The following is a 57,671-nucleotide window of genomic DNA, read 5'->3' on the forward strand; positions in this document are numbered from 1 at the left end:
GGTGCCGATGTCCGTTGGGCATCGTGCAACATTTTCTCGACACAGGACCATGCTGCAGCAGCCATCGCCGCATCGGGTACACCAGTCTTCGCTTACAAAGGCGAGTCGCTGGAAGAATACTGGGATTACTCGCATCGCATCTTCGAATTTGCCGATGGCGCAAACATGATCCTGGACGATGGTGGCGATGCCACCCTGCTGTTGATTCTGGGCGCAAAGGCCGAACAGGATATGTCGGTTGTCTCCCACCCGACCAATGAAGAAGAAAAAGCGCTGTTCGCGGCCATTCGCAAACGGGTGGCCGAACAACCGGGCTGGTATTCAAAACAGTTGGCGGGTATCAAAGGTGTAACCGAAGAAACCACCACAGGTGTGAAGCGCCTGTACCAGATGGCCACTGAAGGCACCCTGCCTTTCCCGGCCATCAATGTGAATGATTCGGTGACCAAGTCCAAGTTCGACAACCTGTATGGTTGCCGTGAATCGCTGGTGGATGGCATCAAACGTGCCACCGATGTGATGATCGCTGGTAAGGTGGCCATTGTTGCTGGTTACGGTGATGTTGGTAAGGGTTGTGCACAGTCACTGCGCGGCCTGGGTGCCACCGTATGGATCACCGAAATCGATCCGATCTGCGCGCTGCAGGCAGCAATGGAAGGCTACCGCGTCGTGACGATGGATGAAGCCTGCGACAAGGCCGACATCTTCGTTACCGCCACAGGCAACGTGAACGTGATCGCCCATGATCACATGAAGAAAATGCGCGATCAGGCCATCGTCTGCAATATCGGTCATTTTGACAGCGAGATCGATGTGGCCAGCTTGCGCCAATACCAGTGGGAAAACATCAAGCCACAAGTCGATCACATCATTTTCCCGGATGGCAAACGCATCATCATGTTGGCGGAAGGTCGTCTGGTCAACCTGGGTTGCGCAACCGGCCACCCAAGCTTTGTGATGAGCAACTCGTTCACCAACCAGACCTTGGCGCAAATCGAACTGTTCACCCGTGGCGACCAGTACAGCAACAGTGTGTTCGTGTTGCCTAAGCATCTGGACGAGAAAGTGGCACGCCTGCACCTGGCAAGGATCGGTGCGCGGCTGACCACGCTGACTGATGAACAGTCAACCTACCTGGGTCTGCAGAAGGATGGTCCGTTCAAACCAGAACATTATCGCTACTGATCTGGGTAGTTGGCCAAGTTACATGGCCATTGAAAAGCCGCTCAGGGAGCGGCTTTTTTCATGGATGGTGATGACCCGTTCCCGGTGGGGACATGCCATCATGAGCGCCCACGTCACGGATGGTATCAGGCCGATTGGTCATCACATTGTCGGCATAGGCAAGTGCCGCAGTGAACGTATCAAAATGACGAATACGCCCATCGGCCAGCAATTCTGCCCTGACCAGCTTGCCCTGCACTCGCTCGTTGGCCTCGCACAGCACCACCAGCACATGCCGTTTGGCGAGTTGCTGGATGACCTCCTCAAGGGTCAGCAAGCCAGTGATATCCATGAACGGCACACGCTTTAGCCGTAATATCAGCACCTTTGGATCGGTGTGGGTATGCACCAAAGCCCGTTCAAAGTTTTCCACCGCACCAAAGAAAAATGGCCCTTCAATGCTGTAAACCAATACCTTGGGTGGCAAGGCCATCAGCCCTTGATACACCAGTTCCAGCTGCAGTTCCTTCTCGGACAACTGCTGAACTTCCACGCTTTCCGACATTCGCCGCAGAAAATGCAACGTGGCCAGAATCACACCGATGTTGACCGCCACGACCAGATCCGCGAATACCGTCAGGCAAAAGGTGATCAGTAAAATTGCCACATCTGCACGTGGTGCACGACGCACGATACGGACCACATGCCGCATCTCGCTCATGTTGTAAGCCACGACGAACAGGATGGCCGCCAGTGCAGCCAACGGAATGTGTTGTGCCAAAGGCGCCAAGAACAATACGATCAGCAACAAGGTAATGGCATGCACGATACCGGACAACGGACTGGATCCACCATTACGGATATTGGTGGCAGTACGGGCAATGGCACCTGTGGCAGCAAAACCGCCAAACAGTGGAGAGACCATGTTGGCAATACCCTGCCCGATCAGCTCCTGATTCGAATCATGCTTGGTACCAGCCATTCCATCGGCCACCACCGCGGATAACAAAGATTCGATCGCTCCCAGCATGGCGATGGTGAAAGCCGGGCCAATCAATTCAAGTACCCTGGACAATGTCACGGTGGGTACCGTCAAACTGGGTAAGCCCTGTGGAATACCGCCAAAAGCACTGCCAATGGTAATCACGCCATCAAATTGAAATACCGACTGCATGACAGTTGCCACGATCAGGGCCAGTAACGGGCCCGGCACACGCTTCAATCCCGGTATTCGCGCACCATACAGCACCAGCAACAAGCAGCCCAGCGATAACAACGTCGTAGCAAGATGCAATTGCGGCAAAGCAATCAGCAAATGCCACCATTTCTGATGGAAATGGTCACCTGTAACGTTGGGTAAGCCGAAGAAATCCTTCCATTGCCCGACCCAGATAATCACGGCAATGCCCGCTGTGAAACCAACAATCACCGGGTCCGGGATGAATTTGATGATACTGCCCAGTCTAGCCACCCCCAGCGCCAGGAGCATGATACCGGCCATCAGCGTCGCGATCTGCAAGCCATCAATGCCATGCTTGGCTGTGATACCCGCGAGGATCACGATGAAGGCACCTGTTGGGCCACTGATCTGCATCCGCGTGCCGCCGAACAGTGATGTCAGCAAACCAGCGACAATGGCCGTATACAAACCCTGCTCGGGCTTCGCGCCAGATGCAATGGCAAAGGCCATCGACAATGGCAACGCCACCACGCCAACAATCATGCCGGCAATCAGGTTGTTGATCAGATGTGTTCGCTTGAAAAGTCCGGCTTGCCAGGCTTCACGGAGCGCAATCATGTCATTGACTTAGCTGTTTACAGTACCACGTGACAGCCAGGGCGGTGCCATATCCAAGGCTTGCCAGTGATCTTCAAGCCGCTGCCAGACGGCTTCCTTTTGCTGTTCTGTCATTGCAACCCAGTTGGCAACCTCGATAAATGTCCGGCCGCAACCTACGCATACTTCATCACCCAGGGCGGTTGAACAACGGGCAATGCATGGAGAGTCTGGTCGTAACACAGGGGGCTTCGGAAGAATGTCGAATGCTGTTAGTGTAGCCTATCCAGGCCGCACACTGCTTGCCACTTGCCATCCATCCCCCGGATTGCAGTATGCTGGGCGTCAACCCGACATGCGAATGTCAGATTGTGTATTTCGTCACGACAAATAGCATTCACCCGGACAAGGAGTTTGTAACATGACAACGCAGCATGAAATCGCAATTCTGGCTGGTGGCTGCTTCTGGTGTCTGGAAGCAGTTTTTCGGCGCCTGCAAGGGGTGGTCAGTGTCACATCTGGCTATATCGGTGGTCATGTCGACCACCCCAGTTATCGTGAAGTATGTGATGGCCAGACTGGCCATGCCGAAGCGGTCAAAATCGAGTTTGCACCGGAACACATAGATTTTCAGGATTTACTGGATGTCTTTTTTGCCATTCACGACCCTACCACCTTGAATCGGCAAGGCAATGATGTCGGCACGCAGTATCGTTCCGCCATTTTCTATACCACGGAGCGCCAGCGGCAGGTCGCCGCCGCTACCATTGCCCGGTTGAATGCGGACAATTCCTGGGGGGCATCGCTAGTAACCGAATTGGTGGAAGCTCGCCACTTTCATGATGCAGAACCGTATCACCTCGATTATTACAACCAACATCAAACACAACCCTATTGTCAGTTGGTCATCTCACCCAAGCTCAACAAGGCCATCAAACAATTCGGTAATTTACTAAAATGACATGCAATAGTGTGCATACTGAGTTGGATCGGTATCACCGCTGACACACCCAGGTCTGGCCGCGCATGGAATGATCTGCCGGCCCGGGCGTTGACAAGACCAGGAATGAGTGGACAGCCCTGGCACTGCTGCCGGCATGGCTCATTCCCTACTCTGTAAGGGATCCATCGTTGTTGATCCGCATTCTACTTGCCCAAGTCATCCTGTTGCTGAGTACATCGGGCCGGGCTGCGGAATTGTCGTTACTGACCGAAGATTATCCACCGTTCAATTTCGAGATTGATGGCGAGGTCGCTGGCATTGCAACCGATATCCTGAAGCTGTTGGTCGATAAGGCCGAATTGAAAGCCAGTTACAAGATGTTGCCTTGGGCCAGGGCGCAAATGATGGCCCAACAGGCCGCGAATACTTGCATCTATTCAGCAGTACGCAACCCCGAACGCGAAGCTCGTTACAAATGGATAGGCCCGTTGGTGGTGGATGACATGACTTTATTCACCCGCATCGATCACACCATCGCCCTGCATGACTTGCAGGATGCCAAGCAATATCGGGTTGGTGGCTATATTGGGGATGCCTACACCAAGTATGTTGAAGCCCAAGGCGTGCCAGTCGAGATCTCCTCCCATAACCGGTTGAACTTGCGCAAATTGATGGCCAAACGTATTGACTTCTGGGTGGCTGGCAGTTTGAACGGACGTTGGCTTGCCAAGAAAGAGGGGCTCAGTGACCGCATCAAGCCCGCGCTGCAATTTGGCAATCCCAGTGATGGTGCAATGTGGTTGGCCTGTCATCCTGCCACGGATCATGCCACGCTGGTCAAGTTGGCTGAAGCCCTGAAGCAGGCACACGAGAATGGTAGTATCGACCAGATACTGCATCGCTATCGTTGAGTCTGTTTGTATGGAGCTGTATTACACCGATCATTTTGTCCTGCCGCTACCAACCGGACATCGCTTCCCCATGAGCAAGTATGTGTTGTTACGCGATCAGATCAGTACCTTTGCAAGCACCCGTCTGCATGAAGCCCCTGCAGCCAGTGACAACGAGCTGACCCTTGCCCACTCTTCGGATTATGTGCGAAGGGTTGTAGACGGAGCTCTGACTGCCAAGGAACAACGCGAAATTGGCTTCCCCTGGAGCCCGGAGATGGTCGAACGATCGCGACGATCGGCGGGCGCCACCATCGCAGCCTGCCGATCCGCCCTCTCGCACGGTTGTGGCGCCAACCTTGCTGGCGGTACCCACCATGCCCATGTGGACAAAGGCAGCGGCTTTTGCGTATTCAACGATTCTGTGATTGCACCACGGGTACTACAACGCGAAGGCCTGATCAGGCGAGCCTTGGTGGTGGATCTCGATGTGCATCAAGGTAACGGCACCGCCGCCATCCTACGACACGATCCCAGCATCTATACTTTTTCCGTGCATGGTAAAAAGAATTTTCCGTTCCGCAAGGAACCCAGCGATCGGGATATAGAGTTGGATGATGACACTGGTGATGAATTTTATCTTTCGGTACTGGCGACGGCCTTGCCGCAAGTCATGGCAGCCGCTCGACCAGATCTGGTGATCTACTTGGCGGGTGCCGACCCGTTGGCCGCAGATCGGCTTGGCCGATTGTCGCTGAGCCTGGCCGGCTTGCGTGCACGTGACGAATTGGTGTTTCAGCAGTGTGATGCTGCCGGTGTGCCAATCGCCATCAGCATGGGTGGTGGTTATGCAGAGCCAATCGAACTGACAGTAGCGGCTCACACGCAGACCTTGCGCCACGCAGTTCAACGTTATTGTAGTTGATCGGTCATCGAGAACCTTTTGCCCACCCAGCAGTCTATCGGCTATTACTCTTTGTGGAGAACACAATGAAGCGCTGGTTCCATCGTTGGCTTCCCACCCCGGAAAAGATTATGGAACAACGCTGGCTGGGCCCGGCACGACCTTATCTGGCCAGGCCGGAGTTATGGTATGTCAACCGCCGGGGCATGGCGATTGGACTGGCTGTCGGGTTGTTCATCGGTTTCGCCGTCCCGATCGCACAAATTGCACTTGCAGCCCTTGCAGCAATCTGGTTCCGTTATAACCTACCGGTTGCCGCCGCCGCCACGCTGATTACCAATCCGTTGACGGTTCCCCCCATCTATTTCAGTGCCTATCAGTTGGGTAGTTGGTTGATGCCAATGCAATCCTATGAGCAATGGTGGGCCAGCAAGGGAGGCGCTTTTGCAGTCGGGCTACTGACGATTGCACTATCGATGTCGTTATTGGGTTATCTAAGTGTACACGTGATGTGGCGCGGCTCCATTTTGCTGCGTTGGCGAGCTCGCCGCCGCCGGATGGGTTCAACTTGAACGGATTGAAAAAACGGGGGACATGCCCCCGTTTGTCATCAATGCTTTGCTACCACAGCTTACCAGGTGAACTGGATGCTGTACTTGCCGCCAGCAGTCCCAACTCCACCACTGTAATACTTCACTGCGACATAGCGGACAACAGACCTAGTACCAGTATTGCTACCAGATACGGTGTCCGTTCTGCCTGCCCCTTGTTCACTGCTGGCCAGAAGCGTGCCGGTATCGCCATATAGATACAGATCGTAATCGGCCAATGGGCTGCCTGGTATCATGACCGACTTCAGGGTCTTACCCACCGGCAGGGTGACCTTGAAGTAGTCCACGTCACTGCTGCTGGCCATGGTGGCCGTCAGTGTCATACCGCTGCTGACAACAGTATTGGCAGTCGCCATGGTATTGTTGGATTCGATCTCACCAGCCGGCGGCTGTGTGGTGCCACCTCCCGCCGCGACCACGGCTGCATGGGCATCGACAATGCCCGTGCCACATTGGGAGCAAGCCGCTGGGAAGGCGCGTGTCGTAGATCGTAATGTCGTTTCCACTTGGTCAGGCGTCAATGACGGATTCTTCGACAACATCAACGCCACTACACCGGCCACATGTGGTGTCGCCATCGATGTGCCTTGATAGAAATCATAGTTGTCGACACCGGGCCCGGTCATCCCGGTATTCAAGGTAGACAGAATGCCATTTGCGGCCGAACTACGCACATCCCCACCTGGTGCCGCAACGTCCACGACACTACCATAGTTCGAATAATAGGCCCGACCTCCGGAACGATTGGTGGCGGCAACCGTGACCACCCCCTGGCAGTTGGCCGGGTTGGAATTGGCAGCATTCTGATTCTCGTTACCCGCCGCGACGATAACCACTGCACCATTGGCCCGTGCGCTGTTGATGGCATTCTGGGTAGTAGTGTCGCATGCGCCTTCTCCACCCAATGACATGTTGATCACCCGCGCCTTGTTCGTATTGGCTGGCACGCCGCTGACAGCTCCACCTGCGGCCCAGATGATGGCGTCTGCAATATCTGAGGTATAGCCACCACACTTACCCAGCACCCGTAATGGCAACACCTTGGCATTGAATGCAATCCCGGCCATACCACTACTGTTGTTGGATACGGCGGCAATCGTGCCAGCTACGTGAGTGCCATGCCAGCTTGATGATCGATCTTGTTTGGGTTTGCCGTTACCGCACTCGCCCGCCACCACAGCATCACCCGTGTCACGCGCATCGGCATCGCGACCATCACCATCGTTAGAGATTTCCATCTCTGAAATGAAGTCGTAGCCGCCGATCAGATTACCGGTCAAATCAGCATGTGGGCGATAACCTGTGTCGATGACCGCCACGGTTACCCCGCTGCCAGTAGCCAAATCCCAGGCTTGCGGCATGCGCATACCGCCGGTGGTCTCGAACAGATCCCATTGTTCGCTATAGCGGGCATCATTAGGTGTGAACAATGGTTTCATCATCCGGTCAGGTTCGGCGTATTCGATGCTGGGATCTTGTGCTTTCATTTGCACCGCCAGCTTGTTCAGCTCATCCAGCGATGCCTTGCGGTCCAACTTCATCACCTGTGCACCAGTGGCCGTCTGACGGAAATTCTTAAGATTGACACCAAACTGTTGACCTACCCGCTGTGCGGTCACCAGACGTTCAGCCATGGCGTTGACACGAGCGCCGCTTGCCATGGCCTGCAGCGGGGTAGTTTTGTATTTGACGATCATGCGATCGGTATGCGTGAGCGGTGTCGATTCCGTTACACCATCTGTCGCATATACCGATGCGGACAACACTGCGAGAACCAGTACAGCAGCCTGCTTGGGCATGTTGGCATGCCTCGAATACTTGCGCTTCACATTACTCTCCTGTTTTGTTGTCGTTGCTTTATTTTCGCCCGATCAAATATGTAATGCTGTCACAGAAAAACTGACATTAACTTTATGTAACGACAGTACATTCAATAACGAGCAATTGCGATTATTCGGACAAACGGAAAGAAAATGCAAAGGTTTTTTATGTCACATAAATGTGCGGTATTGCACAAAACCAGCACTAATTTTGTGCAACCGCGAAAAATAGGTGATAAATATTGCTTGAAATCAGGATTTAGGCAGTTGCACCAATTTGGACATTCGCATGAGTGCGACGGGCGTACTTCATCCATTTTTTTTGTTTCCAGCGCCGATACATGAGCATGCCGCGTAGCCATTCATCAAGAATCATGGCGACCCACACGCCGATCAGGCCAAAACCCAGATAGGTGCCGAACAACCAGGCACCGAACACCATCACTCCCCACATTGAGACCATACCGATCAATGCCGGATAACGTGCGTCTCCCGCAGCGCGCAATGAACTGATCACGACAATATTGAAAACGCGACCTGGCTCCAGAATCAAACCGATGCGCATCAGCATGGCCCCCGTGGCAATGACTACCGGGTCATCGGTGAAAAGGTGCAGTATCCAGGGTGATGCGATTGCTACCACGATCACCACCCCTATCGAGATGGCAAACCCAACCCGAAGACTGCGCAGCAACTGTCGATAGGCCTCGTCAAACAGCCCTGCTCCCACCAGTCGACCAATCAGAATTTCTGTCGCCAGCCCGATCGCCACCGTTGCCAGCACCACCAGCCACACCAATTGCATGGTGTAGGTTTGGGTGGCCAGCGCCTGCTCACCCATCCGAGCAGTAAACGCAGTCACCGTCATGAACGCCATCCACCAGCAGATGTTTTCACCTGCTGCTGGCAGGCCAATATGCAGGATACGCCCCAACCTTTCCCGATTGACCTGAAAGAAATCGGACGCCTTCAGCTTCAGATGGGTGCGATATTCCAACAGGACCCATAATGCAAGACAGGCCAACAGCCGGCTGATGACCGTGGACAAAGCCACACCCACGACCCCCATCTTCGGCGCACCTAATAAGCCGAACAACAAAATCATGTTACCGATGACGTTGACTACGTTCTGCCCCAACGTCACCACCATGGCATCGCGGGTATGACCGTGGGCACGCAAAACTGCGGAAATCGCGAGATTGATGGACTCCAGAAACAAAGTACCACCCATCAGACTGAGAAAAGGGACGGCATATTGCAACAGCGTATCCGATAGTTGCACCAGCCGCAGCAGGGGCTCGGCCAAGCAATACACACCAATACTGATCAATAACCCCAGCCAGGTGTTGACGCTGATGGCCGTGGCTGCCACTCGTTCGGCGCCTTCCTTATCCCTGGCCCCCAGATGATGGGTCACCACAACACTACAGCCCATACTGACAAAACCGAACAGCACCAGGAAAAACGCAACGAACTGGTTCGCCGAACCAAGTGCCGCCACTGCATGGTCAGAAATGTGACTGACCATGAAGGTGTCCACCATGCCAACAGTCAGGTGTAACGCCTGTTCGACAAAAATAGGCCATGCCAGCGCGATCAGGGAGGGTGGCGCAACTTGAGATTGATTGTGAGAATGGGTCATCAAATGTCTACTAAAACAAACAGCCCACTGTCGACGGGACAATGGGACGTCGTCGATGGGGACAGCTGGCCAATGCCAACGTGTCAGAATGTGCCATCGGGATCAGCCGAAGTGGCACCAGGAAAAGGATTGAGAGCCGAACAGGATCAAGAGCAGGAGCAGGCCAGCCATTCCGATCAAGATAGCGCTGTCCAATCGACGCCCAGGCTGTGCTTTTCAACACAGGTCATGACAGCACACACCTCATACTCAGCACCAACAACTTGCTTTGAAATCGAATTCACCAAGCAGGATTGTAAGCAATTGGCATGATGTAGCCAAATTGTAGTCAGCAAATATATGTTTCAACTCGCCAATCAAGCCCCCAGCCTCCAATCCAATCCGGATTTGCATAACGGCAGCCAACATACCAAACTGAATTTGCCAAGTCTTTTCTGGAAAACCTGCCATGATCGACCAGAATCTTAAGGCCCAGCTTGCCGAACTGAATCCAGATGCACTTCAGGATTATCGGGAGGCTTTCGAAGAAACGCAGAATGAGATTGAGCGGCATGTCAACCTGCTGTTACGCAACCCAAACGACAACAGCCATATTCATACCTTGTTTCGCGGATTGCATACTCTGAAAAGCAACGCCGCCATGTGCCGGCTGCAATTTCTAGTGGATTTTGCCCATCCGCTCGAAGACGTGATGGGTGCAGTGCGGTCCTGCGCACTGAATTTCACACCCGCCTTGGCTGAGGTCTTGTTGCTGGGTGTCGACCGATTAAAGCAAGCCGCCGATGCTGCCGCTGCTCGCAAATCGTTGGATGGACTGGATCTGGTCAAGATTGAAAACGGGTTACGCACCCTGTCTCGCACCCCACCACAACAGGCGGATGAGATTGCAACCAAGCTGATTCACTTATTGAGCGGCCATGAAGCCGCCGCCGTAACAGCCGGTGCAACCCCTACCACAGCAGCACCTGTCACAGCGATGTCGGTGCTGGGCACAGCCAGTGATCATCCCGCCAAAGCCGACCTGCAATATTTCTGGCGATTGGCCATGCTGACCGAGCGCCGCTCACCCTTTTGGGAAAATCGTACCAGTCGATTACTACCACTCGCCCTGGACACCAATCTAGCCGCCGGCAATCTTGTCGACCCCATACAACTGGAGTGTGCTATCTATATGCACGATGTCGGCATGGCCTTCCTGTCGGAAGCCATCTGGTCCAAACAAGGCAAGCTGACTGAAATGGAATGGCGCGAAATGCGTACCCATCCGGTATTAGCGGCAGAAATGCTACGCCGCATGCCTGGTTGGGAGCTTGCAGCAAGAATGGTAGTCGAACACCACGAACGGGTCGATGGTAACGGGTACCCACATGGACTAAAAGGCGAGCAGATCAGCAAGGGCGCACAATTGCTGGCGATTGTCGATGCATTTGAAGCCATGACCCATGAGCGGGGTGATCGTTACCACAAGCGTTCAGTATTGCGTGCCATTACCGAAATCAATGCCTGCGATGGGCAATTCGCCCATGATTGGACCCCTGCCTTCAATCAGATCGTGCGGCGCCTGCTGGAAACTGGCGCCTGAAGCCCGATCTCAGCCGGCCCCTTCTCGTATGGTCATGATGGCGGTATGGGTCTCGCCACCTTGCAAGGTCAAGGTGTTTTCCGCTGTATTGCCACATTCCACACACAGCATGTGGCGGTAGTCCTCCGCTTGCATATCAGCAATTTGAGCAGCCTTGACCTGCCATGGGTTCCAGATGATGGTGCTGTCACACCCTTGAGCTGAAATATCGATCTGGTGCGCCGCAGCTTGATCGATAATGTGGAACGGCCCCGTCGTATTCAGATACACGCGATCCACCTCATCGCTGAAACGCACCGGTCCGGCCTGCTGTTTGCGCACCATGTCATCGACCTTGTCCAGATATTGTGCGCCATCCAGTCCATCGACCACGACTTGATCAATATCCTGCACCGGGAAATAGCTATGCAGCGCGAAGCTCATGGCAACCGGCTGATCATCGCGATTTTTTACGCTGAATTGCATCTGACATTCACCCCCCAATCGCATGATCAACTGAGCAGCAAAAGCATGCGGCCATAACATTCGAGTCTGGACGTCGTCCACCAGGGTGAAGACCAGTGTCACCGATTCGTCATCACCAGTTGCCTCCTCCAATTTCCATGGTGTGGTACGGGCGAATCCATGCGCAGGCAATTGCGGGTTCGACGAATGTGGGCCAAACCAAGGCCAGCATAGTGGAATACCGCCGCGAATCGCCTTGCCTGGACGGAATTGTGCCCGCGATGACAACCATAGCAAAGGGGGTCGACCTACAGGCTGAAAGGCCAGGAGTTGCGCGCCTTGCAAGGCCACTTTGGCCGTAAAACGCGGATGGTCGATATCAATCAACCCCAAACCGGCGTCAGACATTGAAAAACATACACCTGGAAAGGTTTCAAGAAAGGGGTGGGGATGCGATGATGTCATATCGACCTTGTGATTTGAAGAAGGCCACCCGTGCCACTGGTGCGCAGGTGGCGCACGTCTATTTCATCGATGTATTGAGATGATAGGTGCCATCCGCTGCCGGCTGTCCAGCTATCGACAACAACGGACGCAATACCTCTGCTTGCGATGGCTCTGGCCGTAACTGAAGGCGGATCGACAAGCCCTCCTTTTGCGACCAGGTCCCATCACCATTGACCTGCAACGCACCGGATAAAGTGGTCACCTTGCCGGCAAAACCACGTGGGCCAGCGTTGGCTACCAATTGGTAATCCCCCAGTACGGGCAATGACACCATGTTCGATGATGCCTGATGCCATTCAACAGTCAAATCCCCCTGGGCTTTACCACTGTCCCATTCAAAATGCTGAGCAGCCAGTACACCTTGCCCATTCAACTGATACTGCTGAACAGGTTTTACAAATTTACCCAGCACGGCCAACGGCACAGTCAATCGGGTATCGCGTAGTTGGATTTGATTGCGATTGGCCACCACATTGGCCTTGCCTTCTGACATGGTCAGCTCGATACCAACCCGACCAGTCAATAAACGCAAGACGGATAAGGACCATTCCATCTTATTGGCCAGTGGCAAACCATCGAATGCCACTCGCTCAACCCGGCCTCGCCAGACGCTACCGCTCAGCCCCACCAGCTCAATACGGCCCGGTATGGTTTTATCGAATACCACTGGTAACACACTGGCTGGAATGGTGGCCAACAGAAACAACAGGTACAGCAGGATGACCCCGAGGATCGTCCGGATCATCGACGAGCCGCCATCAGTTGTGCCTTGATCTGGCCAGGTTCTTGCAATGCATCCACCTGCAAAGTGGTCACCTCGATGCCCTGCTCGCTATACAATCGGCCCAACGCGGTGGTCATTGCCTCAAATGTAGTCTGTTTGATCACCACATTAGCCTGGCTGGCATTTCCCGTCACCTGGATGTCTGTCATGCCAGCTGCACGCAAGGCAGTATCGACCGCAGTCTGTACTGGTTGCTGACTGACCTTTGACGGCGCCCCCTTGACACTCTCCACCACACTCTTCAGCTCTACCAGATCCTGCTGCATGCGCGGCACCATGCGACTCATCCGCTTGCGTTCTGCCAGAATCGGATCCCACACCAGCGCAATCAACAAGGCAATCACCAGCACAATTCCGCCCACCATCAGGATCATGCGTTCGCGCGGTTCACGCTGTTGCCAAAATAATTGGATTTGTTCTTTCATGATACCCGCCCTGCAATGACCAGTTTCGCCACCATGCCGCCCGACTCTGCCGGCGCAACCGATTCCAACCTGGCAGGTAGGTTGGCCCCTTTCAGGCGCTGCAACAATGCTTCAGCCGACTCCTGGCTAGGCACACGACAATCCAGTTTCAGTCCTGTGGCACTGTAATCCAGGCGAATAGCCGTAGCATCGCCCATCAATGGTGCCAACGGTAGCAGGCGTCCCAACAGGCTTTCTGGTGCAGGGTTGCCAATCTCTGGCGTCTTGACAACCAGTTGCTTGGCTTGCGCCAAGGGATCAATGATCGGCCCAACCGGCATCACCTTGCGTAATTCAGCATGCATCTGTTTGGTCAGCGCTTTATGCTGCATACTCAGCATCGACCAATCCACGATCACACTACCCATATAAATGATCAGGGCGGTACCTGCTAGCCAGATGGAAGGCTTGAAACGCTTCCAGTCAATCTCGAAAGTCTGCCCACTGCCGAATTCGCCCTGCAGCAGATTGATGGCACCGTCACGTAACGGTGCCGCCCCCCAATCCAGTAACGGCGCTTCTTCGATGTCAAGACCGTGTCCAAGCCAGCCGGCCGGAATGCCCACATCCCCAACATGCATGATCAATCTGGATGGCGCTTGCACGGCATGCTTGAGTGCCAATTGAATTTCCGACGGCAATTGCGCCGCAGTCGCATCAAAACTGAACCCATCATTCGGGCCCGTACGCACATACCCTTGCTGTTGTTCGATGCAGCCATGCCACACACTCGGCTCCAACGGCAACAGCGATGCCATACTGTAGGCAGCCACAGGCTTCATTCCCAACTGCTGCAAAGTATCCAGCAAGCGCTTGAGCAATGGACGCCCCACCACCATCACCGGAAACAGCTTGTCCCGCGGTATACCCAGCGCAATATGCGTTTGCTCGGGTGTCGCCATCAATCGCTCTTCCAATGCAAAGGGGACTACCTTGGCAGCCTGTTTGCGGGATGCAGTCGGCAGGGTGATTTCGGTCGCAAGCGTCATGGCCGCAGGCAGAATCAGCTCAACCAATCGGGATTGCCGGTAATTGCCGGGATCACCGTGGCCACGTTCTATCACGCGGCCATCGGCCTGGGTGGCGACCCAATCGATCTGGGGCTCATCGAAACTGAGCCCGCCTGAAATGGAAAGGCGTAGACGGTGCACGCTGACTATTCTTCTTTTCTCTACGGGTGTATTCACACCCGGTCGATTCCTTCTGGACCCAACAGGCTGTCCGGACGAATCTCAACGGTTGATCAATACCCGGGAACGGGTGCCGGAATAATCGACATTCGGCAACGTCACGGGTGAAAATGAAGTCGGACCTAGGCTGCTACGCGTACCCACATCCGGACTTTGATTGGCAAAAGCATCCCTGAAACCATCACGTGCCACATCATAGCCCGGTTGACGTTCAAAGGTCTGCTTATCCTTACCAGTTTTTTCATTACTGCCATTGGCTGCGCGCAACGCTACACGCAGTTCTTCAATGGCCTCGTCAGTTTTGGGAACAACCAACCCGGGCTGCCCGCTGAACGGCGCCTGACCTGCCGAACCCGACACGTCGGACAAACCGGCATCATCCATCGGCAGCACATCCGCCCGGACCCATGCCGCAGCCATGCACAACAACACGACGACCTGTTTGCCCATTGTTGCTCCCTGTCTGAATCCCGATCATTCGTTGGCTGACCGTCCAACATGCCATGATTGAGCGGTGCTTACACTATTTTACGTGCTCGGTTGCAATTGCAAAACAGTGTTCACAGGCTCATCATTAACATGATACTTGGCTCCGAAAACCTAAATCCGCTTCAATGAGACAATTACTGGTAATGCATTGGCACCGGCATCACGCCGCAACAAAGCCACATAGGCCATCGACACCCGACCGAATTTGGCCGTAATACGGGCTTCAAAATAAATGGTTTGTACCGAGACCAGATTGGTCTTGTCTTTCAGGCCATCCGGCAACAAAGCCTTCAGATCATCCACCGTCTTGAATGGCGCACTCTTGCGCTGCTGCACAATCTGACGGGCCGTGCTGAAATCCAGAGTTTCAATTACCGCAGCCAACACTTCTGCCGGCGCAAAGTTGGCATTGATCTTGGCCCCCTCTTCGGTGGTGCCTACTGGCAACACGCTGACGAACGGGCGCAATTTTTCGATGATTTCCGGCGTGTAGCCCTTCACCTTTCGCAGCTCGGCCAGATCGCTCAGTGCACGATTGGCGGCACGATAAGGTGGCTGCAGGTTTAGATAGTCCATATCTTCAGCACCACCTGGAAAAGTGGGTTCCGAATTGCTGTCCAGCCAATCCAGCAAGCTATTGCCCAGCTCCTCCGACAACTGCAGTTGTTGCAACAGGCGCCTATAGGCCACCGCCCACTGCGTATTGACCTCACCTTTGTCGGTGGTCAGGCTGTTCAGATTGAAAAGCCCTTGCAAATCCTTCACATCACCACCGGCTTCACCACGTTCCACTGGCATCTTGGCGATGGGCACTGCCCATGCCTCACCTGGATGGTCATACTGTTGACCGCCGCTGGCATCACCCCGCAACGATACCCGTGCCAAATTCAGTGCTGCCCGGGCAATAGCCTTGGCCTCTGCAGCGTCATGCTGGTTTTCCACCACACGAATCCACAAGTGTTCGCGCCAAGCCATGAAAAATACGATGGCGGCCACGATCGCCACCACCAGGACAGCCGTTATGATGGCTACGCCTTGTTGTCGTTTCATGGCAAGGCCCACACACGATCAATGACTTCACCACTACCCAGCGTGATCACCACTCGAACCGCCCTAGGCAATACCGCCTGTTGACCAGCCGGGGGCCAACGAGCATCCCAAGCCCCTTGATCCCCCATGAAACCCACATCAAAACCTTTGACCTTATCCAGCAAGACATCCACGTGCGGTGTATCGCGCACCGGTTGATCCAGCGTTGCCCAACGCACCATTTCCAACCGGCCTTCACGCAGGCGATAGCCCACATGCATCGGCTCACCAGTTCCCCCTTTGCCATTGGCTGGGCCGGCTCGCACGATGTGCAGGTTGGCGTCATCTTCGTTGAATAATTGCGGGTTGCCGGCAACCGGCTCCTTGGTGTTGCCGAAGGTGTCGCGATATGGGCGATTGATGGCAAGGCTGATGTCTTCTTCCATCCACCCCAGAATCAACGTCAACTCACGCCACTTCTTATTTTCAGCATCCAGCCGTGCCCGCACGGACATGATGCGATCCAGTCCGCCATAGGCAATCACCGACATGATGGCGAACACGATCAACGCGACCAGCAACTCCAGCAGCGTGAAACCGTAAACGCGCCGTTGACGAAGCTTATTTGTTGACACGTGTGAGATACCCAATCAGTTGTGCCGAGGCATAGTCCGTCTGTTCGCCCATGAAAACCTTGATCTCGATACGCCGGAAATCCTTATTGGGTGTGCCGCTGATATCTTCACGCCAAGTGAATTTGATTCCTGCCTGTTCGACCTTGCCATTGATAGAACCCACTTCAGGGAAGTCACGCAAGGCGGTATGCTCATTCAACCGGTTTTGCGCTACCCAGCCGGCGGCCAGCCTGGTCTTCATTTCCGAGACGGAACCAATCAGGCCCGAAGTGGCGCGCATGGCTGCAGCCAGCGCTACCGCCAAAATCACCAGCGCCACCAGTACTTCCACCAGTGTAAAGCCACGTTTCGCCTTCATCGGTTCAGCTCGATACATCAGGCTGCTCCTCCAGAAATACGCGGCCAAGTACGTCAGTGCGCAATTTCAGGCGTTTTTCGCCCAATACGAATCGCATGGCAAACAACTCATTGACACCAGACGGCATGAACAGCAGCCGGCCATCTGCAGGCAGGGGCTGCAAGCTCATCTGGATCTGATCGATGCGCATCTCGCCAGGCAAGCTACGCTCCCGCAGGTCCGAGCGGGTATCCAACATCACCCAGTCATTGTTTTCACGCCGGTAAAAACGGTAGGTCTGACCATCGGTCGCCCAGCCAATAGGTTCGCCACCTGCAACCGCCTCATCCCGAGCGGCTTCAAACAGCAACGCCAACCGCTCGCCTTCATCCCGTAACTGACGGGACTGGCCTGGATCCAGGCGCACGGCAGCCAATGTGATGATCACGCTGATGATCAGCACCACCACAATGATCTCGATCAGCGTGAAGCCCAGGTTCTGTTTGGCACGTTGGCCTGCAAACCGCATTCAAACATCCGCTCTCAATGAAGACTCACCAGGAGCCAACGTCGGCATCCACACCCTCACCACCTGCAGCACCATCTTCGCCATAGCTGAATACATCGATGTCGCCATGCAAACCGGGGCTCAAGTATTGATAATCACGGCCCCATGGATCTTGCGGCAATTTGTCGAGGTAGCCACCGGTTTTCCAGTTGTTCGGAATTGGGTTGGTCGTCGGTTTTTGTACCAGCGCTTTCAAACCTTGTTCAGTGGTCGGATATGTCGTGTTGTCCAGCTTGTATAGTTTCAGCGCCTGCACGATGGCACCGATATCATGCTTGGCAGCCACGACCCGCGCCTGGCCTGGGCGTTCCATCACTTTAGGCACCACCAGCGCCGCCAGCACGCCGAGGATGACGATCACCACCATGATCTCAATCAGGGTAAAGCCTTGATTACGTTTGCGTTGCATATTGAGTCCTTTTTGACAGGCCTGGGTTGGCCACTTATTTGACCAATTGGTTCATTTCGAAGACCGGTAACAGAATGGCCAGTACAATTACCAGCACCACCGCCCCCATCATCAGGATCAGTAGCGGCTCCATCAACCCGGTGATGGTGGCGACGCGTGTTTCCAGCTCATCGCTCTGTTGCTTGGCCGCACGTTCCAGCATGTGTTCCAGCCGGCCAGAAGCTTCACCACTGGCAATCAGATGGATCAACACTGGTGGAAATAATTTGCTGGCTGCCAGGGCACGCGACAGGCTCAAACCTTCCCGCACTTGTTTGGTCGATTCCTTGACTGCCTCACGCAAGGCACGATTGTCCACCACGCCCGTGGCTGCAGCCATTGCATTCAGCATCGGTACGCCAGAGCCCACCAGAATCGCCAAGGTGCTGGCCAGACGGGCTGTGCCAATTGAACGAGACATACGTCCAACCAATGGAATGGTCAACAGGAAGCGGTCAAACCGCAAATGAACCGCTTCGTTCTTCAACGCCCGCAGAAACAGGAACACGGTTAGTGCCAATACAATGGCAAACGGCAGACCGCCGATACGCACGGCATCTGATACAGCCAGCAACCCGCGTGTCAACAACGGCAATTGCTGATGCGTGTTCTGAAACACATTCACCACTTGCGGTACCACATAGGTCAAGAGGCCAGTTACCACCAGAATCGACACCACCGTAATGATGGCGGGGTAGATGAATGCCAGCATGACCTTGGAACGCAAGGCATGACGGGATTCGATGTATTCCGCCAGCCGCCGCATCACCTCGGGCAATTTGCCGGATTCTTCACCGGCACCGACCAAGGTGCGATACAAGTCCGGAAACACCTTGGGATGCTGCGCCAATGCATTGGACAGACTGATCCCTGACAGGATCTCACTGCGTACCGCAGCCAGCACTTCCCGTTCCCGCGGGGCTTCGGATTGTTCGATGACCACATTCAGCGCCTGTTCGATGGTCAATCCGGCGTCCAGCAGTGTAGAAAGTTGGCGAGTCATCAGCGACAACTGGCCGATGGATACCCCGCCTCGCCGGCTTCCACCACCCGTCTTGCCATTGTCGGCAACAATTTCACTGATCTCGACAACCATCAACCCCTGTTCACGCAAGGTTTGCCGGGCCAAGCGAGGGTTGTCCGCTTCCAGCACGCCCTTCAGGGTTTTCCCTGTGGTGGCATCGAGTGCTTCGTATCTGAATCCAGACATATAAAAAGGTCGTTGTGATTGGGTTTAAGTCATTTTCGCCCGTATTCTTCAGGACAGCGCAGCGCTTGGCAAGCCTGCCGTGGCATTCCCTTGCTCAAGCGGTACACTTTTTGCTCAATATCTGGCCGACCGGCGCGAATCAGCATGGCTATCCGCTATCTGACGTCAATGGATTGCCAGAATTCCCGCCCAATCTCTACCGACCACGCCTTCAAGGCAAAGATCCCAGGCAATAGGCAGTATCAACAGCATCAAACCACGATTCGAACCGCAGGCCAAACCCGCTTGGTCTGACGGAATGCCCAGGCCTGCTATCACGGACCCCATCAAATCGTCATGGACGCCACGTATTCCTGCTGTGATGGTTGCATCGGCCTGCCAAGCCGCCGCATAAGCACGACCCTTAGCCCGCCCGGCGCCTCATATCTGCTTTTCAGCAAGGATTTAAAGGTAAGTAACTGCCTGGCCGGGCTATACTCGCGTTGTCTCACCAATAGGAAGCAGTTATGGCCCGCATTCGCGCCATTGATGATGGAGAAAAAAAACTCAAGCGCCAATCCATTTTGGATGCAGCGCTCACGCTCTATCACGAAAACACTCGCGAGCTGCCTTCGGTCAGCCGCATTGCCGATGCCTGCGGACTGGCAAAAGGCACCGTCTACCTTTACTTCAAGACCAAGGAAGAGATTTTTCTGGCATTACTCGAGGATGGCTTTTATCGCCTGCTGGACGAAGTGGAACGTGTAATTGCCGATCACCCAGATCATCCCATGCAGCTGGTGGAAGCTTTTTTGACGCGTTATGTCGCGCTACTATCCGCCCAGCCTGATTTTTTGCGATTGGCGGCCATGACCAACGCCGTCATTGAGCAGAATCTGGATCAGCAGATCGCACTACAATTCAAAGCCGAGTTGCTGCGCCGCATGAACCGCGCTGGGATGCTGCTTGAAAAAGCAATACCCGCCCTGCCGCCGGCAGGTGGAATGCGTATATTGAGTCGTACCTATGCCTTGACCATTGGTCTATGGCAAGTGCTGGATTGGCCTGAAAATGTGCGTAGCCTCGCCGAACAGGAAGAGTTCAAACAAGCACGACCGGACTTTTTCGACGAACTACCCATCGCATTACGGCAACTTCTGGCTGGTGCATTGACCACTGTCTGAAACCCGGCCCCAGTCTCATCGCGATGGGAAAGGGGCCAGTCCAATTCCATCCAACACCAACATCTTCACGAATTCACGAAAGGAAACGCAGCAGCTGTGGCTTACCTATCACAAACCATCCTGTTTCTTGGGGTTGCCGTCATTGCGGTTCCACTATTCCGCAAACTTGGGCTGGGGGCCGTACTGGGTTACCTGATCGCCGGCGTCATCATTGGGCCATTTGGCCTCAAGCTCATCGACAATGTCGAGCAGGTGCTGCATGTCTCCGAACTGGGGGTGATCATGCTGCTGTTTGTGATCGGACTGGAGCTGGAGCCGTCCCGGCTCTGGGTACTACGACGCCCTGTATTTGGCTTGGGTGGGGCACAGGTGTTGTTGAGCGGGTTATTGCTAGGCGGCATCGCCGTCTGGCAGGGGTTGAATTGGAAAAGTTCGCTGGTCATCGGCCTGGGCTTGGCCATGTCCTCCACCGCCTTTGTGTTGCAGACATTGGCCGAGCGGCAGGAACTGACTGCGCGCCATGGTCGTGATGCGTTTTCCATTCTGCTGTTTCAGGATATTGCAGTCATTCCGTTGCTGGCGCTGATTCCGTTGTTGGCCCCCATCCGTGTTGGCGAGGGCGGGTTGGATCTGGGCGATGCGGCACGTGCCATCGGCACCGTACTGGCAGTCATTGGGGCTGGCCATTACCTATTGCGCCCGGCCTTCCGCTACGTTGCTCGCAGTGGCGCCAAGGAATTGTTCACCGCCGCCGCGTTGCTGGTCGTGATCGGTAATGCCGTGCTGCTGGAATGGGCCGGACTGTCGATGTCACTGGGCGCCTTTCTGGCCGGTGTGATGCTGGCAGATTCGGAATACCGTCATGAGCTGGAAGCCAATATCGATCCGTTCAAGGGCTTGCTCTTGGGGTTGTTCTTCATTGCAGTCGGCATGTCTGCCAATCTGGGGATCGTTATCTCACATCCGTGGCAGGTTCTCGCCATCACCTTAGGCCTGATGCTGGTAAAAGCATTGGTGCTGTTGATCCTGGCATGTGTTACCGGTGCGGACCGGGCCACTGCCGTCAAACTTGGCATTACATTGTCGCAAGGTGGTGAATTCGCGTTCGTGCTATTCAGCGTGGCAGAAACGTCGAAAATCATTTCCACTTCCGTCAACGATACCATGGTGGTTGCTGTCACCTTATCGATGCTGATTGCGCCGTTCCTGTTCATCGGATACGACCGGTTGGTTGCTCCATGGCTGGAACATCGCAAGGAGCGGGAGTTCGACAAGATCGAAGATCATGGTCGCCCTGTCATCATTGCCGGCTTTGGCCGCTTTGGGCAAATCGTGGCACGGGTATTGACCAGCCACCACATCCCTTTTACTGCACTGGACAAAAGCACACAACAAGTCGACTTCGTACGACGTTTCGGCAACGAAATCTACTATGGTGACGCATCGCGTCTCGAACTGCTGGAGGCTGCCGGCACCGCACGGGCTCGGCTGTTTGTACTGGCGCTGGATGATGTCGAGGCCTCCATCAAAACAGCAGAAATGCTGCGTCGACACTTTCCTGACGTGCCGGTCTATGCGCGTGCCCGCAACCGCTATCATGCCTACAAGCTGATGGATGCCGGTGTCAGGGAAATCTACCGCGAAACATTTGGCTCCAGCCTGGAAATGGCCACAGATGTACTGGGTGGATTGGGGTTCGAATCAGAGAAAGCCAAGCAGGTCGTCCAGACTTTCCGTGACACCGATCTGGCCCTATTGGACCGCCAGCATGCGGTGTATCAGGATGAACACCTGCTGATTCAAACTGCACAACAAGCCCAGGAAGAACTGAAGCATCTGTTCGAATCGGATCAACATGAAACAGCCGATACCCAAATGCACAAGCAAGGCACCGCAGCGCCCACTTCCCTCCAATAGTGCGTTGAACCAGTTTGATTCCCGAAGTTACGCGATATAGCATGAAGAGGAGTGTCAAATGTCTTGGCACCCCAGAGCACAGTCAGTGTTACGTTCGCATGAGCTTGCCGGCCGCATCGTGTCAAGGCCAAGCGGGCCATGTCATGGCCGCCGCATCAGGACACAATGGCTTCAACGGCAACCATTTTCACGGCCAGCCAAAGGCCCGGCGGGAAATGACTCCCACCAGCCAATAACCATCGCCGGGAGCGACCATGCGCTTCAATCTGCTGTTGGGTGTGCTGACCATGCTGCTGGTGCTGACCAGCCAGCCAGCGGACGCAGCTCGCCCACCCCTGCAGGCATGGGATGGTCCAACCACCGGTCCGGCCGCTCACCCTGGAAAGAAGCTTGTCATTTACATTGCCCAGGATTACCGAAATGGCGGTATCACTGGCGTATATCGCGCCTTTACCGGTGCAGCGACCAGCAAGCTTGGCTGGCAGGTTCGGGCGGTTGATGGCAAGGGGGAGCAACAAATGGTTCGGGTTGTGTTTGCCCAAGCCATTGCCAGTAAACCGGATGCCATCGTATTAGGGGGAATTCCACCCAGCGATCTGCCCGACCTGATTGCGCAGGCACAACAACTTGGTATCAAATTGGTCGGCTGGCATGCTGGCGCCAAAGCAGGGCCTAGCAAGGAACTGTTCTTCAACGTTACAACCGATGCCTTGGCTGTCGCTCAAATGGCCGCCAATTACGCCATTCAGAATGCCAATGGCCCAATGGGTGCCGTCATCATCACGGACCGGCGCTTTGATATCGCCATCGCCAAATCCGACGCCATGAAGCAGATCATTGAGCAATGCCCGAACTGCCGCTGCCTGACGGTGGAAAACGTGCTGATCAGCAATGCGGCAGAAGAAGTCGGCGGTTTGGTGCAACGTCTGCATAAAAGCTATGGCAAGGCCTGGACACATACCTTTGCCATCAATGATGTCTATTTTGACGAGATGAACTTCCCCCTTCGGCAAATCAAGCGACCGGACATTCGCAACATTTCTGCAGGCGATGGCTCGTCCAAAGCCATCAACCGAATCCGGGGTGGGCTCTCCCAACAAGTGGCCACCATTGCCGAACCGTTGAATGCACAAGGCTGGCAACTGGCGGACGAATTGAACCGTGCATTTTCAGGCCTGCCACCCAGCGGCTATGTCACCAGCCCGGTATTGGTCACCCGTGAAATGCTGAATGTAATTGGCCCCCGCGATATCGATTCACACCTTGAATACCGCCAAGCTTATGAACGAATTTGGTTCCCCGCCAGAACAACAGCTCAACCGGCCAATCAAATGATATTTGATAACTGAATTGATCATCAAAACCCAGGATTCGGCCCCACCAACAGAATCAATAGCCCCATTGGGGCGGCAAGTTCTTCTTCCTTTTCCTGCCATTGGTTCTGGATGCCGTGACCTGCAGGATACGCCGGAATGTTGGGCATGCCATATGATCTGACGCGGGACATGCAGCAGCCTGTCGCAGGCCATCACGGACAGCACTGAGCTTGCGGATCATCTTGTCCAGCGCTTCTGCCCGACCTAAGAGCAGCTGTCGGTCGAGATGCGGCTGGCCGTCAGGCAAGAACATCAGTGCGATCTCTTCAAGCGAAAAGCCGGCCGTACGCCCTAGTGTAATGAGGGTCAACCGCTCCAACACACCGGGGTCAAATAAGCGGCGCAGACCTCGCCGGCCAACAGAATCAATCAATCCTTTTTCTTCATAGAATCGCAGTGTCGAGGCCGGCACGCCGGACTGACGTACCACCTCAGCGATATCCAGGTTTTTCATGTGTTTGACCTCAAGTCGACTTGAAGTGGCATAGTGCAATGTGTACATCGTGAACGCAAATACAAGGAGAGGATTGTGGAGGCCACACACCAAGCCAATGATGAACAGACAAAGCTATGGAATGGCCCTGCCGGCCATGCCTGGATCAACATGCAAGCGCTGCTCGACCAATTGTTCAAACCATTCGAGAACCTGCTTGTGGAGGCAGTTGTTCGCAATGCGGGTCACAAGGTACTTGATGTCGGCTGCGGTACAGGTGGCACCACGCTTGCCATCGCTTCGCGGCTCGGCACGAATGGTTACTGCACTGGCATCGATATTTCCGAACCCATGATTGCCACTGCCCAACTTCGTTCCGAACGAGACAACACACCGGCAAGTTTCATTTGTGCCAATGTCCAAGCCCACAAATTCGAACCAGCCTGCTTCGACATGATTATTTCGCGCTTTGGCGTCATGTTCTTTGATGACCCTGTGCAGGCATTTTCCAATTTGAAGCATGCCGCTCGAGACAAGGCCAAACTCCGTTTTATTGCTTGGCGCAGCGCGGCAGAAAACCCATTCATGACAACGGCCGAACGTGCTGCTGCCCCACTGATCCCCAACCTTCCCACCCGTCGGCCAGATGCGCCTGGGCAATTTGCCTTCGGCGACCAGCATCGGATCTACAGCATCCTGCACCAAAGTGGATGGACCGATATCCAAATCCAACCGATCGATGTGGCATGTACGTTCCCCGAGCAGAATCTACTCCAATACCTGACTCAACTGGGCCCGGTTGGATTGATCTTGCAAGAAGCAGATGAGCAAACGCGCACACGCGTCATCCACGTAGTCCGCCAAGCTTTTGACCCCTATGTGCATGGCATGGAAGTCCGATTTACTGCGGCGTGCTGGATGGTCAGTGCAACGTCATAGCAGCACCCCTGAAGTGGTGATGGTGCCAGACAATCCCGGTTGCTTGTCTGGTCGATTTAAGATTGACGCCATTTGCTATGCTACTGACTGTACCCCAGATTCAAGACAATGAAAGGTTGAGGGCGTATGAACAATGCTTTTGCAACCCTGTTGGGAAGCGATTACCTATTGCTCCCCAGTCCTGTAAAAGCATTTCATGAAGTTGACAAGGCAATATTTGAAGGACATGCCGTAGTAAAGGGTAAAAAAACGGTGCTGGCTGCATTCATCAGGTGGGTCTTCAACTTTCCGGTACCATCTGAATCCACTGCAGTAACGGTATCCGTTGAGCGTACCGATAGAATGGAAAAATGGCGTAGAAATTTTGGCGGAAGAAGTTTCGCATCTTCATTCCGAATCGATGAGTCTGGACGTTTGCTCAGCGAGGTGTTTGGCCCCTTCCGATTTTACTTTGCCTTAACGGTTTCTGAAAATCGACTGAACTGGAATTTCATCCGCTGGTCAATCGGCCCCATCCCCTTACCCACTGTATTGGGCCCCAAAATCGTGTCATGGGAAGGGGAGAACAGCGAAGGAAAGTACCAGTTCTTCTCAACGGCCCACTTTCCAATCATTGGGGAATTGATTTATTACGATGGCTTTGTTTCACGAGTGTAATCGTCACACGTGTGTGATACGAGCCTTGCCACTCAACCCATCATCGACGAAATGCATCGGTGCGGTACGGTCCTGCCATGTGTAACGCAACCCAGCACCTGAGTGAGCAACCGATCACGCTCAAACCCACACGCCACGTGCGAATTTCACATCAAGACTGGCAACGTGCAAAATATCCACGGATTCATCGTGCCTTCGGCGACCACACTCGTGCTTTCAGGTGCTCACATGACAACCCATTTGTCCCGCATTCATACAACTCGCACCAGCTTGGCCAAGTTGGTGGTAATCAGTTTATTGGCAGCATGCACCACGCCACCGCCAGCAGAGGCGCCAACACCCATAGCCCAGCCACCGGTTCAATCAGCACCGCCTGCAACACCAGCACCAGATATGGCAGGATTTGTGACCACCATGTCAGCCAAGATCAAGCGCCATATCAAAATCCCCAAAAACCTGCGTGGGAATCCAGAAGCCATTTTCTATGTGACGGTGTCGCCCACCATGGCAGTACTCAAGGTAGAGAAACGTAAAGGCAGCGGCAATCCAGCCTACGACAGGTCAATCGAAAAAGCGATTCGCGCAGCTTCGCCATTACCACCTTGGCCAGCCGGCGAACCATTACCACCTGGTTTCATACTGAAATTCCGACCCAATATGTAAGAAACCGTTGAATGGTGATAGGTAACAACAGCCATACCCCCTATCCCGTTTAGCTTTGCCAAGCGCAATGCAAGGCGCCCACAACATGGGTAAGACGCACAGATCGTCTGCGTCCGGAGACTTTTCTTGGTGAAACAAGAAAAGTCCCACGTCTGCTGGGTCAACCGGCATCCAGACTGCCCACATGGCCTTTGACAGTAAAGCCAGGGCACAACATCCGTTATCGGCTTGAAACAGATCCCCGATCCTTCAAGCCATACCCATTTCCACAATCTGATCGCGGTAAGTTTTTAATAAATCTGTAAATTGATATGGAAAAATCTTCCTAACTAGGCTTTGATGAAACAATCAGCCTTGAGATGCCAGCATGGAATTCGACGAAGTCAAACCGGAGCACTTCAGCACACTGTCGCGCAATCCGTTCCCACATATCCTGATTGATCGTGCGCTGATGCAGATTGCCGGCGGTGGTCAGTCTGCATCGGAGTTTCACAAGAAGGTACTGGCAGCAGCGGGTTGGAAACACCACAATCTGGTGCCGTTTGGCAAATACCCCAAAGAAGCCGCCGACGTTTACAACCACATCCGTGCTGTGCTGGTCAGTTGCAGCGATGATGCGGAAGCCATTCTAAAAGCCTTGCAGGCCAATAGTTAGTCGCTTGTGTTGAGGGCGAGATGACCATTCATCTCGCTATGCCCTGCCTTTACCGATTCTTGCTCGCAAGTGCCGGTTTACGCCGATTTCGAAGTAGTCAGGCCCGCTAGATCAGTCGCACTTTCACATAGCTACCCGGCGCATCTTCCAATGCAGACACGCCCCCTACCCCCGGCTGGCGTGCTGCAACCAGTTTGCCGTTATAGGGTTTCACCCATTCCGCCCAATCCAGCCACCATGAACCTTCATTCGGCTTGGCCTCAGCCAGCCATTGGTCTGCGGTTTCACAAATCACCTCGTTGGTCATGTAACCATACTTGTTGGCGGTCGGGGGATTGACGATGCCGGCGATATGGCCGGAACCACCCAGCACGAAACGCTTGGGCCCGGCGAGCAGACGGGTCCCAAGGTAGGTGGTTTTCCAAGGTGCAATGTGATCCTCACGGGTAGAGATCCAATAGGCTGGTGTCTTGATCTTGCGCAAGTCGATTGGCACGCCATTCAAGGTGATACCACCAGGTTCACGCAAGCGATTGTAGAGATACATGTTGCGCAGGTAAAAACTGTGCATGGTTGCCGGCATGCGAGTAGAGTCGGAATTCCAGTACAACAGGTCGAAGGCCATCGGCTCGCGACCCAGTAGGTAATTGTTGATGACAAATGACCAGATCAGGTCATTCTCACGCAGCAGATTGAATACTTCCGCCATCTGGTGACCTTCCAGATAGCCTTTTTTGTTCATGTAGGCTTCCAACCGGGCAATCTGTTCTTCATCCACAAACACTTCCAACTCGCCGATGTCGGAAAAATCCATCAACGTGGTCATGAAAGTAGCGGCCTTGATACGGTTATCCTTCTTGGCGGCCATCTGTGCCAGTGTCGCAGCAAGCAAGGTACCGCCAATGCAGTAGGCCATGGCCTTGACCTCCTTCTCGCCAGTGGCCTCATAAATGGCATCCAACGCGGCCAAGGGGCCCGCCTGAAGATAGTCTTCAAAATGCTTGCCGTGCAGGCTTTCATCCGGATTGACCCAACTGATCACGAAAACAGTATGACCCTGGTCAACCGCCCATTTGATCAACGAATTCTTCGGTTTCAGGTCAAGAATATAGAATTTGTTGATCCATGGCGGAATCACCAGCAACGGCCGCTGAAATACCTTATCAGTACTGGGAGCGTACTGGATCAGTTGCATCAGCTCGTTCTGGTAGATGACCTTGCCGGGTGTAGTCGCAATGTTTTCACCCAGATTGAATGCGGCCAGATCGGTCATGCGTGTCGCCAAACGGCCACCTCCCCGCTCCAGATCTTCAAGCAGTTGCTGCAGCCCATTGATCAGATTCTCACCATTGGTTGCAATAGTCTCCTTCAATACCTGAGGATTGGTAGCAGCAAAATTGGTGGGGGACATGGCATCCACGAACTGTCGAACATAAAACGCCACTTTCTTACGGGTATGAGCATCCAGTCCATCGGTCTTGTCCACTGCCCCGAGCGCGTGGTTAGCTAACAGCAGATATGATTGCTTGATGAAATCAAATAGGGCGTGTTGCGCCCACGTTTCGTCTTTGAATCGCTTATCACCTGGGGCCGATTCAGCCACAGGCGGCACGTTGGCCTGCAAGGTCCAGTGTTCGAGCGAACGCTTCCACAGGTTGGCTGCATCCTGCCAAAAAGCCATCTGGATCTCAAATGCACGCTGCGGATTTGCCAATAGTTTTTTCGTCCACTCCTGCATCAATTGGGCAATCATGTTTGGATCCAGCACACTGAACTGCTCGTGATCCTGTTTCGCCATAAAATCGGCCAACATCTTGTGACTCCGGGTCATGATGTCCTGCCATTGCTTGGCCAATTGGGCCGGATCAGGTGCTGTATTGTTTGCCATTCTCATCTCCTCGTGATGCGACCCGCCATCCGTCGTATTGTGCACATTCTCTTCTGGACAAGCATAGCAGCGACACCGATATTTGACTTTGGGCAACGTTGGTTATGCGTCAGTTTGTTAAAACCTGGATCAGCGATCACCATCAATCCCATAAGCAATCAGGCCAAATGCGCTAAAGTGAAACATTTCAGTTTCCGTATAAATGTCCAAGGGTGGGATGATATATAACTTGAAGTGGTACATAACAAGTGGCGCCCCCACCCAGCTTTAGCGCGCCCGTTTGGAGTTGGTGATGTCTGTTACTCAAAATGCGAATAAAAATCGTGTAATTGACCGCATTCAGGATTGCGCAAAATCGGCCTTGTCGCCAGATATGCTCGCAATACTGACCCCATTTATCGCGCATTACTATGCAGATGTCGCCGATGAAGATATTGCAAACCGTGATCCACTTGATTTGTATGGTGCTGCGTGCAGCCATTGGCAATTGGGTCGACAGCGTACACCTGGCGCCGCAATCGTGCGTGTCTATAATCCGGACTTCGAATCCGATGCTTGGCAATCCACGCATACGATTGTCGAGATCGTCAATGACGACATGCCGTTCCTGGTCGATTCGATCAGCCTGGCACTGAATGCACGCGGCCTGACCATTCACTTGATCGTGCATCCGGTGGTTGCCTTAGTCCGTGGCGACGATCATAGCTATATCAACCAGTGCGAACCAGAGGAGATCGGCTGCCGGCACGAATCCTTCATGCACTTCGAAATTGATCGGCAATCCGACCCCACTGCGCTTCATTCGTTGGAAACCACCTTGCGAGCCGTGCTGGCCGACGTACGTGCTGCGGTGGAAGACTGGCCTGCCATGTTACATGCCATCAGTGAGGCGCGTGACGAATTCAAGCACAGCAACCCAACAATACTGCCGTACACGACGGACGAAATTGATGCATTTCTACATTGGCTGGCTACAAACCACTACACCTTCCTGGGCTACCGTCGGTATGACCTGATTGCCCATCACCAGCATCTGGCACTCAAAGTCGTCCCCGAGAGTGGATTGGGTGTATTGCGTGATGCCGCCGACAGCGGCCATTCCAAAAGCTTCGAGGCCCTGACACCAGAGCAACGTCAACAAGCCCTTGATCCCGATCCGTTGATCCTGTGCAAGTCCAATACCCGAGCAACGGTGCACCGCGCCGGCTATCTGGACTATGTCGGCCTGAAGCGGTTTGATCAGGATGGCAATGTGATTGGCGAGCATCGTTTTCTGGGGCTGTACACCTCAGACTTGTACAATAATTCACCCCGACAGGTGCCGATATTGCGCGCCAAAATCGATGCAGTCCTGGCCGATTCTCAATTTCTTGCCGGCAGCCACAAAGCCAAAACTCTGCTGAATGTGCTGGAAACCTATCCGCGGGATGAATTACTCGAACTGTCTGTCGAACAACTGAAAACATTCAGCCAAGGTATTGTCAACTTGCAAGAACGGCAGCGAGTGCGCCTGTTTGTGCGCCGTGATGCCTACGGCCGCTACTTTTCCTGCCTGCTGTATGTGCCACGCGATAACTGGAACACTGAAGTGCGGTTACATATCCAGCAACTATTGTTGGATACGTTTGGTGGCCGCCATGCGGAATTCTGGGTCACCTTATCTGAATCGATGCTGGCGCGCATCGAGTTCATCATTCGCGTCGCCCCCACAGCGCAGATATCGTTCAATGCCGATGCCCTGGAACAACAGGTGGCGCAGTTATGCAGGCGCTGGGAAGACAACCTGGGTACGGCGCTCGTTGAAGTCAGCGGTGAGGAACAAGGTACCAAGCTACTGAAGCATTACTGGTCCGCCTTTCCGGCTGCCTATCGAGAAGATTTCCAGCCACGGCATGCTGCTCAGGATATGCTCAAACTGGAGATGCTGACCGATACCCACACCAGTGAGCTGGCACTGCGTCAGGTCTTGGCGGGCTCACAGCAACGCATCTGCCTGAAATTGTTCCGTAACACCGAGACCAGCTTGTCACGCACGCTGCCAATGTTGGAAAACATGGGTGCGCAAGTGCTCGAAGAACGTCCCTATTTGATTCGACCTACCCATGGCGGGCCATTCTGGATCACCGATTTTGCCATGCAACTGGCTGATCCCGAGTTGTTCGTGATCGAACAGAACCGCAGCAATTTCCTGGAATGCTTCTCGCGGGTATTCAGCGGCGAGGCGGAAGATGATGGCCTGAACCAACTGGTACTGTTGTCAGGGCTGGATTGGCGTGAGGTGGCATTGGTTCGGGCGTACAACAAGTATTTGCGGCAAGCCGGCCTGACCTTCTCACAACATTATGTCGAACAATGTCTGGCCAATCATGCCCACATCGTGTGGCAGCTGGTGGCCCTGTTCAAGGCACGACATGACCCGGTACACAGCGACTCATCGTCCGCGCAGACCTTGTTCGAAGACTTGCACCTTCAGCTCGATCGTGTGGCCAATCTGGCAGACGACCGCATTCTGCGCGGTTTTCTGACAGTTATCCTGGCCACCTTACGTACCAATTATTTCCAACATGATGCCGACGGCCTGCCCAAGCCATATATTTCGTTCAAGCTGAATTCTGGCGCGATTGATTTTCTGCCACAGCCCAAACCGATGGTCGAAGTCTGGGTCTATTCCCCGCGTGTCGAAGGAGTCCATCTTCGCGGTGGTAAAGTAGCACGCGGTGGCCTGCGCTGGTCAGACCGCATGGAGGATTTCCGGACCGAGGTGCTGGGATTGGTCAAGGCACAAATGGTCAAGAATGCAGTCATCGTACCAATCGGTTCCAAGGGCGGCTTCATCTGCAAGCAGTTGACGCCTAGCCAGGATCGTGACGCCATTCAAGCTGAAGGAATAGCCTGCTACCAGACTTTTATCCGAGGCTTGCTTGATCTGACTGACAACCGGATCGGTGGCAAAGTGATACCGCCACCCGATCTGGTCAGGCTGGATACAGACGATCCTTACCTGGTTGTAGCGGCAGACAAAGGCACCGCCACCTTTTCGGACATTGCCAATACCATTGCACTTGAATACAACTTCTGGTTGGGAGATGCCTTTGCGTCTGGCGGCTCAGCCGGGTATGACCACAAGCAGATGGCCATCACTGCGCGCGGCACTTGGGAATCGGTCAAGCGCCACTTCCGGGAAATGGGCATCGATACACAAACAACAGACTTTACCGTGGTGGGGATCGGAGACATGTCGGGTGATGTGTTCGGTAATGGCATGTTGTTGTCCCGACATATCCGCTTGCTTGCCGCATTTGATCACCGCCACATCTTCATCGACCCCACCCCGGACACCGCCACCAGCTATACGGAACGGGAGCGTCTGTTCAAGTTGCCGCGCTCGTCCTGGGCGGACTACAACCCGGCATTGATTTCTGCAGGTGGTGGGGTATACCCACGCAGCCTTAAGGTGATCAAGTTATCGCCCGAAGCACGAGCTGCACTGGCTATCAATGCCGAAACATTGACACCCACCGATCTGATTCAAGCGCTGTTGAAGGCACCTGTGGATCTGCTATACAACGGCGGGGTCGGGACATATGTCAAAGCCAGCAAGCAAAGCCATGCCGAAGCCAACGACCGCTCAAACGATCTGCTGAGGGTCGATGGCCGGGACTTGCGTTGCCGAGTGGTTGCCGAAGGTGGCAATCTGGGCTTCACCCAGCCGGGGCGAATTGAATATGCCTTAGGCGGCGGCCGCATCAACACCGACGCCATCGACAATTCAGCGGGTGTGGATTGCTCGGATCATGAAGTCAACATCAAGATCTTGCTGAATGCCGTCATGACCGATGGGGAGTTGTCGCTGAAGCATCGCAACAAATTGCTGGCAGACATGACCGATGATGTCGCTGCGTTGGTACTGAACGACAACTACCTGCAAACGGAAGTGCTGACATTATCGCAGGCGATCGCCCCGCAAATGATCAACACCCACGCCCGTTTCATTGCATTTCAGGAACGCAGCGGCCGGCTGAGCCGCCGACTGGAATACCTCCCTACAGATGAGGAAATTGCAGATCGCCGCCTAGCACGGCAAGGGCTGACCCGACCAGAGCTGGCCGTGCTGCTGGCCTATGCCAAAATTGATTTATACGATCAATTGCTGGATTCATCGGTACCTGACGAAACCGACTTCAATCAGTTGTTGCTACGCTACTTCCCACCGGCGCTGTGTGAGCGTTACACCGACCAGATGCTGGATCACACCCTGAAACGGGAAATCGTGGCCACCTTTCTGACCAATCAACTGATCAACCGGATGGGTATGACCTTTATCTTCCGCATCAACGAAGAAACCGGTTTTTCGGCACCTGACATTACGCGTGCCTGGTACGCCGCCAGTCAGGTATTTGATGCCCGGCGCTTTTCGCAGATCATCGAAGCATTGGACGGAAAAGTACCAGCCCATATTCAGGCCGAATTACTACATGAACTGCGTAAGCTGGTTGAGCGTGCCACACGATGGATGCTACGTAATTGCCGCTTTGCACATGATTGCAACGAAATCGTTCGGCAATACCACGGTGGAGTACTGGAACTAATTGATGTCCTGCCGCGCATTCTGCAAGGTGAGGACAAAGGCCGTAGCGATGCACTGGAACGCCGATGGCTGGAACATGGCGTACCGGCAGACCTGTCTGCGGTGTTGTCTCGGGCTGAACCATTGCTTTCGTCACTGGATATTTTGGATATCGCACATGCCAATATGGCCGAACCACAAGTCGTGGCATATGTGCATTATGATATTGGTGCCAGCCTGTCACTGGACTGGATGCTGACTGCCATCAATCGATTGCCTCGTGATAATCGCTGGAACACCCTGGCCCGCTCTGCCCTGCGTGATGACCTCTACCGACAGCACCGTTCCTTGACCGCGCTGGTGCTGCAGACAGCCCATACCGGCGACTGGCAAACCGCCGGCGCCACCTGGCGTGCCCACCGGCAGGTTGGTGTAGATGCATGTCGCGAATTGCTGACGGAGCTGCAGGCCCACCCGACGCAGGATCTGGCCATGTTGTCTGCTGCGTTGCGAGAACTGCGCAATCATTTGATTGGTGGATAATTGGCGGCCGCTCACCTAAGCTGAAGCAAATGGCATAAGACCCGTGGCCAAGCCCACAGCCTTTTTGCGTCATGTGGCAAGCAACATGCTTGCCGCCATGACATAAATATCGTCACCTCCGAATCAGTCGTAACTGACAGCCTGTTGTAAATGGATCATACCGTTAGGTGCTGTTGAACCAGTTTCAGAATGCGTGTTATAGCGATTGTTGAAACCAGTTCAAGATCTGTCATGAGCGACCACCAGTGGGGTGACGCACAACGCAAAAGTGGAATATACGGCGATGCATGAGGAGTTCAGCAGCACATGAGCCACAATCGCGGGCGCGCAAATAAAATTCGGTTTAGCCTGCTTTTGCCTTGGGGGCGCGCTGTCTTTTTCACCAACCTGTATCGAGATCCTTCATGAGTATTGCCAAACGTTTGATCCTGTTGATCGCCATCAGCCTGATTGCACTGGTTGTTGTGGGTATAACCGGTGCCAGGTTGGCTCACAAAACTGAAGAAAAACTGAAGTACACGCAGACAAATATTCTCCCTTCCATGGAACTACTAGCCGAAGCAGAGCGAGGTGTATTGCTGATTCGCTCAACCGTGCTGCTTCATCTGTTGACGATTGAGGCCGAGGCCAAGACCAAACACGAACAGACCATCAAGGAATTGCACGACCGTGTATCGGCCAATCTGCAAACCTATGAAACGCTGGCGGATGACCAGGAAGATAAAAAACTACTTGAGGCGGACCGAACCGCACTTGCGGAATATGACGCGGTTCGCGCCAAAGTGTTGGCTTTGTCACGAGACAACAACCTGACTGAAGCACGTGATATGGCACTGAATGTAGCCAGCCCCAAGATTGCTGCGCTGATGAACGCGGTGGCGACTCACCGTGGCTACAACAGTAAATATGCTGCGCAGGAAGAAGCCGAAGCAACAGCCGCCATTGCCCGTGGCCTGACCATCAACTGGGTGCTGATCGTTGTGGCGGTGTTGATTACTGTCATTTCCGGCTGGTTGCTGTATCGCGCGATTGTAGGTTCCTTGCATAACATTCGTGGCGTGGTGACACACATTGAACAATCGCTGGATTTCACCCAGCGCGCCGACATACAGCGTCGCGACGAAGTTGGCGATACCGCTGGGGCGTTCAATCAATTGCTGATCCGCCTGCAGGACAACCTCAAGTCATTGGCACAACGGGCGGTAGAGGTGTCGGCATCCGCCAATCAGTTGTCACAAACAGCCCAACAGGTATCACAGTCATCCAATGCCCAAAGTGAGGCTTCGTCCAATGTTGCATCGACCGTCGAGGAAATGACCGTCAGCATCAATCATGTTGGCGATCGGGCTAACGAGACCAATCAGTTGGCCACTGAAGCTGGCAAGCTGGCTCAATCTGGTCGGAACGTCATTGAACAGACGGTGCGAGACATTCGCGACATCGCCAGCACGGTAAGTCAGGCCGCTACCCGAATTCGTGAACTGGAAGCGCAAAGCCAGCAGATCTCCACCGTGGTCGCGGTCATCAAGGAAGTGGCCGATCAAACCAATCTACTGGCACTGAATGCAGCCATTGAAGCCGCACGAGCCGGCGAACATGGCCGTGGCTTTTCGGTTGTGGCAGACGAGGTGCGACTGCTGGCAGAACGTACCTCCGTTTCCACTCAGGAAATCTCGCGCACCATATCGGCTATGACAGCCAGCGCAGTCGGTGCAGTCAAAGGCATGGAAGATGCAGTCAGCCAAGTCGAACAGGGTGTCGCCCGCGCCGATGATGCGGCCCAGGCCATCGCCCGTATTGGCGAAAGCTCAGACAAAACCGTGACCATGGTCGGCGAAATCACGTCCGCCATTCGCGAACAGGCAACAGCCAGCAATAATATCGCCTCACAAATTGAACGCATTGCGCAAATGGCAGAGCAGGCCAGTGCCGCAGCCCATGAAACTGCCTCAACAGCATCTCAACTGGACGATGTAGCCACGGCAATGCGCGAAATCGTTGCGGCCTATCGAGTATGAACCTGCTTGGCAGAACACTGCACCACGCGTTCCATCCATTTACAGCAACCTTGTTAAGTCAACACCCCATCACGTACCCGATGGGGTGTTTTTCAAGCTTGGTGCGCTTGACCACTGACAACCCAATACACAACAGCCTGCTGGGTACCGTTGGCAGTGTCAGTCAACCAATTGAGCCGCACGCTGCTCGATGGCGGAAATATCCGCCTTCATGGCCCGAGCCAAAGCCTTACCATAATTCGCATCAGCCTTGAAAAAGTAGGACAGCATGATGTCCCGTACTTCCATGTGTTTTACTTGCCCCAGATCCCCTGCCAGATTGGCTATCAGATTTTTTTGCTCAGTCTCAGACAGAGATCGGTAGAACTCTCCCGCTTGGCGAAAATTCAACGGTTTGCCAATGGCTGCCTGTTGAGTTGTCCCTGCCAAGGGCAAACGGCTGGACTTGAACTCAGCTTGATCACGAATATTGATCAGCCGGCTGGGTTCATAGTTGACAGTACCGGTACGTTTGCCACTATTGAGGGCACCATCCTGGTTGTGGCTGTGTACTGCCACACGCGGTTGATTGATTGGCAATTGCAGAGCGTTGGCGCCCACTCGGTGCATTTGCGTGTCTGCGTAGGAAAACACACGCCCCTGTAGCAAACGATCTTCGGACGGCTCAATCCCGGGCACGAGATTGGACGGCGCAAAAGCGCTCTGTTCTGTTTCCTGAAAGACATTGTCTGGGTTGCGGTTGAGCGTCATCGTGCCGACTTTGCGTTCCGCTACACCTGTCCAGACTTTCGTGGCATCCAATGGATCAAAATCGAATCCTGCCAGTTGTTCCGGTTTCAGTACCTGCACATACAGATCCCATTTCGGGAAATCCTGCCGTTTGATCGCATCGATCAAATCACGCGAGGCATGGTTGAAATCCTTGGCTTGAATCGCTTCTGCCTCTTTGCTGGTCAGGTTCTGCTCACCCTGCCGTGACTTCCAGTGAAATTTCACATAAGCATACTGACCTTGGGTATTCACCCATTTATAAGCGTGGACACTGTTGCCATCCATCTGGCGATAGTTTCTTGGAATGCCGTAATCCGAATAGACTCGGGTCACCATGTGGGTGGCTTCCGGCACATGTGAGAAAAAGTCGAAGAAACGGTTCGGGTCTTGCAGGTTGCTATCAGGTGCGGGTTTCAGTGAATGCACCATGTCAGGAAACTTGATCGCATCGCGAATAAAGAACACAGGCAGGTTGTTGCCAACCAAATCCCAGTTGCCTTCGCTGGTATAAAACTTGGTTGCAAAACCACGTGGATCACGCACGGTTTCAGGTGAATGGTTCCCATGGATCACAGTGGAAAAACGCACAAATACTGGAGTTTGTGTACCTTTGACAAATACAGCGGCCCGGGTCAAGGCCGATACGTCCTCAGTTGCTTCAAACACCCCATGGGCACCACTGCCACGTGCATGTACGACGCGTTCTGGTACTCGTTCGCGGTCAAAACGCTGCAATTTCTGGATTAGATGCACATCCTGCAGTAGCACCGGGCCATGCTGGCCCGCAACCTGGGAATTCTGGTTATCACCCACCGGCGCACCATTATCACGCGTCTGTGTCTGCGCCCACACTGGATTGGCAAGACCCAAAGCCAGCACCAGGCCACTGACTGCAGTGTGCCTTGCAAAGCAGGATGCAGTTGAAACTTGAACGTATGTCATTCTTTTTCTCCTTGTTTAAGCAGGGCAGCCCAGTCTAGGAGAATCAAAATTATTCTTAAAATTAATTGATAATATCAGTTACATAGTTTTTTACTATATTAATATCCAAGCATAGATATTTAAAAGACAAATCAATATATTGTGCGCATCAACCTGATGCACCAATCTCATGACTGGCCAGTCAATGGCAAAAAAACTTCGGGGATGAACAGCAGGATTTCACCGGGCGGGTGAGTCAGCGCGGCGATGACCCGTAGGTGAGTCACAAGCATATGAAATAACAGGGGCCGTACCAGGCAGCCCCTGTTCAAAGATCAATCCCACCAGAAGAACCAGGTGGAACCGTTCAAGAGTGAAGCAGCAAGTTGCTCGATAGTTTCGGTACCTTGTTCAACGATATCGATGCAGTAGACATACTGTTCCTTGGCCAGGGTAATGGCTTCATCGCGTGTCGTCGGTGGACGGCTAACTTCAAATTCAACCGTGGAGCTGGTAATTGCGACCACTTTGGCGCCATATTCCTCCTCCCATTTACGGAACAGGCTGGCATGTACTTCTGGGAATGGGCATTCATTCCACCCTCCCATCTTCAGATAGCACGGTACTTGCCAGGATTCCTCTGTAGGGACCAATCCGATATACACTTTTTCCAGCGGCTTGCCGGTCGACAGATCAAGGTGGCTGATCAGCCCCTCGCTCGGCTCCTCATCATCCGGCCATTCACCACGAGGCGCACGATAGTATTCGCTGTCATTCTTCGCCCGCGCCACCAACCAACTTCGCGGATTCAGCTTGGCTGCGTTGTCGATCAGATCCTGCACGCTGTCTTCCACATCCTGCAGATTCTCGCTTAAAGCCAGCACGCTGTCTGAATCTCCCAGTAAAACAGGATAACCCCGATTCTCGCCACGCAGACGATGCAAGGTGGCCAGTGCCTCATTGCCTGGTATGGCCATGACTTCGAAACCAAATTCCCTCATATTTTCTCCGTTTGGAAAACCAGGTAGAACGAATCACACAATGGATGCCTCATACAACCTGGCGGCAGGTTGGTATATCGGCATATTGCCATTGTAGACCGCCATCAATCGACAGCCTAACACGCATCAACCACAAATGTTGGGCCAAACGGAACTTATGGCAGCTAACAGCCGCCGAGCGGAGCCTAGCCATTACTCTACAGGCCACTGCTGGTGCGGCTTCCCACATTTTTACAATAATCGAGCGCTTGGTTACCCAGTCACATTGGATACATCAAAGTCTCCCTCAATTTCCCAATACCCCAAGCGCACGCAAAGCGATCAATCGCTCATTCGATACCCCCAACCAGTCAATCAGTGCAGTATCGGTATCCTGTCCCAATAGAGGCGGAGCTGTACGATATTCGACAGGTGAAACGGATAACCGCAGTGGGCTGGCAACAGTTGGGGCATGGCCTGCAGTTGGATGATACAGATCGACATGTAAGCCACGTTGTACGACCTGTGGATCAGCAAATACCTGATCCAGCGTATTGATCGGCCCACAGGGCACCCCAACCGCTTCCAGTGCCGCGATCCATTCAGCAGTCGTACGCATTACCGTGGTCTGGCGGATCAACGGGACCAACCGTTGTCGGTTGGCAACACGCGCCCGATTGGTGGCAAAACGTTCATCCTGAGCCCACGCCTGGCCAGCAACCTCGCAAAACTTGGCAAACTGGCTGTCGTTACCTACCGCCAGGATCATGTCGCCATCTGCAGTCGGAAAAGCCTGGTAAGGCACAATATTAGGGTGAGCATTGCCCAGCCGCTTTGGGGCGATGCCTGTGGCCAAGTAGTTCATCGCCTGATTGGCCAAGCAGGCCACCTGCACATCCAGCAAAGCCATGTCGATATGCTGCCCTTCGCCAGTCCGATCACGGTGTGCCATGGCGGCCAATACGCCAATCGTGGCATACAAGCCAGTCATGATGTCAGTCAATGCCACCCCCACTTTCTGCGGATCGCCATCCGGCTCCCCCGTCAGGCTCATCAACCCACCCAGACCTTGAATCAGAAAGTCATAGCCAGCTCGCTCGGCATAAGGACCATCTTGGCCAAAGCCAGTGATAGAACAGTAAACGAGCTTTGGATTAACCGCTTTCAAACTGACATAGTCCAACCCATACTGCTTGAGCCCGCCAACCTTGAAGTTTTCCAGTACCACATCGGCCTGCATCGCCAATTCACGGATCAATGCCTGACCTTCCGGTTTAGCCATATCCACCGTGACTGAGCGCTTGTTACGATTGGTAGCCAAGAAATAGGCAGCCTCGCTGGTGGGGTGCCCTGCGGCATCGTTCAGATAGGGTGGCCCCCAACTACGGGTATCATCACCACTGCCCGGGCGCTCAATCTTGATCACATCCGCCCCCAGATCACCCAGTATCTGGCTGGCCCATGGCCCAGCCAGCACCCGCGACAGATCCAGCACCTTCAGGTGCGACAACGCCCCCATCTTAGAAGAACGCCTGAATGCCCGTCTGGGCTCGGCCCAGAATCAGGGCATGCACGTCATGGGTACCTTCATAGGTGTTGACCGCCTCCAGATTCATCACATGACGGATCACCCCATATTCATCGGAGATACCGTTGCCCCCGTGCATGTCACGGCTGATGCGGGCAATCTCCAATGCTTTACCGCAGTTGTTGCGTTTGATCAGCGAAATCATTTCCGGCGCAGCACGGCCTTCATCCATCAAGCGGCCTACGCGCAACGCACCTTGCAAACCCAAGGTAATATCTGTCTGCATATTGGCCAGCTTCAACTGAATCAGCTGATTGGCTGCCAGCGGCCGACCGAACTGTTTGCGATCAAGCGTATATTGACGGGCCGCATGCCAGCAGAATTCCGCCGCACCCATGGCCCCCCAGGCGATTCCATAGCGAGCCTTGTTAAGACAACCAAATGGACCTTTCAGCCCTTTCACGTTAGGCAACAATTGCTCATCCGGTACAAACACCTGATCCATCACGATTTCACCGGTGATAGAGGCGCGTAAACTGAACTTACCTTCAATCTTGGGTGCAGATAACCCCTTCATGCCTTTTTCAAGGATGAAACCACAGATCTCACCTTCGTCATCCTTGCCCCATACCACAAAGACATCGGCAATCGGCGAATTGGTAATCCACATTTTATTGCCCGTCAGTTGCCAACCACCAGTTACCTTGCGAGCCCGTGTCAGCATGCCACCAGGATCTGAGCCATGATCAGGTTCAGTCAAGCCAAAGCACCCAACCAATTCACCTTTGGCCAGCCTGGGCAGATATTTTTCCTTTTGTGCGTCCGATCCGTAAGCATGGATCGGATACATTACCAACGAGGATTGCACGCTCATTGCCGAACGATAACCACTATCCACGCGCTCCACCTCGCGTGCAATCAAACCGTAGGCCACATGATTGACGCCCGCACATCCATAGCCCTGGATCGTGGCACCCAACATACCCAGTTCGCCCAGTTCATTCATGATCTCGCGATCGAAATGCTCATGGCGATTGGCCTCACGTACACGTGGCAGCAACTTTTCCTGGCAATAGGCCTGAGCGGCGTCTCGCACCATCCGTTCTTCTTCCGTCAACTGATCATTCAGTAACAGTGCATCATCCCAAGTAAAGCTCGGTTTGGTCGCCATCTTCATTACTCCGGTCATTTACATTCAGGCTGCCCGACAGCCACACTATCGGCGCCGCAAATTGGTGTCATTCGTAACCCACATTGAAACCACTGAAACAGGTACTTTTATGCTGCCTACGGGCAACTTGGACAAGTTGACTTGAGTACACACCGCAAATTTGTTCCGCAATGCAAAACAGTGAATGCACGAATATGCTAGCAAAATAGCTTACAAAGGCCTTATCCTCAATACGAACTGATTTTTGTCCGAATGACTGTTCCGATATGCAGAACATTGAAGAATTTGAAGACACCGCACACCCCGATCATGAGATCGATGATCGGCAATTTGTTACCGCCCTGGCCAGAGGATTGGATGTCTTACGCTGCTTTACTGTGGGGGATCGTGTGCTGTCGAATGGCGATATTGCCCGACGTACGCAGCTGCCCAAATCCACTGTATCACGGCTGACTTATACTCTGACCAAGCTTGGCTACCTTCAACAGCTACCTGATTTGGCTGGATATCGAGTAGGCCCGTCTGTATTAGCCTTAGGCTATGCCGCCACTGGCAGTATGCGGGTACGCGAACTAGCCCGACCACTCATGCAGGATCTGGCGGATTATTCCAATGCATTGGTCTCGCTGGCGGCACGGGACCGATTGGATATGATCTATTTGGAAAACTGTCGCAGCCGATCATCAGTCACATTACGGCTGGATACCGGTATGCGGATGCCCATCGCCACTACCTCAATCGGCCGAGCCTTCCTGGCGGGCTTGCCACAAGCAGAGCGGCAGTTTTTGTTGCAGCACCTGGAACGCCGCGCTGGCCAACGATGGGCAGAACAACAAATCGGCATTCGCGCTGCCATGGAGGACTATGCACGACGTGGCTTTTGCTTATCGATAGGAGAATGGAAGCGGGATGTGAATTCAGTTGCGGTACCGCTGATCATTCCGGAGCTTTCTGACGTTGTAGTTTTCAGTTGTGGCGGGCCATCATTTTCAATCAAGCCTCGACAATTGACGGAAGATCTGGGCCCCAGGTTGGTGTACCTTGTCCAGCATGTTGCAGGACTGCTGGCGGAACCGTGATATTCATACAGAATTACCTTGGTAAACCATCGCAATCACTCCCACCTCGTTTCTATCTGGTAACAGGTCGTATCCAAAAAAACGCCGCATCAACTATGCGGCGTTTTTTGGAGTAACAAGTCGATTAAGCCGTCGCACCACTCTTCAACGCATCAAGCATGCTGCTGACGGCACGATCTACCAGTGCCGATTCTTCCACAATCACAGCACTGCCAGAACGAAGCTTGGCAGCCAAACCTTCCAGCGAAATCGACATCGCATTCAAACCTTGCCGGTTAGTGAACAGATACATGTTCTTCATCGGACTGACCCATGCCAGTTTAGCCCGCATCGCCGTGTCCTCATGGCGGAACTCGATCCATGCCCCACGTTTCAGGTTAGCCGCCATCGCATCATACGGATCGGCATCCTGAATTGCCGGCTTTGGCGGCACCAACTCCTGAATCGCGGCCACATCATCACTCATCCGCCGTGCATTGGCTGACGCAATCAGATCCAGTTCAAAGTTGCTGGCACCTACGGGTGCAGCATTGAAATGCTCCACTGGCATCAACTCTTTGGCCTCCGCTACCGGAGCAGTCACACTGGCCAATAACGGGGCCGGGGCAAAAATCGGCTCGGCTGGCGCAGCTTGGGGCACCTCTACCTGTTTACCCGGCATACCGGACTTGATCGCACCGGCATGACATTGAACGAGAGCTGCAAAGAACTTCTCGCGGGACTCTTTCGGCGTCTGATTGATCTCCAACGCAGCTTCCAGCTTCTTCAGCATCGGTGGCAGCAGGCTGACCAAGCGCATCCGCTCCTCGGGTGAACGCTTTGGTTGAACACTCCAGATCAGATCATCCATGGTTTGCAATGCATTGCGCCAGTTATCGCTGTCTACACCGTCTTTGACGTAGACGGACAACATCAGATTGTTCCAGTGCAGTGACAGGAATTGCGCAATGACATCGGGCATGTCACCAACGGCGATACGCCGTTTGACTTCGTCTTCCACCGACACCCGAGCCAACTGCAGCCATTCACGATCATAAATGACCTTGGCAGAGTTTTCAGCACGTTCGTGCGCCAGCTGTTCCTCTTCCGCCAGAAAAGCTTCCAACTCTTGACGGGCTGATTCGAAGATATCGAAGTTTTCTTCAAACTCTGACAGGATGCGATGGATGATTTCTTCGATCTTGCAGTAAAGGCGATCTCCCTCACCTTCTGTCTCATTCCACCCCAAAGCAGCCATTGCCAGCGTATCAAGCAACTGACGCGCAGGATGGGTCTTTTTGGAGAAGAACTTCTTATCCAACATGGCGACCTTCAGCACCGGAATCTGTAAGCGCCCGATCAGCGCTTTCATCTTGTCCGGAATTTGTCGATCGTCAAATATGTAGTCAAACAGCATTGCGACGATGTCGATAGTCATTGCATCGACTTGTGTCGCCCCCTGCCCCATGACCGATCGCTTCACATCGCGAAGGATATTGCCACTTGCGGCCAGGCTTGGGTCAAAATTGGCTCCATCGACAACAATGGCTTCAAAATTACCATGTTGCATGGTACTCAATGCATCCAGCACATTGGCATTCAGCTCAGGAAAACCACCATTTCCTGCCGGGGCAAAATTGCTCTGCGCCAATCCTCCCAACATACTGGCCATACCAGCATCGGTATTACGCGATAGCAGTTGTTGCAAGGTGGCAAACAGCTCTTGATCACCAGCCTGTACAGCCTGTTGGCTATCAACGGTCGGTACCTGATTCTCAGGCTGCCCAGCAGGACGTTGCGGACGTGGTGCAGGCGCACCAGACGCACGACGGCGCAACATGTCCGGGGTAATGACTGGAATCACATTGCGATGGACCAAGTGGCTGTTGAGGTCCTTGTAAACCCCTTGAATATCGTCGGATACCAGCTGGTCGAACTGCTTGAGGATGATCAGTTTGACGTTGACGTTGGATTCCAGCTGATTACATGCATCCTTGAATGCTTCGCAAATCGCCTTGGGACCAAGCGGGTTGTCATCATCTGACAGATCAGTTTGATGCATCAGCTCGGCAACCCGATAATCCAGCGCCATCAATTCGTCTGTGCAATTGTTCTTGAGCCGCTTGGCAATATCAGACACCGCCAACGTGGCTTCAAAGTCATCTGTATCGACAAGGCTCAGCTCCATGGTGGATAGATCCAGCTTCTTGGGCGGAACATCGCCTGCAGTCAAACGTTTGTTGAAACCTTGCAGGAAATTACGACGGAATTCCGCTTCGACTGCGGAACGATGGGCGAGCGCCTTGCCACGGGCTTCCATATAGACATTGCGCACATCATGATTGAGGGCTTTCTCAGCTAACTCAAACAGGGACTCCTCAATGCGATCAAGCATTTTGGATAGCGACTTGCTGAGTAGCTCAGCCGCCATATCCCGACATTCATTCAGCAACGAAACTGTATCCGAGCCCACTCTACGAGCCTTGTCGTACTCGCTTAACGAGACAATGTTGTTTGGCGCTGTGTTGTTCATGGCTGCACACCCGTCGTTCGCACGGCCACAATTAACCGTACCTAAAACCGCCTGATTCGCTGGCAACGCTGTTTTGCCTAGGGGTTAACGGGTGCTGGAAGCTGGTGTCGGGTCATGCCTTTGGTTAAGACTAGCCCGATTCAACGTGCTTAGCAATCCCGCTATCCTGGGGCTTTCGCCCTGTAGACCGGAAACTTTGCGTCCCCACTTTTCAGTGAGTTTGCCCTAAAAATAAGACGTCGATTTCTCCGGCATCCTGATCACAGCAAGCACCGAACAACATTGTTCAGCACATATTGCAGGACCATTTGTGGACACCTTGATCTTGCCGAGTCGGATGACTCGTCGGAGCAGAGTATACACGTTTTTGACGCCAGCATATAAGCAAATATTAAACTATCTGAAAATCCGGTCAAGCATTAGTCCCAGCCAAACCGATGTTTCATCAGGGTTTCTTGACCGCCCGTCAGCATACATACCCATTACCGGAAATAAGCCCTCAATAAGCCTTCAAAAAAGTTATCCACACACCTTCAAAAAAGCAATTGTGGATAACTTACCGTTCAGTCCTGGTTAGGCCACAGCGGCTACAATGCTACCATTGCCCAACAGGAATTCTTCCATGTCTACACGCCACTGGCTGCTCGCTACGCTCTGTGCCACCACCTTGATGGCTGGTTGCGCTGGCCTATTGCAAAAACCTCAATCCCCCCAACTCAGCATTGCTGGTCTCAGCTTGGTGGGTGGCAATCTGTTTGAACAACGTTTCGTATTGAAGTTGCGTGTACAAAACCCGAATGACTTCGATTTACAGCTGAACGGCATGCGCTACAAGCTTGAATTGGCTGGTCAGGAGTTCGTACAAGGGCAAACCAATCAACCACTGACTATTAAACGGCTCGATTCCGACATTCTTGAGGTCGATGCCTACGTAAAACTGTTTGAACTGTTTAAACAAGCCAAATCGTTAGCGGTAAACGGTAAGGTGCCCTACCGACTGACGGGAGAAGCTTTAGTGGGGGAAAGCAACTGGCACCTACCATTTGATAAGCAAGGTGAATACGATCTATCTGCACTGGAAAAATTGAAGGGATTCCAGATGCTGCCTAACGGGCCGCAGTGACAACCTGACCGGTGCTGACCGGCCATGCCACTGGCAACTTCTGATTCATCCATGGCTGCATGCGTCGCTCCAGATAGTAAGCGCCAACCAGAATAACAGGCAAAGCCGACAGCACACCCGTCAACCCTGCCCATGCCTGACCAGCCTGAATCAGCGGCATGTGAAGCAGATATTGGGCGTAAGACAAGCCGCCAAGCGGTAGCAACCAACGTGTCAACGCTTGCTGCAATCGTGAGGCGGACGGTTGGCCGCTCAATATCAGAAGTACCAACCCGATTGCCATGAAACTGAGTACCCGGCCCTGGAACAGGGTGTGATTCGGCGCAAACATCCGCCACTGTTCAATGGCCAGCACCATGGCCACCATGCCCAACATGCCTGCGGCAGCCCAGTACTTACTGCGGATCGACATCGGTTGCAATGCAGCCTTTGAGTCATGCCAAGCCATCATCACAAAAAACAAACCTAGCCACAATGCTTCAACCGCGACCGCAAACCGGGTATTGCCTAGTACCAACGCCGCCAGCAACAAGCCGCTTCCTGTCAGGAACAGTGTGGGGCCACCGACAGAAAAATGGCGCCCATGGCGACGTTGATGGGCAATCCAGGCGCCTAGGCACCAGCCGATGTACAGTTCCATCACATTCCACAAGTGATGACATTGGTATTCATTCAGCGCAAATGCTACGGCACTGATTGCAGCGACAATCAGTAGGGTTCGATGAATGCCAATGCGACGGGTTGACCACCAGAAGACAGGATATAAAAAGTAATAGATCACTTCATAACCCAAAGACCATACTGCCGTACTGGGCATGGCATTGGCCAGCCGGCCGCAGACATAGCTGCGATCCCCTAGGAACAACAGATTGGCGATCCAGTCCCAGGTGGACATGCCTTGCCACCAATCGACATAGCGTGGGACTCCCGCTTCGCGTCCCAACCATATCAAGCCAGCAGCCAATACATAAACAAACAACCAGATAGGATAGATGCGCCTCGCCCGTAACAACAGATAGACCCATACTCCCCGCACGGAATCCAACGGGCGATGCATGCTGGCATAGTGAATGCTGAAACCGGACAGTAAGAAGAAGAACAACACCGCCTGATGGGCATAACCGCCAATCATTTCGACCAGCAACGGCATCGCGCCTTCGCCAGATCGGAAACCCAAGACCTGAAGCAGATGAGCAACGGTGACATACAACGCAGCAAAGCCGCGAGCGGCTTCCAGCGATTCAACCATCGGCGCCTTACCCATCACGCCAGCATGTTGGGTATTCACCCACATAGCTCCGCAATGGCCTGTCGCAGGTTTTGACGTGCCTGCTGATCCAACTGCCGATGAAAATAATCGGTAAGGTACAAGCGGGGGCGATCAAGAAAATCCTGCAGTAACGCAGCCCGTTTTTGGCGGAAAATCAAACTAGGTACCCAGCGATATTCCGCACGGACGTTCCGCTCAAATTGGGCATAGACTTCCGGCCGGCTACCGAGTATGGCCAGATCGATATCCAATAACCAAAGGGCGTCGGGCACGCTCTCCTGAACAGCATGCTGTGTGGCCAGAATCCAGCGCTCTACCCTGGCGATCAAACTTTCCGATAAGCCATGGCGCGTTGCAGTATCCCGCCACCACCGGGCACTAGCGGCCTCATTGTCTGATCGCATCGGCTTGTAGATTGCATCGTGGTACCAGATCGCCAATTCCAGCCCATCGTCACGCTGCAGCACCTGATCCTGGTAGGCGCGTTGTAACCAGTTCAGGCAAGCCGCGATATGCTCAAATGTATGGTAGTGCCGCGACGATTCATCATAGGCGGACCGTAGCACGAAATACTCTGCATCCATTTCCGCCACACCCAACCGTTGCCATAAGGCACGCCATTGCGTCAACCACTGATCGTCAGCTGTAGCGGACTGCGACATGTTGCTCACCCAGCCATCCCTTCAAACCATTCAACAAATCATCATGCAAAGTGATCCGCCATTCGTCACCCAGCACTAGCTCGCACTCTGCTTCACTATTGCTGTATTTGATGCTGATCGGGCAGGCACCATTTTTATATGGTGCCAATAGCGTCTTCAACTTGTCTGCATCAGCCTGACCATTCATCCGCAATGCCAGTCGCTTGGCAAACTGGCTACGTGCCTCGGCCAGCTCGTATAGGCTATCGGCGATGATGCGCATGCCACCGCTGTACTCGTCATGCCGGACATTGGCCTTGACCACCAATAGCGAATCTTCCTTGATCTTGTTGCGGCTGGCATCAAACAGCTCGGAGAACACAGATATATCGACGGGCTCCGATCCATCATCTAGCTTCACAAACGCCATGCGTCCCCGTTGGGTTTGCTTGATGCGCACTTCCAACACGATACCAGCCAAAGTCTGCAAGTCTTTTGGGTCTTTGGATGGGCGCAGATCCTTGATCTTGGTCCTGGCAAATGTCCGCACCTCTGCAGCATAGCCTTCAAATGGGTGACCAGACAGGTAGAAACCAATGGCCAGCTTTTCTTCTGTCAACAGTTTGATCAGATCCCAGCGCGGGCAGTCCACCATTTCCACGCTAGGTGCATCATCCTCGAACATATCGAACAAGCCGCCCTGATTAGCGTTGGCGTTTTTCTGTTCTGCCTGTTCCATGGCCAGTTGCACGTTGGCCAACAGTCGGCCGCGATGATCATCCACGCTATCGAAAGCACCACCTCGGATCAGTGCTTCAATCACACGGCGATTGACCATGCGCTTGTCTGTCCGATTACAGAAATCGAACAGGCTCTTGAAGGGACCGTTCGCTTCACGTTCCGCCACAATATGCTCAATGGCTGCTTCACCAGTACCTTTGATGGCGCCCAGTGCGTACCGGATCGACTGCATCGATTCCGGTACGAAGCGATAGACACTCTTGTTGATATCCGGTGGCAACAGCTCGATCCGGTTGCTGGGGTGTTTCAGATCCTCACGGAACACCGCCAACTGATCGGTATTCGACAATTCGGTGGACATGGTTGCAGCCATGAAGGCCGCACAGTAATGCGCTTTCAGCCACGCAGTGTGGTAAGCCACCAAGGCATAGGCCGCCGCGTGCGATTTGTTGAAGCCATAACCCGCGAACTTCTCCATGTAGTCGAAGATTTCGTTGGCTTTCTCTTCAGAAATGTCCTTGTTGGCCGCGCCTGCCACAAACGTGGCGCGCTGCTCAATCATTTCCTCGACCTTCTTCTTACCCATCGCCCGGCGCAGCAAATCCGCACCGCCCAGACTGTAGCCACCACACACCTGGGCAGCCTGCATCACCTGCTCCTGATACACCATGATGCCGTAAGTGGCGGCCAATACCGGCTCCAGCAGCGGGTGCAGATATTCGAACTTGGTACCTTGCTTACGGGCGATGAAGTCCGGGATCAGATCCATTGGGCCGGGGCGGTACAAAGCCACGAAGGCGATAATGTCCTCGAACAAGTCGGGCTTCGCCTTTTTCAGCATGTCCTTCATCCCGGTGGACTCGAACTGGAATACCGCAGTTGTATTCCCTTCCTTGAACACCTTATAGGCTTGCTGGTCATCCAGCGGCAAAGTTTCCAGATTGACTACCCTGCCATCCAGCTGTTTGATGTAGCCCACCGCCAGTTCCAGAATGGTCAGCGTACGCAAGCCCAAAAAGTCGAACTTCACCAAACCAACCTGCTCTACGTCGTCCTTATCGAACTGACTGACTGGGCTGGCATCTTCGCCAGAGCCTTGATACAACGGGCAGAAATCCGTCAGGCGACCAGGTGCGATCAGCACACCACCCGCGTGCATACCCACGCCGCGCGTCAAATCCTCCAGGCTTTCCGCCAGTTCGAATAGTTCTTCGACACCCTCTTCCTGTGCGCGAACTTCGGCAATCTGCGGTTCCATTTCCATGGCCTTGGACAAACCAACCGGTTTGTTGGCTTCCAGCGGTACCAGTTTGGAAAGACGGTCGCACAGACCGAACGGCAGATCCAACACCCGGCCAACGTCACGAATCACCGCCTTGGACGACATGGTGCCGAATGTCACAATCTGTGATACCGCATCCACGCCGTACTTTTGCCGAACGTATTCAATCACACGCCAGCGGTTGTCCTGACAGAAGTCCACGTCAAAGTCAGGCATGGACACCCGTTCCGGATTCAGGAAACGCTCGAACAGCAAGGCGTAGCGCAATGGATCGAGGTCGGTAATCCCCAGGCTGTACGCCACCAGTGAACCCGCACCGGACCCCCGGCCAGGCCCCACTGGGCAGCCATTGTTCTTACCCCAGTTGATAAAATCGGCAACGATCAGGAAGTAGCCAGGGAAGCCCATCTTGATGATGGTGTCGGTTTCGAACTTCAACCGTGCTTCATATTCTTCCCGCTTGGATTCACGCTCCACATCATCCGGGAATAGCTGCAGCATCCGCTCCTTCAACCCCTCACCAGCACGATAGGCAAGGTAATCATCCAGCGTCATGCCATCTGGCGTCGGGAAATCCGGCAAGAAATACTTACCCAGCTGAATCGTCACATTACAGCGCTTGGCAATCTCCACCGTATTGGCCAGCGCTTCCGGCACGTCAGCAAACAGCGACCGCATATCATCGGTGGATTTGAAATACTGTTCTTCGGTGAAGTCGCGCGGCCGACGCTTATCCGCCAATACATAACCACTGGCAATGCACACCCGTGCTTCATGTGCCTTGAACTCTTCACGATTCATGAACTGGATGGGATGCGTCGCCACCACGGGCAAATCCAGTTCGCTGGCCAGATGCAGCTGACCTTGCAGAATCTGTTCGTAGATGGGTAGGCCATTACGCTGCAATTCCAGATAGTAAGCATCCGGAAACAGCTGGGCCCACCAGCGGGCAAATTCAGTGGCTTGGGTCAGATTGCCGTTCAACAATGCCTGCCCGACATCGCCCCAAATGGCACCAGACAGTACAATCACGCCACTGTTGTCGCCGGATTCGATCCATTCCCGTTTGATTTCTGCACGATCACGATACTGGTTGGTGCGGTAAGCTTGCGTCAGCAGCTCGGCCACCCGGCCATACCCATCACGGTTACGGCAGATGAACATGGCCCGATAAGGTTTATCACGATCAGTTTCATTTTCGATCCAGACATCACAGCCAATCACCGGCTTGATGCCTTTGCTGCGACAGGCTTTGTAGAATTTGAGCATGCCAAACATATTGGCCAGATCCGAAATGCCCAATGCGGGCATCTTCTCGGATTTGGCACGGCCAACGGCATCATCAATACGGACGATCCCGTCCTGGATGGAAAATTCGGAATGGAGGCGGAGATGGACAAAGTCGGGAGCATTCATCCTGCCATTTTAACTCAGCGATTGGAAATGCAGGCATCGGGCTGACACCGGATTGCCATCTTGTGATGATGCGCATCTTGCCAACAACGCAACACACTATGATTCATATAAGTAAATTGGGAATACTTGCATGTTCAGTCAACTCGCCGATTTGTTACAGCCAGGCCCATTGCCTGTTTTTGCAACCAGCCTGGCAATCGGCTTGCTGATTGGGCTGGAACGTGAGCGCAGTCCGGCAGCAAAAGCCGGATTACGTACCTTTGCATTGACCGCATTGTTAGGAACGGTCTGCGGCATGTTGGCCAACACATTTGACAGCCCGTGGTTGATTGCCGCCGGACTGTTGGCCGTGGCGGCATCCATCATCAGCGCCTACCAAGCACCCGGGGAGCCAAATCAGGATCCCGGTACCACAACACATATTGCCTTGCTACTCTGTTACGGCCTTGGCATATTGTGTTGGATCGGCGAACGCAATCTGGCTGTGGTACTGGCCATCACCACCACCATTCTGCTCTATTTCAAAACGGAGCTATCCGGCATCGCCCATAATCTGACGCCACGAGATGTCCGGTCAATGTTGCAATTTGCGGTGCTGAGTCTGGTGATTCTACCGGTGCTGCCTAATCAGGACATGGGACCTTACAACGCCTTCAACCCTTATCAAACTTGGCTGATGGTCGTATTGATCTCCGGTGTCAGTCTGGCGGGGTATGTGGCGTTACGCCTGCTGGGGGAGCAGATTGGAGCATCACTGCTCGGCTTGTTGGGTGGCCTGGTCTCCAGTACTGTGACCACCCTGATCTATGCCAGACAAGCCAAGGAGAACCGTGACCTAATCCATTTTGCCGCAGTTGTCGTAGCATTGGCACATCTGATGATCTTTGTTCGCCTGACCCTATTGGGTGCAGCCACAGCCCATACCTTGCTAGTACCATTGGCCACTACACTTGGCATTGGCTTGGTGGTGGGATTACTGATGATCGCCCTGGGATTTCGTGGTCATCATGCACCCAGCGTTGCGCCCAATATGGCCAACCCGGCGGAACTGAAAACCGCCATTTCCTTCGCGCTCCTCTACTCGGTCGTACTATTGACATCCGCCTGGTTGCAGGACATTGCCGGTTCACGTGGGCTGTATGTGGTTGCGCTGGCTTCTGGTCTGACAGATGTGGATGCCATCACCTTGTCATCCATGCGGCTTTACAGTCAAGCCCGTTTAAGTACGACCGAAACACTCACATGCATCGTATTGGCAATTACTGCCAACACGGTATTCAAACTAGCACTCACCACCAGTCTCGGTGGTTGGGCTTTTACCAAGCGGATCATGTTACCCATGCTTGGGGCAACATTTGGCAGTATCGGGGCCTTGGCTGGGTTAGTTCTGAAAACCGCCACCTAAGCTGGCACCATATGATCATGCACTACTTGAAAGACTGTACCTGCAACCTGTATTCCGGTGATTCACGGACTTGCTCCACGGTATCCCATATTTGCTTGGCAAAGTCAGCGTATTTACTGACAAACGGCTTGGATAGCATCAGGAAATAAGGTTTTTCAGCTAACGGGGGGCCAATGCGCTCAATTCGGGCCGACATGTCCGGCCGAGCAGCCAGACTGGCATCCCCCTCGTTGGTTTGCAACGCGACCGCGTCAACCCTACCGACTAGCAGTTTCTTCAGATTGTCATCCGCCACTCGGGTACCATCATCCACCTTCAAGCCCATGGCCTTGAGTTGATCGGTAATCGAAAAACCCGTCTGTGTCCCAATGGCTGTTTCGATGTTCAGGATATTTCTGCCATCCCACTCCACCTTGCTGCCCTTCAGGCGATACAGACTATAGGTGTCATCCAACATGCGTTTGCTGGCATCAGGCTTATCGCCCAGCATTGGGTAATGACCCAGCTCCATGCGATCAACCTTGAAACTGATTTTGAATAGACCGTCATACAATCCGTGGCGCACGGCCTCCATACAACGCTTCCACGGCAAGGGATGAACGTCCACATGTATACCCAACCGCTTTTCAACCATCTGCATCATGATCATACTCAGGCCTGGGCGGCTCTTCAGCAACCATGGGTACGAGTCTTCGTCTTCAATGCATAGTTTGAGCGCAGCCGGCTTATCAATCGCCCGAACCTGAGGTATCCACCATCCGCAAACTACAACCAGGCAGGCGAATAGCCGGGGCACCCATGCAAAATACCAGCGGTGGGCCTGGGCAAAACGATGAGGCATGAGTTGGCTAGGGCCTTTGGCATTTTGGTTTACATGCTGCACCACCATTGCCCCAGCTACCCATTCGACTATTTGAACTGTTGCATCTGTTTTTTGTATTCCGGTGACTCACGCACTGCAGCAACCGCATCCCAAACCTGTTTGGCTGTATCGCCATATTTGGCCACAAATGGCTTGGACAGCATCAGGAAATAAGGTTTTTCAGCCAACGCAGGGCCCACCCGTTCAATTTTGCCGGCAAACTCCGGTCGATCGGCGATACTGGCGTCACCTTCCTGGGTCTGCAGGGCAACGGCAGCCACTCGCCCTGTCAACACCTTGCGCAGATTGTCGTCAGCTACACGAGTACCGTCATCCACTTTGACCCCCATACCTTTGAGCTGATCGACAATCGAAAAACCTGATTGTGCGCCAATCCCGGCATCTGCATGCTTGATGGTTTTACCATCCCATTCAACCGTACCACCCTTGAGACGATACAGGCTATAACTGTCATCCAGCATCCGCTTGCTGTTGTCCGGTTTGTCCCCCGCCATGGGGTAATGCCCCATATCCATGCGGTCTGCCTTGAAACTGATTTTGAATAGGCCATCCAGATTGCCCTGTTTTACATCCTCCATACAGCGCTTCCAGGGGAGCGGCTGGATATCCAGCTTGATTCCCAGCCGTTTCTCAACCATCTGCATCATGATGATGCTCAGACCGGGGCGGCTTTTCAGCAGCCAGGGGAAAGAGTCCTCATTCTCGGTACACAGCTTGATGGCTGCAGGCTTGTCGGCAGCCATCACCGGCATGGCAGTAATGGCAACCATCAAACTGGCAAGGCAAAACAACTTGGGCATGGCGGTTACTCCTGATATCTAGATGTCTGATTTATAGACATGTTAAATAACCATTTCCACATATCAGAATAAACAACCAACTGAAAACCATCGCACAATCGATCAACATGTCGCGGTATGCGCGACCATGCCATGAATACCTAATGACTGAAAAAATCGTACCGGCACCTGAAACCCGCTTTCCGCCAACAACGTTGCCAGTCTTGGTGTCGAAAGTGGATAAAAATCCTGCTCCAGCTTATGCATCATGGTCGCCACCATGTCATCATCCATCCCCAATTGGCTGCAGGCATGCCTCAAAGCCTCGCGCTCCATCGAATCTGCCGGCTCCATCAGATCTACCAGCACCAAAGGTGCACCTGGTTTCAGACGTTGTACGATGTGATCGAGCATGTCCCGCTTCTCACCCTGATCGGGCAGAAAATGCATCACCAATATCAACAGCGCTGCATCATGGCTCGGTGTAGATGGCAGTGTTGTCAACTGTCCGCATTGCAATGTGACCCGCTCCTGAATGCCCAACTGCACACATCGCCCCTGGGCAACATTCAGCATATCCGCCGAAAGATCGACCCCGGTAAAATGCCATGCTGGATGAAGTGCAGCCAATTGCACAATTTCCGTTCCGGTACCACACCCCACTACCAACACCTTGGCAGTATCTGGGAGACGCGCAGCCAGCTGAGCAGCAGTTAGTTGATGAATCAGGTCATATTGCGGCAGCACCTTCGAATCGACTCATATTGTCTCCTGTCCAAGTTGAACTGCATCTACTGATGACGAATGACGAAAAGTCATCTTTGAAATCCATCTGTTTTTGATTGCCGTCAAACTGAGCGAAAAGTAGAAGGACTACACTATTTCAACCTCTTGAAATCCGGCCAATGGTACCTATCTTGTAAGGTACAGCTGGCGCGCAGCGACTTTTAACCTGTTGAGTAATCATTTCTTTTCATTGAGAAAGGAGCATCACCATGGCCAATATTCGCCCCGCTTTCGACAACGTATTCGATGACTTGCTGAAAGGCTTCTTTGTTCGCCCCGTTCAGTTTGCGGATCAACCCGAGTTGCAGATCAAAATGGACGTCAAGGAAGACGACAAAGCCTATACCGTACATGCCGATATTCCTGGCGTGAAGAAAGAAGATATCCATGTGACCATTGATGGCAGCCTGGTTGCGATCTCTGCCGAGGTCAAACGCGAAAGCGAGACCAAGGATGGCGAAAAACTGCTACGTAGTGAACGCTTTTTCGGCAAAGTTTCGCGCAGTTTCCAACTGGCACAGGATGTGGACCAGAATGAAGCAAGCGCCAACTATAAGGATGGCGTGCTGGAATTGCGCTTACCCAAACGGCTGCAAAGCTCTAGCAAACGCCTGACCATTGGCTGATAGCCACTTACCCGCTACCGGGCCATACCGTGCCTGGTAGCGGGCTGGCAACCGACTCGTCTGTTTCACGTATCAATTTGCGCCAACAAAATCTGAGAAGTCACTCCCTTTTTGCGCTCAATTATTTATAATAATTCTCATTTGTACAACATCAGCACCCGATTGCGAGGTCGCCCGATGGATATTGAGCGCAGCATTGATCTCCCGGTTCCCATCCAAGAGGTGATGACTCACCTACGGTCACCACGTTTATTGCAATATATTGCAGCACCGTTGATGGCTTTTCGTCCGGTGGAACCCCGGCAGTTTCCTGTCAACTGGTCCGAACGGGCCTACAGAGTGGCGTTGCGCCTGTTTGGGGTGCTACCCATTGGCCAGCAAGTGATCGATATGTCTGCGATGAACTACACCACGCCCTCTGGCAAGCAGGCATATGTGCTACGTGACAATGGGCACAGCCGGCTGATCCGACGCTGGGATCATCGCATCATGCTGATCGAATCAACCGCCGGTACACGTTATACCGATCATGTGGAAATAGACGCCGGTTGGATGACGCCCATCATCTGGCTGTTTGCCAACTGGTTTTATGCCCACCGTCAACGTCGCTGGCTCAAGCTGGTACGTAACGGTTTCGTTTTTAGTTAGTCTGTTTACGGGATTTGCTCATGAAAAAATGCCTTCTGCCCCCGCTTGCCGCGCTGATGTTTGCTGCAGGCTTTGCCCATGCTGACGAAGTAACCGTGTATTCCGCGCGCAACGAACAGCTGATCAAACCGCTGTTTGATGCCTTCACCAAAGAAACCGGTATTCAGGTCAAGATCCACACAGACAAGGAAGGCCCGCTGTTGGCCAAACTGCAGGCAGAGGGAGCCAATACACCTGCGGACATGCTGTTGACAGTAGATGCCGGCAACTTGTGGCAAGCCACCAATATGAACCTGCTCAAGCCAGTGAAGTCAGCAACGGTGGAAGCCAATATTCCTGCCCACCTGCGTGACCCTGGCAATCAATGGTTTGGCTTGTCAGTACGCGCTCGCACCATTTTCTTCAATACCCAGAAGGTCAAGCCGGCCGACCTGTCCACTTATGATGACTTGGCAGACAAGAAATGGAAAAACCGTCTGTGTCTGCGCACCTCCAAAAAGGTCTACAACCAGTCACTGGTTGGCATGATGATCGCCGAGCAAGGTGAAGCCAAGACAGAACTGACTGTTCGCGGCTGGATTAATAACCTGGCAACTGATGTGTTTGCCGATGACACCAAGATGTTGGAAGCCATTGCCGCAGGCCAATGCGATGTAGGCATTGCCAATACTTATTACTATGGCCGCTTGGTAGAGAAGAACAAATCCTTGCCATTGGGTATCTTCTGGGCTAACCAGAAAACCAGTGGCACCCACGTCAATATTTCTGGTGCAGGCATCACCAAACACGCCAAGAATGAGAAAGGCGCGGTCAAGTTACTGGAATGGCTATCGTCCGATAAGGCGCAAAACC

General features: G+C 53.5%; 49 protein-coding genes and 1 riboswitch (2 of these 50 cut by a window edge). Of the genes, 21 read left to right on the top strand and 28 right to left on the bottom strand.

What is annotated here, in order from left to right; genetic code table 11:
* Positions 1 to 1,185, top strand: partial view of an adenosylhomocysteinase gene (gene ahcY / locus FFS57_RS07685; protein WP_137937193.1) — the 3' portion only. It extends 225 nt beyond the left edge of the window; only the last 1,185 of its 1,410 coding nucleotides appear in the window; its start codon lies off the left edge, out of view; its stop codon occupies positions 1,183 to 1,185.
* A gap of 58 nt (positions 1,186 to 1,243) precedes the next feature.
* On the opposite strand, the gene FFS57_RS07690 is transcribed toward ahcY, so the two are convergent.
* A complete protein-coding gene (locus FFS57_RS07690; RefSeq protein ID WP_137937194.1) occupies positions 1,244 to 2,962 on the bottom strand; it encodes a SulP family inorganic anion transporter in 1,719 nt (572 codons plus the stop codon).
* A 9-nt stretch (positions 2,963 to 2,971) separates the two neighbouring features.
* Positions 2,972 to 3,184 carry a DUF1289 domain-containing protein gene (locus FFS57_RS07695; RefSeq protein ID WP_502705902.1) on the bottom strand — a complete coding sequence of 71 codons (213 nt, stop codon included), beginning with the start codon at positions 3,182 to 3,184 and terminating at the stop codon, positions 2,972 to 2,974.
* Between the two features lie 178 nt (positions 3,185 to 3,362).
* On the opposite strand from FFS57_RS07695, the gene msrA reads away from it, so the two are divergent.
* From msrA to FFS57_RS07715, 4 genes are all read left to right on the top strand, one after another.
* Positions 3,363 to 3,902, top strand: coding sequence for a peptide-methionine (S)-S-oxide reductase MsrA (msrA, locus tag FFS57_RS07700; RefSeq protein WP_137937195.1), 540 nt, complete (start codon positions 3,363 to 3,365; stop codon positions 3,900 to 3,902).
* Between the two features lie 170 nt (positions 3,903 to 4,072).
* The gene (locus FFS57_RS07705) at positions 4,073 to 4,795 is read left to right on the top strand and encodes a substrate-binding periplasmic protein (protein ID WP_171013729.1); all 723 of its coding nucleotides are present in this window, start codon (positions 4,073 to 4,075) and stop codon (positions 4,793 to 4,795) included.
* Positions 4,796 to 4,805: 10 nt separating this feature from the next.
* On the top strand, positions 4,806 to 5,699 hold the full coding sequence (locus tag FFS57_RS07710; protein WP_137937197.1) for a histone deacetylase family protein: 894 nt from the start codon (positions 4,806 to 4,808) through the stop codon (positions 5,697 to 5,699).
* Between the two features lie 65 nt (positions 5,700 to 5,764).
* A complete protein-coding gene (locus FFS57_RS07715; RefSeq protein WP_137937198.1) occupies positions 5,765 to 6,250 on the top strand; it encodes a DUF2062 domain-containing protein in 486 nt (161 codons plus the stop codon).
* Positions 6,251 to 6,309: 59 nt separating this feature from the next.
* On the opposite strand, the gene FFS57_RS07720 is transcribed toward FFS57_RS07715, so the two are convergent.
* Positions 6,310 to 8,118, bottom strand: coding sequence for a S8 family peptidase (locus FFS57_RS07720; RefSeq protein WP_249383936.1), 1,809 nt, complete (start codon positions 8,116 to 8,118; stop codon positions 6,310 to 6,312).
* 250 nt (positions 8,119 to 8,368) lie between these two features.
* A complete protein-coding gene (locus FFS57_RS07725; RefSeq protein WP_137937199.1) occupies positions 8,369 to 9,751 on the bottom strand; it encodes an MATE family efflux transporter in 1,383 nt (460 codons plus the stop codon).
* A gap of 448 nt (positions 9,752 to 10,199) precedes the next feature.
* On the opposite strand from FFS57_RS07725, the gene FFS57_RS07730 reads away from it, so the two are divergent.
* Positions 10,200 to 11,333, top strand: coding sequence for an HD-GYP domain-containing protein (locus tag FFS57_RS07730; protein ID WP_137937200.1), 1,134 nt, complete (start codon positions 10,200 to 10,202; stop codon positions 11,331 to 11,333).
* Positions 11,334 to 11,342: 9 nt separating this feature from the next.
* Here the strand turns inward: FFS57_RS07730 and FFS57_RS07735 are convergent, their stop codons facing one another.
* The 11 genes from FFS57_RS07735 to gspF form a co-directional block, all read right to left on the bottom strand.
* Positions 11,343 to 12,185: a D-hexose-6-phosphate mutarotase gene (locus FFS57_RS07735; RefSeq protein ID WP_171013731.1), complete on the bottom strand. Its 843-nt coding sequence runs from the start codon at positions 12,183 to 12,185 to the stop codon at positions 11,343 to 11,345.
* Between the two features lie 115 nt (positions 12,186 to 12,300).
* Positions 12,301 to 13,029 carry a type II secretion system protein N gene (locus tag FFS57_RS07740; RefSeq protein WP_137937202.1) on the bottom strand — a complete coding sequence of 243 codons (729 nt, stop codon included), beginning with the start codon at positions 13,027 to 13,029 and terminating at the stop codon, positions 12,301 to 12,303.
* The gene (locus FFS57_RS07745; protein ID WP_137937203.1) at positions 13,026 to 13,493 is read right to left on the bottom strand and encodes a type II secretion system protein M; all 468 of its coding nucleotides are present in this window, start codon (positions 13,491 to 13,493) and stop codon (positions 13,026 to 13,028) included. The genes FFS57_RS07740 and FFS57_RS07745 overlap by 4 nt, the downstream gene beginning before the upstream one ends.
* Positions 13,490 to 14,683 (bottom strand): type II secretion system protein GspL, encoded by a 1,194-nt coding sequence (gspL, locus tag FFS57_RS07750; protein WP_137937204.1) that lies wholly within the window; start codon positions 14,681 to 14,683, stop codon positions 13,490 to 13,492. The genes FFS57_RS07745 and gspL overlap by 4 nt, the downstream gene beginning before the upstream one ends.
* 81 nt (positions 14,684 to 14,764) lie before the next feature.
* A complete protein-coding gene (locus FFS57_RS07755) occupies positions 14,765 to 15,172 on the bottom strand; it encodes a hypothetical protein (RefSeq protein WP_137937205.1) in 408 nt (135 codons plus the stop codon).
* A gap of 150 nt (positions 15,173 to 15,322) precedes the next feature.
* Positions 15,323 to 16,261 carry a type II secretion system minor pseudopilin GspK gene (gene gspK / locus FFS57_RS07760; RefSeq protein ID WP_137937206.1) on the bottom strand — a complete coding sequence of 313 codons (939 nt, stop codon included), beginning with the start codon at positions 16,259 to 16,261 and terminating at the stop codon, positions 15,323 to 15,325.
* Entirely contained in the window at positions 16,258 to 16,875 is a 618-nt protein-coding gene (gspJ, locus tag FFS57_RS07765) for a type II secretion system minor pseudopilin GspJ (protein WP_171013734.1), read from the bottom strand. The genes gspK and gspJ overlap by 4 nt, the downstream gene beginning before the upstream one ends.
* The gene (gspI, locus tag FFS57_RS07770; protein ID WP_249383937.1) at positions 16,862 to 17,251 is read right to left on the bottom strand and encodes a type II secretion system minor pseudopilin GspI; all 390 of its coding nucleotides are present in this window, start codon (positions 17,249 to 17,251) and stop codon (positions 16,862 to 16,864) included. Before gspI ends, gspJ begins: the two co-directional genes overlap by 14 nt.
* Complete coding sequence (locus FFS57_RS07775) at positions 17,238 to 17,741, bottom strand: GspH/FimT family pseudopilin (protein ID WP_137937208.1); 504 nt, start codon at positions 17,739 to 17,741, stop codon at positions 17,238 to 17,240. The genes gspI and FFS57_RS07775 overlap by 14 nt, the downstream gene beginning before the upstream one ends.
* Before the next feature lie 25 nt (positions 17,742 to 17,766).
* Entirely contained in the window at positions 17,767 to 18,189 is a 423-nt protein-coding gene (gspG, locus tag FFS57_RS07780) for a type II secretion system major pseudopilin GspG (protein WP_137937209.1), read from the bottom strand.
* Positions 18,190 to 18,223: 34 nt separating this feature from the next.
* Positions 18,224 to 19,438: a type II secretion system inner membrane protein GspF gene (gene gspF / locus FFS57_RS07785; RefSeq protein ID WP_137937210.1), complete on the bottom strand. Its 1,215-nt coding sequence runs from the start codon at positions 19,436 to 19,438 to the stop codon at positions 18,224 to 18,226.
* 506 nt (positions 19,439 to 19,944) lie between these two features.
* Here gspF and FFS57_RS07790 point away from each other — a divergent pair.
* From FFS57_RS07790 to FFS57_RS07800, 3 genes are all read left to right on the top strand, one after another.
* Positions 19,945 to 20,601: a TetR/AcrR family transcriptional regulator gene (locus FFS57_RS07790; protein ID WP_137937211.1), complete on the top strand. Its 657-nt coding sequence runs from the start codon at positions 19,945 to 19,947 to the stop codon at positions 20,599 to 20,601.
* A gap of 96 nt (positions 20,602 to 20,697) precedes the next feature.
* Entirely contained in the window at positions 20,698 to 22,518 is a 1,821-nt protein-coding gene (locus FFS57_RS07795; protein ID WP_137937212.1) for a monovalent cation:proton antiporter-2 (CPA2) family protein, read from the top strand.
* Positions 22,519 to 22,772: 254 nt separating this feature from the next.
* On the top strand, positions 22,773 to 23,867 hold the full coding sequence (locus tag FFS57_RS07800) for a substrate-binding domain-containing protein (protein ID WP_137937213.1): 1,095 nt from the start codon (positions 22,773 to 22,775) through the stop codon (positions 23,865 to 23,867).
* A 40-nt stretch (positions 23,868 to 23,907) separates the two neighbouring features.
* Here FFS57_RS07800 and FFS57_RS07805 read toward each other — a convergent pair whose 3' ends face one another.
* Positions 23,908 to 24,348 carry a helix-turn-helix domain-containing protein gene (locus FFS57_RS07805; RefSeq protein WP_137937214.1) on the bottom strand — a complete coding sequence of 147 codons (441 nt, stop codon included), beginning with the start codon at positions 24,346 to 24,348 and terminating at the stop codon, positions 23,908 to 23,910.
* 75 nt (positions 24,349 to 24,423) lie between these two features.
* Between FFS57_RS07805 and FFS57_RS07810 the strand changes: the two genes are divergently transcribed.
* The 4 genes from FFS57_RS07810 (at position 24,424) to FFS57_RS07825 (ending at position 27,241) form a co-directional block, all read left to right on the top strand.
* A complete protein-coding gene (locus FFS57_RS07810) occupies positions 24,424 to 25,266 on the top strand; it encodes a class I SAM-dependent methyltransferase (protein ID WP_171013736.1) in 843 nt (280 codons plus the stop codon).
* A 126-nt stretch (positions 25,267 to 25,392) separates the two neighbouring features.
* Positions 25,393 to 25,923 carry a DUF4166 domain-containing protein gene (locus FFS57_RS07815; protein ID WP_137937215.1) on the top strand — a complete coding sequence of 177 codons (531 nt, stop codon included), beginning with the start codon at positions 25,393 to 25,395 and terminating at the stop codon, positions 25,921 to 25,923.
* A gap of 228 nt (positions 25,924 to 26,151) precedes the next feature.
* Positions 26,152 to 26,586, top strand: coding sequence for an energy transducer TonB (locus FFS57_RS07820; protein WP_137937216.1), 435 nt, complete (start codon positions 26,152 to 26,154; stop codon positions 26,584 to 26,586).
* A gap of 367 nt (positions 26,587 to 26,953) precedes the next feature.
* Entirely contained in the window at positions 26,954 to 27,241 is a 288-nt protein-coding gene (locus FFS57_RS07825; RefSeq protein ID WP_137937217.1) for a hypothetical protein, read from the top strand.
* Between the two features lie 106 nt (positions 27,242 to 27,347).
* Here the strand turns inward: FFS57_RS07825 and phaC are convergent, their stop codons facing one another.
* Positions 27,348 to 29,129, bottom strand: coding sequence for a class I poly(R)-hydroxyalkanoic acid synthase (phaC, locus tag FFS57_RS07830; protein WP_249383938.1), 1,782 nt, complete (start codon positions 29,127 to 29,129; stop codon positions 27,348 to 27,350).
* A 292-nt stretch (positions 29,130 to 29,421) separates the two neighbouring features.
* Between phaC and FFS57_RS07835 the strand changes: the two genes are divergently transcribed.
* Together FFS57_RS07835 and FFS57_RS07840 are read left to right on the top strand one after the other, a co-directional pair.
* The gene (locus FFS57_RS07835; protein WP_137937219.1) at positions 29,422 to 34,239 is read left to right on the top strand and encodes an NAD-glutamate dehydrogenase; all 4,818 of its coding nucleotides are present in this window, start codon (positions 29,422 to 29,424) and stop codon (positions 34,237 to 34,239) included.
* 404 nt (positions 34,240 to 34,643) lie between these two features.
* Positions 34,644 to 36,257 carry a methyl-accepting chemotaxis protein gene (locus FFS57_RS07840; RefSeq protein ID WP_137937220.1) on the top strand — a complete coding sequence of 538 codons (1,614 nt, stop codon included), beginning with the start codon at positions 34,644 to 34,646 and terminating at the stop codon, positions 36,255 to 36,257.
* Between the two features lie 159 nt (positions 36,258 to 36,416).
* On the opposite strand, the gene FFS57_RS07845 is transcribed toward FFS57_RS07840, so the two are convergent.
* The 4 genes from FFS57_RS07845 to FFS57_RS07860 all read right to left on the bottom strand — a co-directional run bounded on the left by FFS57_RS07845 (position 36,417) and on the right by FFS57_RS07860 (position 41,628).
* Entirely contained in the window at positions 36,417 to 37,970 is a 1,554-nt protein-coding gene (locus FFS57_RS07845) for a catalase (RefSeq protein ID WP_137937221.1), read from the bottom strand.
* Positions 37,971 to 38,284: 314 nt separating this feature from the next.
* A complete protein-coding gene (locus tag FFS57_RS07850) occupies positions 38,285 to 38,950 on the bottom strand; it encodes a DUF4253 domain-containing protein (RefSeq protein ID WP_137937222.1) in 666 nt (221 codons plus the stop codon).
* A gap of 286 nt (positions 38,951 to 39,236) precedes the next feature.
* Positions 39,237 to 40,448: a CaiB/BaiF CoA transferase family protein gene (locus FFS57_RS07855; RefSeq protein ID WP_137937223.1), complete on the bottom strand. Its 1,212-nt coding sequence runs from the start codon at positions 40,446 to 40,448 to the stop codon at positions 39,237 to 39,239.
* A gap of 1 nt (position 40,449) precedes the next feature.
* Positions 40,450 to 41,628, bottom strand: a complete 1,179-nt coding sequence (locus tag FFS57_RS07860; RefSeq protein WP_502705903.1) for an acyl-CoA dehydrogenase — start codon at positions 41,626 to 41,628, stop codon at positions 40,450 to 40,452.
* Positions 41,629 to 41,894: 266 nt separating this feature from the next.
* Here FFS57_RS07860 and FFS57_RS07865 point away from each other — a divergent pair, with 266 nt between their 5' ends.
* Positions 41,895 to 42,707 (top strand): IclR family transcriptional regulator, encoded by an 813-nt coding sequence (locus FFS57_RS07865; protein WP_137937224.1) that lies wholly within the window; start codon positions 41,895 to 41,897, stop codon positions 42,705 to 42,707.
* A gap of 124 nt (positions 42,708 to 42,831) precedes the next feature.
* Here FFS57_RS07865 and FFS57_RS07870 read toward each other — a convergent pair whose 3' ends face one another.
* Positions 42,832 to 45,219, bottom strand: a complete 2,388-nt coding sequence (locus FFS57_RS07870) for a DUF1631 domain-containing protein (protein ID WP_137937225.1) — start codon at positions 45,217 to 45,219, stop codon at positions 42,832 to 42,834.
* A gap of 148 nt (positions 45,220 to 45,367) precedes the next feature.
* Positions 45,368 to 45,454: riboswitch (cyclic di-GMP riboswitch) on the bottom strand.
* A gap of 387 nt (positions 45,455 to 45,841) precedes the next feature.
* On the opposite strand from FFS57_RS07870, the gene FFS57_RS07875 reads away from it, so the two are divergent.
* A complete protein-coding gene (locus tag FFS57_RS07875; RefSeq protein WP_171013738.1) occupies positions 45,842 to 46,342 on the top strand; it encodes an LEA/WHy family protein in 501 nt (166 codons plus the stop codon).
* On the opposite strand, the gene FFS57_RS07880 is transcribed toward FFS57_RS07875, so the two are convergent.
* From FFS57_RS07880 to dnaE, 3 genes are read right to left on the bottom strand one after another with little or no spacing between them, the layout of a single operon-like run.
* Positions 46,326 to 47,630: an acyltransferase family protein gene (locus tag FFS57_RS07880; protein WP_171013740.1), complete on the bottom strand. Its 1,305-nt coding sequence runs from the start codon at positions 47,628 to 47,630 to the stop codon at positions 46,326 to 46,328. The genes FFS57_RS07875 and FFS57_RS07880 overlap by 17 nt on opposite strands.
* A complete protein-coding gene (locus FFS57_RS07885; protein WP_137937228.1) occupies positions 47,627 to 48,274 on the bottom strand; it encodes an HD domain-containing protein in 648 nt (215 codons plus the stop codon). Before FFS57_RS07885 ends, FFS57_RS07880 begins: the two co-directional genes overlap by 4 nt.
* Complete coding sequence (dnaE, locus tag FFS57_RS07890; RefSeq protein ID WP_137937229.1) at positions 48,252 to 51,692, bottom strand: DNA polymerase III subunit alpha; 3,441 nt, start codon at positions 51,690 to 51,692, stop codon at positions 48,252 to 48,254. Before dnaE ends, FFS57_RS07885 begins: the two co-directional genes overlap by 23 nt.
* A gap of 130 nt (positions 51,693 to 51,822) precedes the next feature.
* On the opposite strand from dnaE, the gene FFS57_RS07895 reads away from it, so the two are divergent.
* The gene (locus FFS57_RS07895) at positions 51,823 to 53,097 is read left to right on the top strand and encodes an MgtC/SapB family protein (RefSeq protein WP_137937230.1); all 1,275 of its coding nucleotides are present in this window, start codon (positions 51,823 to 51,825) and stop codon (positions 53,095 to 53,097) included.
* A gap of 22 nt (positions 53,098 to 53,119) precedes the next feature.
* Here FFS57_RS07895 and FFS57_RS07900 read toward each other — a convergent pair whose 3' ends face one another.
* From FFS57_RS07900 to FFS57_RS07910, 3 genes are all read right to left on the bottom strand, one after another.
* Complete coding sequence (locus FFS57_RS07900; RefSeq protein WP_171013742.1) at positions 53,120 to 53,740, bottom strand: type 2 periplasmic-binding domain-containing protein; 621 nt, start codon at positions 53,738 to 53,740, stop codon at positions 53,120 to 53,122.
* Positions 53,741 to 54,006: 266 nt separating this feature from the next.
* A complete protein-coding gene (locus FFS57_RS07905; RefSeq protein ID WP_137937232.1) occupies positions 54,007 to 54,780 on the bottom strand; it encodes a substrate-binding periplasmic protein in 774 nt (257 codons plus the stop codon).
* Positions 54,781 to 54,882: 102 nt separating this feature from the next.
* Positions 54,883 to 55,506 (bottom strand): class I SAM-dependent methyltransferase, encoded by a 624-nt coding sequence (locus FFS57_RS07910; RefSeq protein WP_137937233.1) that lies wholly within the window; start codon positions 55,504 to 55,506, stop codon positions 54,883 to 54,885.
* Between the two features lie 248 nt (positions 55,507 to 55,754).
* Here FFS57_RS07910 and FFS57_RS07915 point away from each other — a divergent pair, with 248 nt between their 5' ends.
* From FFS57_RS07915 to FFS57_RS07925, 3 genes are all read left to right on the top strand, one after another.
* On the top strand, positions 55,755 to 56,171 hold the full coding sequence (locus FFS57_RS07915; protein ID WP_137937234.1) for an Hsp20/alpha crystallin family protein: 417 nt from the start codon (positions 55,755 to 55,757) through the stop codon (positions 56,169 to 56,171).
* Positions 56,172 to 56,348: 177 nt separating this feature from the next.
* The gene (locus tag FFS57_RS07920) at positions 56,349 to 56,819 is read left to right on the top strand and encodes an Rv1443c family protein (protein ID WP_137937235.1); all 471 of its coding nucleotides are present in this window, start codon (positions 56,349 to 56,351) and stop codon (positions 56,817 to 56,819) included.
* A 20-nt stretch (positions 56,820 to 56,839) separates the two neighbouring features.
* Positions 56,840 to 57,671: the 5' portion of an extracellular solute-binding protein gene (locus FFS57_RS07925; RefSeq protein WP_137937236.1), read on the top strand. Its footprint extends 164 nt past the window's final position; the window shows 832 of its 996 coding nt (coding positions 1–832); the start codon lies at positions 56,840 to 56,842; its stop codon lies off the right edge, out of view.

Source organism: Chitinivorax sp. B (genome assembly GCF_005503445.1).
Classification (GTDB): Bacteria; Pseudomonadota; Gammaproteobacteria; order Burkholderiales; family SCOH01; genus Chitinivorax.

Bases quoted from the DNA above. Each gene is read 5' to 3' on its own strand.
- FFS57_RS07690 (WP_137937194.1), bottom strand. From the start codon at position 2,962: ATGATTGCGCTCCGTGAAGCCTGGCAAGCCGGACTTTTCAAGCGAACA.
- msrA (WP_137937195.1), top strand. From the start codon at position 3,363: ATGACAACGCAGCATGAAATCGCAATTCTGGCTGGTGGCTGCTTCTGG.
- FFS57_RS07710 (WP_137937197.1), top strand. From the start codon at position 4,806: ATGGAGCTGTATTACACCGATCATTTTGTCCTGCCGCTACCAACCGGA.
- FFS57_RS07715 (WP_137937198.1), top strand. From the start codon at position 5,765: ATGAAGCGCTGGTTCCATCGTTGGCTTCCCACCCCGGAAAAGATTATG.
- FFS57_RS07725 (WP_137937199.1), bottom strand. From the start codon at position 9,751: ATGACCCATTCTCACAATCAATCTCAAGTTGCGCCACCCTCCCTGATC.
- FFS57_RS07730 (WP_137937200.1), top strand. From the start codon at position 10,200: ATGATCGACCAGAATCTTAAGGCCCAGCTTGCCGAACTGAATCCAGAT.
- FFS57_RS07735 (WP_171013731.1), bottom strand. From the start codon at position 12,185: ATGTCTGACGCCGGTTTGGGGTTGATTGATATCGACCATCCGCGTTTT.
- FFS57_RS07740 (WP_137937202.1), bottom strand. From the start codon at position 13,029: ATGATCCGGACGATCCTCGGGGTCATCCTGCTGTACCTGTTGTTTCTG.
- FFS57_RS07745 (WP_137937203.1), bottom strand. From the start codon at position 13,493: ATGAAAGAACAAATCCAATTATTTTGGCAACAGCGTGAACCGCGCGAA.
- FFS57_RS07755 (WP_137937205.1), bottom strand. From the start codon at position 15,172: ATGGGCAAACAGGTCGTCGTGTTGTTGTGCATGGCTGCGGCATGGGTC.
- gspK (WP_137937206.1), bottom strand. From the start codon at position 16,261: ATGAAACGACAACAAGGCGTAGCCATCATAACGGCTGTCCTGGTGGTG.
- gspI (WP_249383937.1), bottom strand. From the start codon at position 17,251: ATGTATCGAGCTGAACCGATGAAGGCGAAACGTGGCTTTACACTGGTG.
- FFS57_RS07775 (WP_137937208.1), bottom strand. From the start codon at position 17,741: ATGCGGTTTGCAGGCCAACGTGCCAAACAGAACCTGGGCTTCACGCTG.
- gspG (WP_137937209.1), bottom strand. From the start codon at position 18,189: ATGCAACGCAAACGTAATCAAGGCTTTACCCTGATTGAGATCATGGTG.
- gspF (WP_137937210.1), bottom strand. From the start codon at position 19,438: ATGTCTGGATTCAGATACGAAGCACTCGATGCCACCACAGGGAAAACC.
- FFS57_RS07790 (WP_137937211.1), top strand. From the start codon at position 19,945: ATGGCCCGCATTCGCGCCATTGATGATGGAGAAAAAAAACTCAAGCGC.
- FFS57_RS07800 (WP_137937213.1), top strand. From the start codon at position 22,773: ATGCGCTTCAATCTGCTGTTGGGTGTGCTGACCATGCTGCTGGTGCTG.
- FFS57_RS07805 (WP_137937214.1), bottom strand. From the start codon at position 24,348: ATGAAAAACCTGGATATCGCTGAGGTGGTACGTCAGTCCGGCGTGCCG.
- FFS57_RS07815 (WP_137937215.1), top strand. From the start codon at position 25,393: ATGAACAATGCTTTTGCAACCCTGTTGGGAAGCGATTACCTATTGCTC.
- FFS57_RS07820 (WP_137937216.1), top strand. From the start codon at position 26,152: ATGACAACCCATTTGTCCCGCATTCATACAACTCGCACCAGCTTGGCC.
- FFS57_RS07825 (WP_137937217.1), top strand. From the start codon at position 26,954: ATGGAATTCGACGAAGTCAAACCGGAGCACTTCAGCACACTGTCGCGC.
- phaC (WP_249383938.1), bottom strand. From the start codon at position 29,129: ATGGCAAACAATACAGCACCTGATCCGGCCCAATTGGCCAAGCAATGG.
- FFS57_RS07835 (WP_137937219.1), top strand. From the start codon at position 29,422: ATGTCTGTTACTCAAAATGCGAATAAAAATCGTGTAATTGACCGCATT.
- FFS57_RS07840 (WP_137937220.1), top strand. From the start codon at position 34,644: ATGAGTATTGCCAAACGTTTGATCCTGTTGATCGCCATCAGCCTGATT.
- FFS57_RS07845 (WP_137937221.1), bottom strand. From the start codon at position 37,970: ATGACATACGTTCAAGTTTCAACTGCATCCTGCTTTGCAAGGCACACT.
- FFS57_RS07850 (WP_137937222.1), bottom strand. From the start codon at position 38,950: ATGAGGGAATTTGGTTTCGAAGTCATGGCCATACCAGGCAATGAGGCA.
- FFS57_RS07855 (WP_137937223.1), bottom strand. From the start codon at position 40,448: ATGGGGGCGTTGTCGCACCTGAAGGTGCTGGATCTGTCGCGGGTGCTG.
- FFS57_RS07860 (WP_502705903.1), bottom strand. From the start codon at position 41,628: ATGGCGACCAAACCGAGCTTTACTTGGGATGATGCACTGTTACTGAAT.
- FFS57_RS07865 (WP_137937224.1), top strand. From the start codon at position 41,895: ATGCAGAACATTGAAGAATTTGAAGACACCGCACACCCCGATCATGAG.
- FFS57_RS07870 (WP_137937225.1), bottom strand. From the start codon at position 45,219: ATGAACAACACAGCGCCAAACAACATTGTCTCGTTAAGCGAGTACGAC.
- FFS57_RS07875 (WP_171013738.1), top strand. From the start codon at position 45,842: ATGTCTACACGCCACTGGCTGCTCGCTACGCTCTGTGCCACCACCTTG.
- FFS57_RS07885 (WP_137937228.1), bottom strand. From the start codon at position 48,274: ATGTCGCAGTCCGCTACAGCTGACGATCAGTGGTTGACGCAATGGCGT.
- dnaE (WP_137937229.1), bottom strand. From the start codon at position 51,692: ATGAATGCTCCCGACTTTGTCCATCTCCGCCTCCATTCCGAATTTTCC.
- FFS57_RS07895 (WP_137937230.1), top strand. From the start codon at position 51,823: ATGTTCAGTCAACTCGCCGATTTGTTACAGCCAGGCCCATTGCCTGTT.
- FFS57_RS07900 (WP_171013742.1), bottom strand. From the start codon at position 53,740: ATGATGCAGATGGTTGAAAAGCGGTTGGGTATACATGTGGACGTTCAT.
- FFS57_RS07905 (WP_137937232.1), bottom strand. From the start codon at position 54,780: ATGCCCAAGTTGTTTTGCCTTGCCAGTTTGATGGTTGCCATTACTGCC.
- FFS57_RS07915 (WP_137937234.1), top strand. From the start codon at position 55,755: ATGGCCAATATTCGCCCCGCTTTCGACAACGTATTCGATGACTTGCTG.
- FFS57_RS07920 (WP_137937235.1), top strand. From the start codon at position 56,349: ATGGATATTGAGCGCAGCATTGATCTCCCGGTTCCCATCCAAGAGGTG.